This is a genomic window from Arenibacter sp. S6351L, assembly GCF_023016025.1.
GTDB classification, from domain to species: domain Bacteria; phylum Bacteroidota; class Bacteroidia; order Flavobacteriales; family Flavobacteriaceae; genus Arenibacter; species Arenibacter algicola_B.
In genome coordinates, this window is record NZ_JALKBB010000034.1 from 1 (window position 1) to 57671 (window position 57671).

Consider the following 57671-nt stretch of genomic DNA (forward strand, 5'->3'; position numbering starts at 1 on the left):
CGCACCGCCCGGAACAGGACCTAGGGATTGGCTGCGCCCTTCCCTACAAAGCTCCGCTTTGAAAACCACAAAAAGTTGCACTTCGCTATACTTCAAAAAAGAAGCGAGCTTCATTTTTGAAGCTCGCTTGCACAACCACTTTTTTGTGGTTTATCCGTGACCCCGGAGGGATTCAAACCCCCAACCCTCAGAGCCGAAATCTGATGCGCTATTCAGTTGCGCCACGGGGCCATTATTTAGTTCTCGGTCGACAGCAGCAGTAAGCGGTCCATTATATTAAAAATACTGCCCACTGCAACTGCCTACATTTAAATTAAATTCTTTTTTACAATAGTAGATATCGTCTTCCCATCTGCCTGTCCGGCCAATTCCTGGGATACGATCCCCATGACCTTGCCCATATCCTTCATTCCTGACGCTCCTATGGCATCTATGGCCTGCACCACTACCTTTTCTATCTCTTCTTCGGTCAACTGCTCTGGAAGGAATTTTTCGATGATCAAGGCCTGTGCCAATTCTGGCTCTGCCAGATCCTCACGCCCCTGCTCTTTATAGATGGCCGCGCTATCCTTGCGTTGCTTTACTAATTTTTGAACCAGCTTTACTTCATCTTCTTCGGACAGTTCCGTTCCCGGACCTGTTTCGGTCTGTGCCAACAATAAGGCTGATTTTATAGCTCGTAACGACTCCAATGCCACGGTGTCCTTGGCCCTCATTGCCGCCTTCATATCTTCCATTACCCTCTGCTGTAAACCCATATCTTTTTTTTAGCCCTGCGAAGATAAAAATAAACCCGAAAATAAAAGCTATTTTCGGGTCTAAACTTTAGTATTTATAGTTCTGTGAACAGTACTAGTCTACATTGTCATGTAAATAAGAGTTATTGGAACGTAATTGGATATCGTCATTACTATCCTCACTTAAGCTAGTTCTGGAAACTTTATTTTCCTTAGGGCTTTCACTTAAGTTTATCCCTTGTCTCTTATAAGCCGGCTGCTTGGATATTTCGTCCAAATTGCTAAGGCTATTCTGGAATTTATAATTAAAATCCTTTAATTTTCTTCTACGTTCGTCTGCGCGTTCCTTTAACAGGATTTCAATTGGGGTATTAACAGGATCTTCATCCTCCACATTCACCCTCTGCTGGATCGGTTCCTGCTTTGCAATGGTACGCTTTTCAAATATCAACTCGTCTTCAACAATGCGGGGCTCAAACTCCTCAGCCTTGGATTTGGCTCCAGTAAGTTTCTTTTCCAACTCCATATAATCGTCCAGACTATAGCGCTTTTCCCCATTCTTATTGTATTCAAGGACAGGAATTACTTCTACGTGATCTTTCACCTCAAAATCCCTTACCTCTTCATCCAAATCGAATGTAATAATGTGTTGTGCCTCCTCTTCCTCTTCTACTGGTTTTTTGGCCAAAGGCATATCAAAACTAAATGCAAATTGATCTTCCTCCTCCAACTTGTTGGATACTACCCGTGGATCCACTACTTCTATATCCTTGATCTCGTCCGAAGCATTTATAATGATAAAATCGTCCTGAACATTTTCCGCAACTACTTCTTCATAGAAAACATTAAAATTCCTAATAAAATTAGTGGTAGGTATCAAATCCATTTTTGGCTCCTCTTGCACAGGGTTGTGCTTAACCGGAGTCGCCTTAATTTCCTCTTCTTCGACCAACTGGTGAACAACATTCTTTGGAGTAAGGTTGTGCTCCGCACGTTGCTCATCTTCTAACGTATGAATGATTTTTTTGGATTCCGTATTTACTATATCATCCTGTTGATCTATATTAAAACCCGTGGCTATAACCGTAACTGCGATTGCCTCGCCCAGTCCCTCATCTTCACCGACCCCCATAATGATATTGGCCCCAAAACCGGCCTCATTTTGAATATGGTCATTAATCTCACCTATTTCATCTATCGTAATTTCCTGGGAACCGGAAACGATAAGTAAAAGCACATTCTTTGCCCCAGTAATTTTGTTGTCGTTTAGTAAAGGGGAATCCAAAGCCTTCATTATGGCCTCATGCGCCCTGGAAGAACCCGAAGATATCGCCGATCCCATTATAGCCGTTCCACTACTGCTCAATACAGTCTTGGCGTCACGTAAATCTATGTTCTGAGTATAGTGATGTGTAATAACTTCTGCAATACCACGAGCGGCAGTGGCCAACACTTCATCTGCTTTGGAAAAACCAGCTTTGAATCCCAAATTGCCATATACTTCCCTTAATTTATTGTTATTGATAACAATCAAGGAATCTACATTGGCACGTAATTTTTCTATTCCCAACTGAGCCTGTTGGCAACGCATTTTACCTTCAAATTGAAAGGGCATGGTAACGATCCCCACTGTAAGAACATCCATTTCCTTTGCCATTTTTGCAATGACAGGGGCAGCACCAGTACCTGTTCCCCCGCCCATACCGGCAGTAATAAAGATCATCTTTGTGGTAGTATCAAGCATTTGCTTGATCTCTTCCATACTTTCAATAGCGGCCTGTTCCCCCACTTCAGGATTGGCACCAGCGCCCAATCCTTCCGTCAACGAAACTCCCAATTGTATCTTATTGGGCACGGGACTATTTTGAAGTGCTTGCGAATCGGTATTGCAAATCACAAAATCCACGCCATTGATACCGGCCTGGAACATGTGATTAATGGCGTTACTACCGCCACCGCCAACACCTATGACTTTAATTACGTTACTCTGATTTTTGGGTAAATCAAAGGATATACTTTCAAATTCAGTGTTCTTGCTCATATTTTTTATTTTACTGGTTTACTATACTTTTCTTATTTTATGATCTATTCCGCATTATCCAAGAAATCCTTCAATTTCTCAGACCATTTATCAAAAATAGATTTCCGCTCCTTTTTTAGGGCCGTTTTTGTCTGGGTTTGATCTTCCCCTGTAAAAACCTCATGATCCATATCCTTATCCACAGCCTCCTGACTCGCTTCCCTTACTTTGGCCTTGTTCTGCACAGCATTCATCAAGAGTCCTACTGCAGTTGCATATAACGGACTGGCTATTTCCTCGTCCGAATCACCTGCCAAATGCTCATTGGGGTAGCCAATCCTAGTGTCCATTCCCGTGATATACTCTACCAATTGCTTCAAATGTTTTAACTGGCTTCCACCACCCGTCAATACAATTCCGGCAATCAATTTTTTCTTTTGCTCGTCGTGCCCATAATTTTTGATCTCCACATAAACCTGCTCCACGATTTCCACCACTCTGGCATGTATGATCTTGGAAAGGTTCTTCAAAGTGATTTCCTTTGGCTCACGCCCTCTCAATCCCGGTATGGAGACAATTTCATTATCCTTGTTTTCCCCCGGCCAAGCCGAACCAAACTTGATCTTTAAAAGTTCTGCCTGCTTTTCAATAATGGAACAGCCTTCCTTGATATCTTCGGTGATTACATTACCTCCAAAAGGAATTACAGCCGTATGACGGATAATTCCATCCTTGAAAATTGCCAAATCCGTGGTACCCCCACCTATATCGATCAGTGCTACACCTGCCTCTTTCTCTTCCTGACTCAAAACTGCATTTGCAGATGCCAATGGTTCCAAGGTTATATTCCCAAGATCCAGACCTGCACTCTTTATACATCTTCCCACATTACGGATAGAAGAAACCTGCCCCACAACTACGTGAAAATTAGCTTCAAGCCTTCCTCCATACATCCCCATAGGCTGTTTTATCTCCGCCTGGCCATCTACCTTAAATTCTTGTGGCAAAACATGTATAATCTCCTCCCCAGGAAGCATAACCAATTTGTAAACCTGATTACAAAGCTTTTCTACGTCATCCTCATTGATAACTTCTTCAGATTTGGCCCTAGTTATATAATCGCTATGTTGCAAACTTCTAATATGCTGTCCTGCAATACCTACCACCACCGAGCTGATCTTTAAACCGGAATTGCCTTCTGCCAGTTCAACAGCTTGTTGGATAGACTTAATGGTTTGTGTAATATTATTCACCACTCCGCGGTGTACCCCCAAACTTTTAGACCTGCCAATACCTAAGATTTCAATCTTGCCATATTCATTTTCCTTACCAATGATGGCCACAATTTTGGTGGTTCCAATATCCAACCCAACTGAATAATTACCTTGTTCCATATCTTAAATTTTGGTGCACACTACTTGGTTATTAAATTCTAAACTCACCCTGTTATAATCGTTCAACGTTTTGTCCTTATTCGCTTTGGTATAAAAAGCTTTGAAATTGCTGAACTTTTTCTCCAATTCATCCACATGACCCAAATCCACCACAAAATTCTCCATCCTAAACTTCAACTGATACTTTTGCTCCTCGGTAATATGAACGCCTATTATATTCTTTCTCAAGAATTCATCAGAATTTATATAAGTCAAAATTTCGTACACTCCCTCCGTACTTTTATTGGTTACTATTCCTGTAATTATTGGTACCCGCGCAGAATGATATTTGGAAAATGGCATACGTTTCCCATCTTCATCTATATAAAACTTTGCAACTCCCTCAACTCTTCCGATTGGTTTACGCTGTATGACTTTAGCCACTAGATCCCCGTTTACCGTAAGGTAAACTTGGGCATTTTTCACCATTTCATTAGCTTCGATAGCTTTTTCTATAGTATTCAAAACTATATCTTCTTTGGGCAGGTTTCTAAGGTCTCCAGAATTTTGTATTAACAATTTATTAACCGTCTCTTGGGTCATGTAAAGATTCTGATCTCCGACGAACTTAATTTCAATTTTATCAATTTTTTTATGCCTGTTCCTAGCACTGGAAAATGCATAAAGACCCGTAACTACCAGCAACAGGGCCCCGAACTTTATGAAATTCCAATTAATTTTCATTTCTCTTATTTTATTGTTTTTTATGGACAAGATTTAGTTCCTTTTTAATTTTTGACACTTCCAATCCAATATCGCCAGCCCCCAAGGTTATTAAAACATCAGGGTTTTGGGCTATTATTTCAGAAATCAACTCTGACTTTTCAATTAATTTTTTCTTTGGGCTTGTAATTTTATCCAACAACCATTGCGAGGTAACCCCTTCAATTGGTTTTTCCCTGGCCGGGTAAATTTCCAACAGTAACAAACTCGGAAAATTGGACAGACTTTTTGCGAATTCTTCCACAAAATCCCTTGTTCTGGAAAACAAATGCGGCTGAAAAACAGCCAATACCTTTTTACCGGGATGCATTTCGGAAACCGCCTGAAAAGCAGCCTCTATTTCTGTAGGATGATGTGCATAGTCATCTATAAACACAAATTCGGAATTTTTTATCTGGTAGGAAAAACGTCTTTGAACTCCTTTGAAAGTGGCCAGAGCCCCTGCCAACCTTTCTGGTGACGAACCAGCCTGAACAGCCATGGCATATGCCACCAAACCATTGAGCAGGTTATGTCTGCCAGGTTTATTAAACCTAACGGATTTAAGATTGGCTTCCGGAGATTCCAAATCAAAAATATAACTCCCTTGGTCTATTCTAATATTTCTAATACAATAATCGGAACCATCCTCAATACCGTAGGTTGTCCCATCCAAAGCCAAACCATTGCGAACAAACAGCTTACCATTCGGCTTTATTCGTTTTACAAAATCTCTAAAAGACTTTTGCAGCTCCTCACTATTGCCATATATATCCAAATGATCTGCATCCATAGAAGTAACACAGGCCACATTAGGCGATAACCTAAGAAAGGAACGGTCAAATTCATCTGCCTCTACCACAGAATATTCTGAACCTTCCAACAAAAAATTACTGTTGAAATCCTCCGAAATCCCTCCCAAGAAGGCCGTAATGGGAGTCCCGGTCTCCTTCAATAAATGAGCCAGTATACAAGAAGTTGTTGTCTTGCCATGGGTACCGGCAACTGCAAAACAAAAGGTATCCTTTGTTATCAATCCCAATACTTCTGAACGCTTTTTCACCTGAAAGCCATGGTCCATGAAATAATTATACTCCCCATGATCATTAGGCACGGCGGGAGTATATACCACTAAGGTATTGTCAGGATCCAAATACACCTTGGACACCAATTCCAAATCATCTTCATAATGCACCTGGATACCCAAATCCACCAAATCCTTTGTAAGAGGTGTCTCGGTCTTATCATAGCCCGCAACATTCTTACCTATAAATTTAAAATATCGCGCAAGGGCAGACATACCAATACCTCCAATACCTATAAAGTAGACGTTATGTATATCTTTTATGCCCATTTTCTTATTGTTGCACTAATAATTTTTCTATTTCATTTACAATCTCCTTGGTAGCATTTGGCATGGCCAAATCTTTGATATTGGCTCCCAAATTATTGCCCAGGTCCTTATTTTTGAGTAAATCCAAAAACACCGTCCCGAACTTTTCATCCAATTCCTTTTCCTTGATCATTATGGCCGCATCCTTTTCCACCAAGGATTGGGCGTTTTTAGTTTGATGATCCTCGGCTACGTTCGGGGAGGGGATAAAAATCACAGGCTTGCCTACAATGCACAGTTCAGAAACCGAACCTGCACCTGCCCTGGAAATAATAATATCGGCAGCCCCATAGGCCAAATCCATCCGATTTAAAAATGCCACTACCTTTACATCTGCACTTTCATGTTTCTTATATTCCTCATAATACAGCTTACCACTTTGCCAAATAACCTGAATTCCCTGTTCCTTAAAAAAAGGCAAACTTTGTTCAATAAGAACATTTACACGTCTTGCCCCCAGACTACCGCCCAGCACCAGCAATGTGGTTTTATCCGCCTGTAAACCAAAGAAGCTCAACGCCTCTACTTTATTCTCCACCAATGACACCAAATCCCCACGTACAGGATTACCCGTCTTTACGATTTTATCTTTCGGAAAAAATTTCTCCATGCCATCATAGGCCACACATATTTTGGCTACTTTGTTCGCCAATAATTTATTGGTGATACCAGCAAAGGAATTCTGTTCCTGCAACACACATGGAATTCCCTTTCCCGATGCCACCTTCAAGAGGGGACCACTGGCAAAGCCACCAGTACCCACAACGGCATGAGGTTTAAAATTCCGTACTATGTTTGCTGATTTCATCAAACTACTTATCACTTTAAAAGGAAACATTAAATTTTTCAAAGTGAGCTTCCTTTGCAACCCACTTATCCACAAACCTTCAATTTTGTACCCTGCCTGGGGCACCTTTTCCATCTCCATTCTATCTTTTGCCCCAACGAACAGAAAATCAGCATCTGGATACCTAAGTTTCAACTCATTTGCAATGGCAATGGCAGGATAAATATGTCCGCCCGTGCCTCCCCCCGATAATATAAATCTATAACTGCCCACTTAACACTTCTAAAGGGTTGGTCTCATCTATTTCATCCGATTCGGATTGCACATGTTTATTACTTGCACTAAGAATAATACCTATGGCCAAACAGGTCATCCAACTCGAGGTTCCACCACTACTAATCAAAGGCAAGGTCTGACCGGTAACCGGGAAAAGTTCCACGGCCACCGCCATATTGATCAATGCCTGAAATACTATAGGAAGTCCAACTCCCAGAACCAAAAGTTTACCGAATACCGTGTCATTGCTATTGGCCACCACCACAATCCTAAAAAGCAACAACAAATAGAAGAACATTAGCACAAAGCCTCCCAAAAGTCCGTACTCCTCTACAATAATGGCATAAATAAAATCCGATGAACTTTGTGGCAAAAAATTCTTCATTACACTCTTTCCTGCCCCATTGCCCACTATTCCTCCCGTTGCAATAGCTATTTTTGCCTTCTCTATTTGATAATCAGCCTCCGTATCCTCAGGATTGGAAAAGCTTTCTATTCTGCTCATCCAAGTATCTACCCTGTTAGGAAATAAATCCGGCACTGCCTTGGCCGTCAAAATAAACAGCGTTAGGCTCAATATCCCCGCACCAACGATTCCCAACAAATACTTAAAGGGATACCCCCCTATAAAACAGAGCAATAACACCATGGAAAATATAATCCCGGCCGTTGAAAAATTCGCAGGTAGTATTAGTACTATCACCAAAAAAACCGGCAACCAAAGTGGCAGAATACTCTCTTTAAAGGTTATAGTCTTATCCTTTATTTTTGTTAAATATCTAGCTACGTAGATCATTAGCACCACCGCTGCCAGGTTGGACGTCTGAAATGTAAACCCAACAATGGGAATACGGATCCACCTACTGGCATTGGCCCCATCAATGACCTGCCCTTGAGCAAGTGTATAGAGCAATAAAAGCAATACCACAGGCATTGCAATCAAGGACAAACCCTTGAAGAAGTGTGTAGGAATACGGTGCACCCCATAAATAATACCAAATCCCATTAGCAAAAGTATGGCATGCTTTACCAGGTAACCAATAGTGGTACCATTGCCTACCACGTATACCAGGTTACTACTGGCACTATAAACAGGTAAAAACGAAAATAAGGCCAAAAGGGCTACTACTGCCCAAATAGCTTTATCTCCATTAATTTTGTTTAAAAATCCGAACACCCTTTATAATTTTTTTATTGCTTCTTTAAACTGATTTCCCCTATCTTCATAATTCTTGAACAAGTCAAAACTGGCACATGCGGGTGACAACAATACGGTATCTCCCCGTTCCGCTATCTTATAGGCCACCTTTACGGCCTCGTCCATTGCAAATGTTTCCACTACCAGGTCCACTACATTCCCAAAGGCATCCTTTATTTTGGAATTATCGGTTCCCAAACAAATAATGGCCTTTACTTTTTCACGTACCAAAGGCATTAACTCCCTGTAATCATTCCCTTTGTCCACCCCTCCTACAATCCACACCGTAGGTGTTTTCATACTATCCAAGGCGTAGTAGGTAGCATTTACATTGGTAGCTTTGGAGTCGTTGATATACTGTACATGATGAATTTTAAGTACTTTTTCCAACCTATGCTCCGCTCCCTGAAAATTTTCTATACTTCTGCGTATAGTCTCCTTTCGTATACTAATTAGTTTAGCGGCCGTAGTGGCAGCCATGGTATTCTTTACATTGTGTTTTCCTTCCAAAGCCAAAGCGTCTGTACTCATTTCTATAGTGTTATTGTGTGTCTTAATAATTATTTTATCATTCTCTAAATATGCCCCTTCATCCAATTTCCTACTGATGGAAAAGGGCAATAATTTTGATTGGACCGGATTCTTTTGCAACCACTGGACTATTACTTCATCATCGGCATCATATATTAAATAATCTTCCTTAGTCTGGTTCTTTGCAATCCTAAACTTGGACGCTATATAATTTTCAAATCTGTATTCATATCTATCCAAATGATCCGGAGTTATGTTGGTAAGGATGGCTATATGGGGTTTAAAATCCACTATCCCGTCCAATTGAAAACTACTTATCTCCAATACATAAAAATCAAAGTCATTTTCGGCCACCATTTTGGCATAACTATCTCCAATATTCCCCGCCATTCCCACATGCAAACCACCTTCTTTTAATATGTGGTTCGTTAGCATTGTGGTGGTGGTCTTTCCGTTGCTTCCGGTTATCCCTATAATGGTTGCCTTGGTATACCTTGAGGCAAACTCGATTTCCGAAATTACAGGAACCCCTATTTCCTTGAGCTTTACCACCAAAGGAACCTTATCCGGAATACCAGGACTTTTCATGACCAGATCGGCATTCAAAATCTTTTCCTCGGTATGTTGCTGTTCCTCCCAGTCAATCTCAAAATGTTCAAGAACTTTTTTATATTCCTCCTTTACTATCCCCTTATCGGAGACAAAAACTTCAAAACCTTCCTTTTTGCCCAAAATAGCCGTTCCAACGCCACTTTCACCACCTCCCAAAACAACCAACCGCTTCATTCTATCGCACCTTTAAGGTTACAATGGTTATTACCGCCAACAGAATTCCAACAACCCAGAACCTGGTCACGATTTTGCTTTCATGGTATCCCTTTTTCTGGTAATGATGATGTAATGGTGCCATTAGAAAAATCCTTTTCCCCTCTCCAAATCTCTTTTTGGTGTACTTGAAATAACCCACCTGCAACATCACGGAAATCGACTCTGCAAAGAAAATTCCGCACAAAACGGGTATCAACAATTCCTTGCGAATAATGATCGCTATTACGGCGATTATCCCTCCAATGGTCAAACTTCCGGTATCCCCCATAAAAACTGTTGCCGGATAGGCGTTGTACCATAGAAATCCTACCAGGGCCCCAACAAAGGCTGCTATAAATACTACCAATTCCCCTACCCTGGGAATAAACATGATATCCAAATAATCCGAAAAGATGATATTACCAGAAACTAGGGTAAAGATGCCAAGAGTAAATACTATTATAGCCGATGTGCCTGCAGCCAATCCATCTATCCCATCGGTCAGATTTGCCCCGTTGGAGACCGCTGTGACAATAATTATGATTATGGGAATAAATACCAACCAGGCATATTTCTCCATCCCATCTCCCATCCAGGTAATAAAGCGGGCATAATCCAACTCGTTATTTTTAATAAATGGCAAGGTGGTCATGGTAGACTTAATCTCCTTTCCCGGTACTTGCTGTACGATATAGTCCTGGGTAATTTCTGTTCTGGAATGCTCCTTCATGGTAACCCCCGGGTGAAAATATAAGGTAGCTCCTACCATAAGCCCTAGACCTACCTGGCCCATTACCTTGAACCTACCTTTTAATCCTTCTTTATCCTTTTTGAAAATTTTGATATAATCATCCACAAAACCTATAATCCCCATCCAAATTGTAGTAACTATCAAAAGGATTACGTAAATATTATCCAAGAAACGCGCAAACAACAATACAGGAATCAAGGTGGACATAATAATAATCAACCCACCCATGGTCGGGGTACCCGCTTTTTGTTTTTGGCCTTCCAGCCCCAAGTCCCTTACGGTTTCCCCAATTTGTTTATGGCGTAAATAATTAATAATTCTTTTCCCATAGACCGTAGCCAATAACAGCGAAAGCATTACCGCCATTGCCGCCCTAAACGTTATAAATTGGAAAAGCCCCGCCCCTGGCAGTTGATAGTGTTTTTCCAAATATTCGAACAAATAGTATAGCATTCCTGGGTTTATTGTTTTTTATTATTCACTTTAATATTGACCACCAAATATTTTATTTATTTAAGTTGGCCAACAACTCCTTCACCATTTTAAAATCATCAAAATCCTCCCTGACCCCATTAGTTTCCTGATAGGTCTCGTGGCCTTTGCCGGCAACCAAAATAATATCGTGGGCGGTAGCCAATTGACAAGCTGTTTTAATAGCCTGCTTACGGTTAACGATAGACAGTGTTTTATTTACATTTTGCGCCTCCACACCAGCTTCCATCTCCTCTATAATAACAGTGGGCGACTCCGACCTGGGGTTATCCGAAGTAAAAATGACTTTATTACTCAATGCTGTTGCGATATGACCCATAACCGGACGCTTAGACTTATCTCTGTCACCACCACACCCCACGACGGTGATGACATTTTCATTTCCAGTCCTCAATGTATTGATAGTATCAAGTACATTTTTCAAGGCATCCGGTGTATGGGCATAATCAACAATAGCTGTAATTTTCTCTTTTGATATATAATGTTGGAACCTTCCATCTACATTTTCCAATTCACTTAGCAGACGAAGAATTTCAAGTTTTTCCAATCCCAATAAATCCGCAGTGGCATAAATTGCCAACATATTATAGGCATTAAAATCTCCGATCAATTTTGACCAAACCTCATTGTCATCGATCTTTAACAATTGACCATTGAATTGATTCTCCAATATTTGCGCCCTATAATTTGCATAGGATTTCAAGGCATAGGTATACTTTCTCGCATTGGTATTCTGCAGCATTACCAAACCGTTCTTATCGTCTATATTGGTAAGTGCAAATGCTTTTTTTGATAGTTGATCGAACAATATTTTCTTAGTATCCCTGTATTCCGCAAAGGTTTTATGATAATCCAAGTGATCGTGGGAGAGATTGGTAAAAATAGCGCCTTCAAACACCAATCCTTCCGTTCTTTTTTGATGTATTCCATGGGAACTGACCTCCATAAAACAATACTCAACCCCGGCATCGTTCATTAACTGCAAGTGCTTATTGATTGTTAAAGCATCCGGAGTGGTATGGGTGGTAGCATACTCCTTATTATCTACCATAATCCTTATGGTGGATATCAATCCCACCTTAAAACCGGCCTTTTTAAACAATTGATAAAGCAAGCTACTAACAGTGGTCTTTCCGTTGGTACCGGTTACCCCCACCAATCTTAAGTTTTTGGAGGGATTACCGTAATAATTGGATGCCATAATAGCCAAAGCTTTATTGCCATTATCCACCTGCACATAGGTTATTCCATTATCCAACTTCTCGGGCAGTTCTTCACAGACTATGGATTTTGCACCAGAAGCAATGGCCTTATCTATAAACTGATGACCATCTGCAACAAGACCTTTTATTGCCACAAAAACATCATCCTTTCCAACTTTTCTGGAATCAAAACAAATATGGCTCACCATGACAGAAGTAGATCCACTTACCGCAGAAAGACCAACACCGTACAATATGTCCTTTAGCGTCATCATGATAGTACCAATACGATTTTATTAACCTTTTTCAGATCTGTTCCCTTGGCAATTGATTGCTTCTTGACTTTTCCATTGCCCTTCACCTCTACTTCTATCCCTAAATTTTCAAGGATCGATACCGCATCCATACCACTCATACCCTCAACATTGGGCACTTCATTATATTTTTTATTGGAGTCTGCAAAGTATCTTTGATAGTTCTCCTCCAAGTTCTTGTTCCCGGCATCATTAACATCCACCTCATCCACTAAAGGAGAACTTGCATAAATCTTTTGGGCAACCGATTTAAATACGGGACCGGATACATCGGCACCATAATAACCTACACTTTTGTCCGGCTCATGAATTACTACAATACAGGAATATTTTGGGTCGTCCGCAGGAAAGTAACCGGCAAAAGTTGAAATGTACTTCATCACTTCCGGATCCTTGGAAACATAATTCTTTTGAGTGGTTCCGGTTTTTCCAGCCATAGAGAAATTAGGCGAATACAACCCATGCCCGGTACCGTGCTTTTTCTCCACAACATCTTTCAACAATTGCTGAACCTTGTGCGCCGTTTCCTTGGAACAGATAGACGGATTGATAACCTCCTTCTCAAATTTCAAAATAGTTTTATCCCACTCCTTCACTGCTTTTATAAGCCTGGGCTTCAACATCTCCCCATCATTGGCAATGGCATTGTAAAAAGTTAGGGTCTGTAATGGGGTAAGTGAAACTTCATACCCATGGGACATCCATGCCAAGGAAACACCAGACCAACCCTTATCCCCAGGATAACGGATTACCGGGGTTCCCTCCCCATTAACCGGCAACCCCAACTCCCTATGAAGGTTCATATTCATGAGGCGGTTGACAAATTTTTCCGGATTGTCCTTATAATTATTATTGATGATTTTAGCAAAAGCAGTATTGGAAGACACCTCAAACGCCTTAGCGGCGGTAATTTTACCATAACCCCCGTGCTTGGAGTCCCTAACCGTTCTGTTATAGACCTTATAAGTACCTTTTTCCGTATCTATTACCGTATTGGTATCTATTACCTTGTCCTCCAAGGCCACGACCATAGACATTAGCTTAAAGGTAGATCCAGGCTCATGAGACTCCCCTATAGCATAATTAAGTCGCTCATAATATTTGCCCTCGCTGGTCCTTCCCAAATTGGAAATGGCCTTGACCTCTCCGGTCTTGGTTTCCATTACGATTACACAACCATGTTCCGCGTTATATTTTTCCAATTGCCCCAATAAGGCATGATGTGCAATATCCTGGATATTGATATCAATGGTTGAAACCACATCATAGCCATCCTTGGGCTCTACAATATTATCCCAGCCAATAGGCTTCCATTGTCCTTTGGCAATTTTTTGTTTTAACCTCTTACCTTCTACCCCTCTTAGATATTGTCCGAAGGCCCCTTCCAAACCAACCCTGGTGTAGTATCCGTCCTCATCTACCCGTTCATAGCCAACGCTCCGCTCAGCGATCTTGCCCAAGGGATGCTCACGTACAATTTTTTGCTCTATAATTAGCCCCCCTTTATAGGGACCCTTATTAAAAAGCGGAAACTGTTTTACGGCCACATAATCCGAATAATCCAAATTCCTGGCAATCAAGGCGTATCGATTCTTATTGGCTTTCGCCTTTCTCAACAATTGCTGATAATGTGAGGACGTTTTGCCCAACAATTTAGCCAAGGCATCGGACAAGGGCTTTACATTATCTTCAAAATCCCTTTTTCCAACGGTTTCGGCATCAAATCGTATGGTATATCTTGAAACTGAAGTTGCCAACAAACTGCCATCATCCGAATAAAGATTACCTCTCTTAGGAGCAATGGTGAACATTTTTTCAGTGCGATCCATGGCCAGTTTCCTATACTTCTCCCCTTCCACCATCTGTATACTGACCAATTTGACCAAAACGGCAATTGCGAACAGAAATAGGAATCCCGCCACAATATATAATCTGGTCAATATGTTTTTTTCTGTTACAGGCACTATTATTCGGTTTCGGTTTTAACTTTTATTTTTTTCGGCGGAGTTTCAGACGGGAACAAACCATCTTCCTCCAGAATTCTCAATACAGTGGACTCCAACTTTAACTCCTGCATATCGGAACGGACATCTACAAACTCGCTCCTCAATTCCTTAACCTGTTCATCAAGGGCAGCAATTTTATGGACTTTTCCATCAGCACTATGGGAACTGGCAATCATGACCGTAGCCAAAAAAGAAACATATATGATAAACATCCAGTTCTTGGGAGCACCTCCACTCACTAAAAACTTTCCTTTTAATATGTCCAGTATCCCTTTTCTCATTACTTAAAATTTACCCAACTATATACCTTATTATACTATTGCACAATTCAAACGTCACTAGGGACAGTTCAAAATTGCCGTACATTAATCTCAAACCCGCTCCGCTATCCGGAGTTTGGCACTTCGCGCCCTATTATTCAACTTTATTTCCTCCTTGGAAGGGACCACTAAACCTCCAACCTTTTTCATAGGAACTTCTATGTTCCCGTAAAAATCCTTTTCCGGCTCCCCTTCAAACTGGCCGGCCCTTATAAACCTTTTAACCAATCTATCCTCCAAGGAATGATAACTTATTACACTTAACCTACCCCCTTCTTTCAACAATTCCGGCACCTGTAACAAAAATTCCTTTATCACTTGTATTTCCTGGTTCACCTCTATCCTTATAGCCTGGTAGATCTGAGCCAAAATCTTATGCTCCCTATGTTTTGGCAGATACTGACCAAGAACCTCCTTCAACTGATCAGTGGTTTTTATTGGTGTATTTTGCCGCTGCTCTATAATGGTTTTTGCCATGGCATTTGCGTTCCGCAGGTCACCATATTGAAAAAGTACCCTCCTCAACTCATCATAGTCATAAACATTTACCACATCAAAGGCTGAAATTTGGTTCTTTTTGCTCATTCTCATATCCAGATCAGCATCAAAACGGGTAGAAAACCCTCTCTCGGCCTGATCGAATTGATGGGATGACACTCCAAAATCGGCCAAAATACCGTCCACTTTCCTTATGCCATAGAACTTCAAAAACTGCTTTATATATCTAAAGTTTTCATTGATCAACTGAAATCGCCCATCATCAATAACATTTTGCAACGCATCCTCATCCTGATCAAACGCCAACAGCCTTCCATTTTCTCCCAGCCTTTTCAATACCTCCTTGGAATGTCCGCCACCACCAAAGGTCACGTCAACATAAACTCCATCGGATTTTATATTCAGCCCCTCAACGGACTCTGTCAGCAATACGGGGTTATGATAAGTCATCGTCGTCATCTCCCATTACTTCCTCGGCCAAACTTGCAAAGTCCTCGGCCGTTTCCTCCAATACCTTTTCATAGTTGTCCTTATCCCAGATTTCAACAATGTTAATTGCCGAACTCAATACTACCTCTTTCGTAATTCCCGCCACGTCTACCAAATTTTTTGGGATCAACAGCCTACCAGTAGCATCTATTTCCACCACCTTTACTCCAGCAGAAAATCTTCTTATGAAATCGTTGTTTTTTTTCTTGAATCGGTTCTTTTTGTTCATTTTCTGCATCAACAGATTCCACTCCGCCATAGGATATAGCTCCAAACAGGGTTGAAAAACAGAACGTTTAACCACAAAACCATCATTTATTACGGGAGACATTTGATTTTTAAGCGCCACAGGAAGCATTACCCTTCCCTTAGAATCGGCCTTACAATCATATGTTCCAATGAAATTAATCACTTAAAGTAGCTGGTTTTTAATTTAATAACTCAAATATATAGAAATTATTACCACAATTTACCACAAAATACCACTTTGTTAATAAAATGCATACTTTATCGACAAACGACACTCCAATTACACCTGAAAAAATTCTTGGGACCAATACCAGAAAAATTCTTTCAACAATAAATTGTCATTAAATATCAACGTTCCAAAAACTTATCTATGCTTGCATAATAATGAAATGCCTATATTTGCCAACTAAGATTAGAAGCTATCCTTAATGGAAAAAAAGATAATTAAAGAGGGAAAATACCGATATATTGAAATGGGTGAAGGAACACCCATTATAATATTACACGGTCTTATGGGGGGATTGAGCAATTTTCATGGGGTTATGAATCATTTTCCACCTAAAGGCTATAAGGTTTTGGTACCCGAGCTTCCTATTTACGACATGCCATTGCTCAAGACCAACGTAAAGAGCTTTGCTAAATTTTTGGAAGGGTTTATAGAACATAAAGGCCTTAAGGATGTGATACTTCTAGGTAATTCCCTAGGCGGACATATTGGCCTGCTCCATACCAAATTATACCCAAAAAAAGTAAAGGCACTGGTAATCACAGGTAGTTCAGGACTGTACGAAAGTGCCATGGGAGATGGTTATCCCAAACGTGGTGACTATGAATTTATAAAGAAAAAAGCCCAGGACGTATTTTATGATCCCGAAGTAGCCACCAAGGAAATTGTAGACGAAGTCTTTGCCACTGTAAACGATCGTATTAAACTGGTAAAAACCCTGGCCATCGCAAAAAGTGCCATTAGACACAACATGTCCAAAGATTTACCCCATATGTTGACCCCTACATGTATAATATGGGGGAAAAACGATAGTGTAACGCCACCCAATGTAGCTGAAGAATTCCATGCACTACTCCCGGATTCCGATTTATTCTGGATAGAGAAGTGCGGACACGCCCCAATGATGGAACATCCACAGGAATTCAACACTGTCCTTGACGCCTGGCTGGAAAAAAGAAATTTCTAAACAAGAGTTAAGATCTGTAACCTTTAAAAGCGAACAAATGAAAATTAAGTCGGCCGACTTTGTTATGAGCAATTCCAACGTAGCAAATTGCCCTAAGGACCATTTGCCGGAATACGCATTTATTGGTCGCTCCAATGTTGGAAAGTCCTCCTTGATCAACATGCTCACCCAAAGAAAAAGTTTGGCCAAAACATCTGGCAGACCTGGAAAGACGCAACTTATAAATCACTTTAAAATAAACGAAAATTGGTTTTTGGTGGATTTGCCCGGTTATGGCTATGCCCGTGTATCCAAAAAAGACAAAAAAACCTTTCAAAAATATATCACCGACTACTTTATAGAGCGGCAGCAATTGGTATGTGCATTTGTTTTGATCGATATTAGACATGAACCCCAAAAAGTAGATATGGAATTTTTGGAATGGATGGGAGAAAACCAGATTCCGTTTTGCATGATTTTTACCAAAGCGGATAAATTGAAACCAAAAGCCATAGAAAACCACGTCAATGCCTATATTAAGGAATTATTGGATGGAGTTTGGGAAGAGGCCCCCAATTATTTTGTAACCTCCTCTACCAATGGGATGGGCCAAGAAGAATTGCTTGGTTTTATTAATGAATTAAATACCAATTTCTTTAAGGTAGTAAACTAGATTTACTTTCCGTTTCCCGCTACCTTGATCTGCCCTAACTTTTCTTCAACGGTCAAAATAAGATCCTCTTGGCTTTTCATGGCATTGATCTCCCCTTTTGAAAGAAACTCTTGAAGTTTATCCGCTTTTAAAAGGAATACCTGCGGAAAGGCTTCCTTGTTCTGTTTTTCTTCCGGATACCGTTTTTTAAACTCGTCCCTATGCAGAAACTCCATATCCACAACCGAATTCTGCCTAAATTCCTTCCATTTTCTATTTTCAGAAAAAAAGCCAAAGGTTATGGCACACAGATTGCAATTGTAGGATTTTGGATCCAAGGTTTTATGGACACTATCCAAAAGGGCATTACCAAACCCGGAATTGGCATTATATACAAACACAAGTAGGTCTGTCCTGATACTTTCCATCGTTACAAATTAGGAATTACTATTACCAACTTAGTCGGCAAACACCGAAAATACTTAATGGAAAAGCCCTTTTTGCCCCAAGGGTGGCAAACAGCTTATATGCGGCCTATTTTTTTAATTCAAGTTTTTCGGCAAAATAATCGCAAAAATCTTTCATGGTAGCCGTCATCTTTTCGTCCTGGGTAGCCTTCATAAAGGTGTCCGATAGGGAAACAAGGGTTTGATGAAAAAATACTTTCATTTCATCTACCGGCATATCCTTAGTCCATAGATCAATCTTTAAAGATTCCTGGTTTTCACTATCCCATACGGACAATAGCATTGCCTTGGCTTTTTCATTGTCTATGCCTCCATCTTGTGCAGACCAGGTTAGCTCTTCAGGAACCCTATTTTCATCCAATCCAACTCTTAGCGTAATTTCTGATGTATGTAGTTTTGCCATTGCTTTGTTTTTGATTTGTATTTACTATTACAGCTTTCTTGGCTTATACCCAGATCTTTTAAATAGTTCTTCCTCGGGTAGGGTCAACATTTCCTGCAAAGTAATCTTATTGTTATCCATAAAGGCCTTGACAATTTGCCAACCTATATATCGTCCTATTTTACCTGGTGACTCGTTATCCAATTCCAATTCAAACTTGGAGAAAGGAGCTGGATCCAAAAATCTTGGGCCCAACTTGCTATTGGTACTGTACAACAATTCGCGTTCAATAAAATAGCGCCAAACCTGCTCTTCGTTGACTGTTGCCCAATCCAACTCATCCGGTGCATAACCTATAATGACAGCTTCATTTTTTTTAGGCATAAGCTGCTGCATTAAATACAGTTCTTTACCGTAATAAACAAGTTGCGACAAAAAAGTACGATCGCGGGGTGGTGCTACAACAGCCTTGGCAAATGCACTGGCCACGTCGCGGGTCATGTATTGTTTGTCCAAATCGTTGGCGATATATTTGGAAATACCTTGATAAAACTTATGGGAACTTCCCAAATAGTTATCAAGACCAACAAGAAGTAAGCTATCCGTTAAAATAATTCTATTGTTATAGTCTACCTCCGAGGTAACTGTAACAACCTTTGGTATCGTATAATTGGGAAAATAATATTTTATATACTTAAACAACCACTCCAAATCTTCACTTTCACTTCCAAAGTCGGGGAAAGTTTTTCCTACCTCTTCCATAACTTCGATTTGTAGGGTGTCCTGTAATTTGGCTACCCAAATGCTATCCGGATAATTGGCAGGAAAAAGATAAGGGTACTTTGCTTTTAAAATTGGGATATCCAAGGGTTTTGCTTCTGCAAATTCCCTATCAAACCTATCAACCTTTACATCTACGTTTATTTTAGCCACCTCATCGGCCAATTTATCGCTGCGATCACAACTGCAAAAAATAATAATTGGGATTAAAAGAAGGAATATGGCCTTTTGCATTCTAAAGTAATTGGGTTAATGTTTTAAATATTAAACTCTAGGCTTTATTTTTACGGTGCAAAGTTAAGTTTTTAAACCTAATAAATTGTTCATATGCAGACCGAAAAAGTTATAGACCACATTGTAACCTGGTTACAGGAATATGCCAACAAAGCAAATATGAAGGGATTTGTAATCGGAATTTCCGGAGGAATAGATTCCGCAGTAACCTCTACCTTATGTGCAAGAACAGGACTACAACTTTTATGTTTGGAAATGCCCATTCACCAAGCCGAAAGCCAAGTAACCCGCGCATCCGACCATATAAAATGGTTAAAAAAGAACTATCCCAATGTTGAAAGACTAGAGGTGAACCTTACACCCACTTTTGATAGTTTGGTGAATGCACTGCCCGCTGTTGACAACGAGGAAGATAGGTTTATGTCCTTGGCCAATACAAGGGCCAGGTTAAGAATGACCACTTTATATTACTTTGCCGCCTTAAACAAACTGCTGGTGGCCGGTACCGGGAACAAGGTGGAAGATTTTGGCGTAGGCTTCTACACGAAATATGGGGATGGCGGTGTAGACTTAAGTCCGATCGCCGACCTACTCAAAACCGAAGTATACGAAATTGCCAAAGTCCTTGGCATTAACGAAGACATTATTAAGGCCGCACCTACAGATGGCCTATGGGGCGATGACAGAACGGACGAAGACCAAATAGGAGCATCCTATCCAGAATTGGAATGGGCCATGCAAATGGAAGGAGAAGGAAAAGTGGAGACGGATTTTTCTGATAGACAAAAAGAGGTTTTTCAGATATACAAAAGATTTAACCGCGCAAACAAACATAAGATGGTTCCTATTCCTGTTTGTGAAATACCAAATATGTTAAAATGAACATCTCACCTAAGAACCAAGTGATTAAATCGAAAAAACATGTGAAAATTTTCGGTTTTGGATAAAAAAATGAAGCTTTGCTTATCGAATTAGATATTTTAACCCTACATTGCATGTCAGTATTTTTAGACATGATTATTGATGTTGAAATCTAGAAAAATAACCCAAAATGATCAAAATTTTAATTGCTGATAATCATCCAATAGTTCGGATGGGCGTAAAACAAGTCTTGGAATCGGTTTCTGATATTCAAGTGATCGCCGATGCATCTACCACCACGGAATTATTCAATAAGTTGGAACTTTTTACCCCGGACGTAATTCTTCTGGAAATGGACATCCCCGAAATTAATGGCATTGCAACTCTTAGAAAAATAAAAAAAGAGTACCCCAACATAAGGGTTTTGATCTATAGCGGTCAATCTGAAGATGTTTATGCTTTAAGCACCATTCGTGCCGGAGCTTTTGGTTACCTATCCAAAACATCGGAAATAGATTATATTATAAGTGCTATACGAAAAGTTAGCGAAGGCAATATGTTTATTACCAACGAATTGGCTCAACGCCTAGCTTTTGATGAAGGCACACAAAAACCAAGAAGGTTCTTTAGAAAACTTTCCACAAGGGAGGTAGAAGTCCTTAAGCTCTTGGCCAGTGGAAAGCGAAATAAGGAAGTAGCCCAAGGCTTGGATCTGAACGAAAAAACGGTCAGTACCTACAAAGCGCGTTTAATGCGTAAATTAAATGTGGACAACTTAGTGGATTTACTACAGCAGGCCAAAGCTTTGGAACTGTACTAGATATAGAATAACCAATCAAGAATAAAAAAGACTGATTTCCTGACAAATAGGACTTCAGTCTTTTTTTATTTATCCTATTCAGAAATCCTAAGAAAGAACCCTGTTGAGCTTTTTGTTCAACAATACATTGAGTTGTATATAGTTCATAATCTCTTCCATGGTTTCCATATTTCCTTCCTGATTATCCAAGGTGTTCTGCTGAAGGGAACCTATCCTCTTTTTTATCAAGTAACATCTAAGTGTTAAAATGGTTTCGCTCACCAACTGGGAAATACCTACTTTTTTATCTTTCGGATATATATCCTTTCGTTCCCACTGATGTAGAGCATACTTTTCCTCTTCCATTAAAATGGAAGAAATTTCCGTTGCCAGTTCTTGGTCCAAATTTGCTATAAAGGTGGTAATGGAAAAAATCTCCTTCTCATTAAGGTCTTCCATTAATCTATAATAGATATTTCTGAACTGCTCATTTGCCAACTCAATTTCATCGTCTTGTAAATCTAGATATATCTTTTCATATACTTTGGCATCCAGGGATTCAGGCTCCAGTTCCAAATCACCTTTTTCATTTTCCTTTAAAACAAGATCCTCGAATTGTTGGTCCAAATCCCCATAAAGCAGCAACATCTCTATAATCTTACGCTCCAGCTCATATTGCACATCTACCTTTTGTCGCTGTGGTTCGTTCTTGACCACATCAAAGGCCTGTTGCTCCTGCTTTACCTTTTTATTGGCGTCCGATACATCCTTTTTCCCAATCTGAGCCAAGGTATTGAATAGAACAGCCTCGGAAATATTCATGATCTGTGCGCACTCCTGTATATAAATTTCCTTCTGTATCCTATCTGGAATTTTAGAGATACTATTAACAATATCCCTAACCGTATCCGCTCTTTTAATAGGGTCGTTAGCAGCTTCCTCTACCAATAATGAAGCTTTGAACTGAATAAAGTCCTTGGAATTCTCCTGTAGGTAGAGCACCACATCCTCGTAATCATTGTTCTTGGAAAAACTATCCGGATCTTCCCCTTCCGGGAAAGTACACACTTTTACGTTCATCCCCTGTTCCAGAATAAGGTCTATCCCTCTTAGTGATGCCCGCAATCCGGCCGCATCCCCATCGAACAAAACCGTTATATTCTTGGTGAGCCTATTAATCAACCTTATTTGATCTGAGGTCAGGGCCGTACCACTGGAAGAAACTACATTGTGAATACCCCGTTGGTACATCTGAATAACATCTGTATACCCTTCTACCAAGTAACAATTATCTTCCTTGGCAATGGCCTGCTTGGCAAAGTATATACCATACAGCACCTTGCTTTTGTGGTATATATCGCTTTCCGGGGAGTTTAAGTATTTAGCCGCCTTTTTATCATTCGTCAATATTCTGCCTCCAAAACCTAGCACCCTACCGCTCATGCTGTGTATAGGAAACATAACACGCCCTTTAAACCGATCAAAGGTCTTTTTGTTATCCCTATCTGCAGCATCGTCCTTGACAATAGTAAGGCCTGTTTTCTCCAAATAATCCAATTGATACCCCTTACCAAGGGCCGCTTTGGTAAAACCGTCCCACTGATCCAAACAATACCCCAGATCAAACTTTTTGATGGTATCATCCGTAAATCCACGTTCCTTAAAATAACTTAAACCAATGGCCTTACCCTGCTCTCTTTCCCATAAGACCTCCGAAAAATATTTTTGGGCAAATTCAGAAACCAGATACATGCTCTCCCGTTCATTGGTCTGCTCTTTTTGTTCGTTGCTCAGCTCTGTTTCCTCAATTTCAATATTGTACTTTCTGGCCAAATATTTAATGGCCTCAGGATAGGAGAAATGCTCGTGCTCCATTAGGAAGGCAACGACGTTCCCTCCCTTGCCGCTACTAAAATCCTTCCATATCTGTTTTACCGGGGAGACCATGAAACTGGGACTTCGCTCATCGGTAAACGGACTTAATCCTTTGAAGTTGGAACCAGATTTTTTTAATTGTACAAAATCCCCGATCACCTCCTCCAAACGGGCAGTCTCATATACTTTGTCTATGGTGGATTTTGAAATCAATCTTTACATTTTTTTAGCAGGCTAAAGATAGTACTTTAAGGGCTGTTGAAAAAAGGAAAAGCCATGCTTGTAAAATAAATATTGGTTAAATTGCGATTTTCATTTAGATGTATAAACAAATAGGAAATGATATTATTTCTAGGAACAAAACCCGGAAAAACAACTTCAAAATTGCTACAAAACGTTGCTTGTCCCTATTGTGACAACAAAGGCACCTTAACAGCAGTAACAAGTACCACCTATTTCCACTTGTTTTGGATTTCCCTTTTTAGAGTGGGTACGCATACCATCATTAGCTGTTCCCATTGCAAAAAAACCTATTTTCAGGATGAATTTACGGAAGAAATGCAACGCAGTATTGAAACTGGAACAAGCTTGGAGCAAAAAAACTAAAATTACTTCAATTATCACGAACCAAAGTGCAGTCCCAAACCAATATTATACTTATCTACAATAGCAAAGATTTACTTTTTACGATCTACCACGTAATTTACCATAAGTTCAAGCGAACTTTTATATTCCGAATCTGGATAGGTATCCAATAGGTCCAATGCTTCTTCCTTATAGGCAAGCATCTTTTTTACGGCATATTCCAGGCCATCGTTGGCTTTTACAAAGGCAATGACTTCCTTGACCCGTTTTTTATCCTTGTTGTGGTTCTTAATAGAATTGATCAACCATTTTTTTTCGGTCTTGGAACATTTGTTAAGTACGTATATCAATGGCAAGGTCATTTTTTGTTCCTTTATATCGATCCCCGTAGGCTTGCCAATTCTTTCCTCCCCGTAATCGAACAGATCATCCTTGATTTGAAAGGCCATACCAATTAATTCGCCAAATTTTCTAAAAGTTTCCACATCCGGGGAATCAGGTTTAACGGAACAGGCACCCAAACTACAGCAAGCGGCGATCAAGGTTGCCGTCTTCTGCCTAATAATGTCGTAATACACCTCCTCTGTAATATCCAAGCGCCTCGCCTTCTCAATTTGCAGTAATTCTCCCTCGCTCATTTCACGCACAGCGACAGAAATAATCTTAAGAAGATCAAAATCCCCATTATCTATAGATAACAGAAGCCCTTTTGAAAGTAGATAGTCCCCTACCAAAACAGCAATTTTGTTTTTCCATAAGGCATTTACAGAGAAGAAGCCGCGACGTTTATTGCTATCGTCTACCACATCGTCGTGTACCAGGGTGGCGGTATGTATCAGTTCAATGACCGATGCCCCCCTATACGTCCTTTCGTTTACCTCCCCGTTATTCAACAGTTTGGCGGTAAGAAAAACGAACATTGGTCGCATCTGCTTCCCCTTTCGGTTAACGATATAGTAAGTAATCCTATTTAATAAGGCAACCTTGGAAGACATGGATTCATAAAACTTTTTTTCAAAAAGTTCCATTTCCTGATTAATCGGTTCCTTTATTTGGGATACAATTTTCAAGGGATAATTTAGGCTGTTTTGGATTGCTAGTTCAGTTGCGTAAAATTAGGTAAAAAAACATAGTAATTAACAGCCATAAATGGTAATGTAACCCTAAATTATAGATTTCAGCGAATTTGCAATAGGAATCGACAAAGAACAAAGTGGCCTTGCCCTATATTAGGTTTCCCTACGATTTATTTGCCAATTGCCCACAGGCAGCATCAATATCCTTGCCCCTAGAACGCCTAACGGTCACCGTTATGCCATTTTTTTCCAATGTTTCCACATACATTTCTATGGCGGCATTATTAGCTTGTTGAAATTCCCCGTCGTCTATTGGATTGTACTCGATAAGGTTAACCTTGGAGGGGGCAAACCTGCAGAAATCCACCAAGGCATTTGCATCTCTTTGAGTGTCATTAATACCTTGCCAAACCACGTATTCATAGGTAATCCTACTTTTTGTCTTTTGGTACCAATAGTCAAGTGCCTCCCTTAGATCGGCCAAGGTAAAAGTTGCATTGAAGGGCATTATGGAAGTCCTTATTTCATCTATGGCAGAATGCAAGGATACCGCCAATTTAAATTTTACTTCCTCGTCTGCCATTTTCCGTATCATTTTGGGCACACCTGAAGTGGATACGGTTATACGTTTGGGAGACATCCCCAATCCTTCCGGAGAGGTTATCTTATCAATGGCCTTAAGTACGTTGTTGTAATTCATCAACGGCTCTCCCATACCCATAAAAACAATATTGCTCAAAGGGCGGTCAAAATATAACCTACTCTCATTGTCAATGGCTACCACTTGGTCATAAATCTCGTCAGGATTTAGGTTTCTCATCCGCTTTAGTCGGGCAGTAGCACAAAATTTACAATCCAAACTACAGCCCACTTGGCTGGACACACAGGCGGTAGTCCTGGTTTTAGTAGGAATCAAAACAGATTCCACAATAAGATCATCGTGCAAACGAACCGCATTTTTAATGGTTCCGTCGCTACTGCGCTGCATTTGATCTACCTTTATATGGTTGATCACAAAATTATCCTCCAACATCTGCCTGGTTTCCTTGGAAATATTGGTCATATCCTCAAAGGTATGTGCCGATTTTTGCCACAACCATTCATAGACCTGGTTACCCCTAAAGGCCTTGTCTCCCTGGCTTTCAAAGAACGACCTAAGTTGTTCTTTGGTAAAAGCCCTTATATCCCTTTTGTTTTTTGCAACTTCCACTTTCTAAAGATAAATGATTCTATAAAAAAATCCCGCCATTCCAGAATTATCCTGGATACTGACGGGATCTTAGTATTATTTTTGGATACTTATATAATCAACATTGCATCCCCGTAAGAATAAAATTTATATCCTTCCAAAATAGCCTCCTTGTATGCCTTCTTCATTAAGTCGTGCCCCATAAAAGCTGAAACCATCATCAAGAGTGTAGATTTTGGCAAGTGAAAATTGGTCACCATAGCTGTGGCAATACTAAAATCGTATGGAGGAAACACAAACTTATTTGTCCATCCATCAAAAGTATTTAAAGTCTGCTGAGAAGATACCGCACTTTCCAAAGCCCTCATAGCTGTAGTACCTACAGCACATATTCTACGCTTCTTAACTTTGGCCGAGTTAACTATTTCGGTTGCCTTTTCATCTATGATCAATTCCTCACTATCCATCTTGTGCTTGGAAAGATCCTCTACTTCCACCGGATTAAAAGTCCCTAGACCTACATGAAGGGTAACCTCAGCAAAGTCGATTCCCTTTATTTCCAATCTTTTCAACAAATGCTTGGAAAAATGCAGACCAGCGGTAGGTGCTGCAACCGCACCTTCATGCTTTGCATAAATGGTTTGATATCTTTTTTCGTCTTCGGCCTCTACCTTACGTTTAATGTATTTTGGTAAAGGAGTTTCACCTAGTTCCTTTAATTTTCTTCTAAAATCGGTATAGGAACCATCATAAAGAAATCTTAGGGTTCTTCCACGAGAAGTGGTATTGTCTATTACTTCGGCCACTAGAGTTTCATCATCACCAAAATAAAGTTTGTTCCCAATTCTTATTTTTCGTGCCGGATCTACCAAAACATCCCAAAGACGTTGTTCCTCGTTTAGTTCACGTAATAAAAAAACCTCGATTCTAGCGCCGGTCTTTTCTTTATTACCATATAATCTTGCTGGAAAAACTTTGGTGTTATTAAGCACCATAACATCGCCCTCATCAAAATAGTCTATAAGATCCTTGAACATTTTGTGCTCAATTTTACCTGTATCCCTGTGAACCACCATTAATTTGGACTCATCTCTGTTCTCTGCCGGATATTCTGCCAATAATTCGTTTGGAAGTTCAAAATTGAAGTGCGATAATTTCATCTAGTATATTCCTTAAATTTAGATTAATGTTTAGCGGCTGCAAATATACGACTAAGCAAGGGGCGATGTCAAGTAAAACACCATTTAAATAAAAATCAAACAGTTTGCACCTTGAATTTCAGATTTTTCATATCCTCCCAAAAGTCTGGATATGACTTGGATACCACTTCCGCATCGTTCACGAACAGTGTAGTCTTGAGGGCCAATGGAGCAAAGGCCATGGCCATTCTATGATCGTTATAGGTATCAATTGCAATTTCCTTTTTTATTTCCTTGGAAGGCTCCAAAGTCAGAGTTTTGTCGGTAACGGATATGGATGCGCCCAACTTGGTCAATTCCGTCTTTAAAGCTTCCAGTCTATCGGTTTCCTTAATTTTAAGGGTATGTAGGCCCGTCATATGACATCCTACGCCCAAACCTAAACAAGTCACGGCAATGGTCTGCGCAATATCCGGTGCATTTGCCAGGTCCAAATTGAAGCTGGTATTATTGGGAGCTGCGTTTTTTTTCAAAATAACCTCGTGGCCATGAAAGCTGGTTTCCACTCCAAAATCCTTGTATATTTCCTTAAGGACACTATCCCCCTGAAGGCTGTTCTTATTATAGGCGGACAATGATATTTCCGTACCTATATCACAAAGTGCAGCTATACTATAAAAATAGGAGGCGGAACTCCAATCCGATTCTACCACTTGGATGGTAGGTTCAACTGTCGTTTTTGGCGATACCTTAATCGTATTCCCCTGAAAAGAACTGGTTACCCCAATTTGGGAAAGCAGACCCAAGGTCATTTTTATATATGGTACCGATGTAATTTTACCCACCAGCTCCAACTCAATTCCATTTTCAAGACTTGGGGCTATTAGAAGCAAGGCTGAAATATATTGACTACTAATATCGGCAGGTAGACTAACTTTATGCTTTGTCAACTTTTTACCCTTTATGGCAATAGGCGGATACCCTTCGTCCTTTAGATAACTTATTTCCGCACCCAGACTCCTCAATGCCTCCACCAATACTTTTATAGGCCTTTCTGTCATTCTTTTTGATCCTGTGAGGGTAACTTCTTTATTCTCCTGTGACGCAAAATAAGCGGTTAAAAAACGCATGGCCGTACCTGCGTGATGAATATCTACCACACCATTACTGATCTGCAACCCCTTTTGCATAACCTCCGCATCATCGGAATTGGAAAGGTTATCGATTTTTATAGAGGGAAACAAGGCCTGTAGCAACAACAATCTATTGGATTCACTTTTGGATCCGGTTATTTTTACTGTTGATTTTATTAGGGTTTCAGTAGGAGTAGATAAATGTAGCTTCAATTTATATGGAATTATTTAGACTTATTTGCTTAATTTTTTGTTTTGGAATGAATGCACAAAAACAAACGACAAATATAGCACTATTTCAGCTTTTTATTGTTGTGGTGGCGGTCATGATCGCGTTTGGTCTTAAGGTTTAATTTTTTATCAAAAGACTCCTGTAAGTTTATTCCCGTCTGATTGGCCAGACACAGTACCACAAAAAGCACATCTGCCAATTCTTCCCCTAAATCTTTATCCTTGTCCGACTCCTTTTCACTTTGCTCCCCATAACGCCTGGCAATTATTCTAGCCACCTCCCCTACTTCCTCTGTAAGTTGGGCCATATTGGTAAGTTCGTTAAAATAGCGTACTCCATGGGCCTTGATCCATTCGTCAACAGCTTCCTGTGCGTTTTCTATGTTCATTATTCTCTATTTTTTGTATCTATTTGAATGGTTACCGGCCCATCGTTAAGCAGCGCCACTTTCATGTCCGCTCCAAAAACACCAGTTCCAACCTTTTTTCCAAGATTTTTTTCCAATTGGGCCACAAAACTTTCATACAGGGGAATAGCAATCTCCGGTTTTGCAGCTTTTAAATAACTTGGCCTATTTCCTTTCTTTGTGGATGCATGTAACGTAAATTGACTAATTACCAAGGCCTCTCCCTCCTCCTGAAGCAGGGACAAATTCATAACTCCATCCCCATCATTAAAAATCCTAAGGTTTACAATTTTATTGGAAAGCCACTTAATATCATCGACTGTATCCGCATCCTCTATTCCCAAAAATATAAGTAGTCCGTTCGAAATTTTTGAGATTACTTTCCCATCTACCGTTACACTCGCAGTGGTTACCCTTTGTATTGTTGCACGCATTACTTTTCCCCGTAAATATCCATTCTATAATTCTCTTGTTCCCCGCTCAACATTTGCACATAACTCTTGTACCTGCTCCAAGCCACTTCATTATTCTCCAAGGCCTTCTTTACTGCACAATGGGGTTCATCCAAATGCAGGCAATTATTAAACTTGCATTCGCCTTTTAACTTAAAGAATTCTGGAAAATAATCCCCTATTTCCTCCTTCTCCATATCTACTATACCAAATCCTTTGATTCCAGGGGTATCGATAATCTTGGCCCCACATTCCAAATCGAACATTTCCGCGAAAGTGGTAGTGTGCTGCCCCTGCATATGCTGGGAGGATATTTTTTTGGTCTTCAAGTCCAATTGAGGCTCTATAGCATTGACCAAGGTGGATTTCCCCACTCCGGAATGCCCCGAAAACATACTTGTTTTTCCTATCATCAATTCCTTTACCTTATCCACATTTTTTCCGGTCTTGGCAGAAATCCCTATACACGTATAACCAATTTCCCTGTAAAGGTTTGCTAGATATTTTATCTCATCAAGTTCCTCTTCACTATAGGTATCAATCTTATTAAAAAGCAAAATAGCAGGAATATGGTATGCCTCGGAGGTCACCAAAAAACGATCTATAAAACTTGTAAAAGTGGGCGGATTGTTTAAGGTTACTATCAGGAAAACCTGATCCAAATTAGCAGCAATAATATGGGTTTGTTTGGATAGATTTACCGACTTTCTAATTATATAGTTCTTCCTATCCTTAATTTCGGTAATAATACCCTGGAAATTTTCATCGGCCCCATCCACGTCAAATACCACCACATCCCCAACGGAGACAGGATTGGTGCTCTTTATTCCCTTAAGCCGAAATTTCCCTTTGATCCGGCATTCGTAGAAAGCCCCTTCAGCGGTTCTTACGCTGTACCAACTTCCAGTAGATTTATATACGGTTCCTTCCATTAAAGAGTTCTGACATATTTGTTTACAAAGAAACAACTTTAGTTTTATACTAGCTTTTAAAATTCATCGTTGTTAAACAATCATAAATCATAAAAACACGAAAAATGAAAAACTTTCTGCTCATTGCTTGTCTAGTAATTACAGCCATTATGGATGTAAATGCCCAACAATTTAAAGTAATCACCAGTGTCGAATCCATAGTCCCCAGTGGCTTGGGAAGATCACGGCTCATTAGCGCCACAGAGGATAGGGATTATAAGGAATTCACCAGTGAACAAACTGATGAAGACAATACAAGAAATAAATCTGACCGAGGTGATATACGGGTGAAGAATTTTGAAGAAACCAAACTTTTAAATTTTTACAATATTGGAGGAATCAGATTCCAGAATATTGCTGCCAATGACGCCTTAATATCATCAAAAATAAATGCCATGGTGGCCGAAGGATGGGAACTGGCCTTTGTTACCAGTGCCGTTGAAAGCGATAGTGGCAAAGACGATGGTCAGGGCATTTTTATTACCCGATACATCTTTAAGAAATAATCTTCTAGGGCATCAAAAAAAACTAAACCCGGTCTATTTGGCCGGGTTTTATTTTTACAATCGTGTTTAAAAAAAAGTCGTACTAATCCATAATTTTCACCCTTCCACCAGCAAATGTATTCTTATTGACCGATTTTGGGTTTCCGTAAACGTACACATCCCCTCCAGCTTTGATATTAATATCTATTGCCTCCGAAGCAAACATTGCCGCCTCTCCGGCAGCCGTTATCTTAATACTGGCTTTCTCACTAAGAAGCGGTTTACCTTCAAAAACTCCCCCTGTATTTAAAACTACCTCCTGATTTATAGTTTTTCCCGAGGCCTCAACATTACCTCCGGTAACACATCTTACGACCAATTGGTGAACATCTAGTCCAACCTTTATTTTGGCCCCTTCCTGGGTCTTCAGTTCAATCTTTTCCTGGCTTAAGGTTTCGTTGACCGTAATTCTTGCGCCCTCATTTCCGTCAATTAGGTCTATATTTTTAAAATACACCTCCACAAAGGTGTTTTCTCCGTGAAACTTTTTATCCAGTTCCATCTTTATTTTAAGGACTCCTTTTTTATTTACAATCTGGATATCATCCACGTTATCCCCTTTTACCAAAACCTTATTCTCATTAGATTTAATAAGATTCACCTCTATCAAATCATAAACCTTTACCTCGTTAAAATCACCTACCGATTTATCAACTATTCGCTGGGAATACCCTATAAACGATAGACATACAAAACCAATTACCAAAACATTTTTCATTATCATTAATATTTTTATTAAACTTCCATTAAAGCATTTGGGGGAAACTTTGAACTATTAGTTCCATTCACTTGGTAAAGATGGTACAAAAGTAGATTTGTTACACTAAATTATACAAACAATTAACTTTATCAAATATCCGTCATCCAATTTTAACTGCATCCAGAATTTTCTTAAAGCAGGGGCACAACAAATAATTCGCCTGAAACCAAAAGAAAACATTGAACATAAAAAAAACCACGCCATTAGGCGTGGTTTTAACGGTATACCAATAAAATAGTTTATGAGTTGATAATCTTCTCTTGGTGATTTATGGATTCCTGGTGAATTGCCTTAAACATCTTTAAAACAAATTCCTCACTTAATCCTTTTGCTTCCCCTTCCAGGATCATGGCACCTAAAATCTGATTCCATCTGTTAGATTGCAAAACAGCAACATTTTTTTGCTTCTTTAATAACCCAATCCCATCAGAGATCTTCATTCTTTTACCTAGCATTTCTATCAACTGGCTATCAAGAACATCTATTTGCGCTCTCAGGTTACTAAGTTGACTAGTATACTCTGCTTCCGAATCCGACTCTTTTCTAATTTTCAAATCTCGCATAATCTGGATCAATTTGGCCGGAGTTACCTGTTGTGCGGCATCACTCCATGCGTTATCAGGATCGAAATGGGTTTCGATCATAAGACCATCAAAATTAAGATCCAAAGCAGTTTGCGAAACATCAAAAATCATTTCCCTATTCCCTGTGATGTGCGAAGGATCATTGATTAAAGGCAAATCAGGAAATTTATTTTGAAACTCGATCGCTAATTGCCATTCGGGAATGTTCCTATATTTTGTTTTTTCATAAGTAGAGAAACCTCTATGAATGGCACCTAAGTTTTTAACACCGGCGGTATATAATCTTTCGATTCCTCCTAGCCATAAAGCTAAATCCGGATTTACTGGATTCTTTACCAATACAATTTTATCCGTACCAGCCAAAGCATCTGCAATTTCTTGCATTATAAATGGACTTACGGTTGATCTTGCACCAATCCACAATAAATCAACATCATGCTCCAATGCCAATTTCACATGGGCAGCATTAGCTACTTCGGTACAAGTTTTCATACCGGTTTCCGCCTTAACTTTTTGCAACCACTTTAAACCTAAAGCTCCCACCCCTTCAAACATTCCAGGACGCGTTCTTGGTTTCCAGATACCAGCACGATAGTAATTTACATCGGTATCTTTTAACTCATTGGCAATTCGAAGCACCTGCTCCTCTGTTTCCGCACTACATGGCCCGGCAATTACTAACGGATGGTCCAATTTCATATCGTCCAACCATGTTCTCATTTCTTTTAAATTTTCCATTTCTATACTCTATTTTTTGTTAAGTGGTATTCCGTTTAATATTTCCTTTATTTTATTGGTACTATTCATTTCCTTATAGATGCCTTCATAATCATCGGCTATCAACATTGCTTTAAACTCCTTCAAATTCTGTATATATTCTCCCAAGGTTTCAACTACATTATCCTTGTTCTGCCTAAAAATTGGGGTCCACATGGCAGGTGAACTCTTTGCCAATCTAACAGTGCTTTCAAAACCACTGCCCGCCATATCAAAAATATCGCGTTCATTCCTTTCTTTCTCAATTACTGTCTTTCCCAGCATAAAGGAACTTATATGCGACAAATGTGAAACATAGGCAATGTGTTTATCATGTGCCTCCGGATTCATATACCGTATCCGCATCCCCAATTGCTGAAAAAGTTCCAATGCTTTTTCCTGTAATTTAAAGGCAGTTTTCTCTATTTCGCAAATGATATTGGTCTTTCCCATAAACAAACCTTCTATGGCCGCAGAGGGACCTGAAAATTCAGTTCCCGCAATAGGGTGGCAAGCAAGGAAATTTCTTCTCTTGGGATGGTTTTCCACAACATGGCAAATCAGGGACTTTGTAGATCCCACGTCAATTACCACCGCATCATCATTAATGGCATCCAATATTTTTGGTAGTTCCAGAACCATAACATCTACAGGAATCCCCACTATTACGAAATCGGCCTGGTTCAGTTGACCATAATCTGCCTTTTCATCGATCAAAGATAATGACAAAGCCTCATCCAAGTGTCCCTCATTGGCATCAATGCCATAAATTTTGGATTCCGGCCTATTGCGTTTAATATCCTTGGCCAGAGACCCTCCGATTAATCCGATACCAATTACAAATACATTCATCTTTTATTGTTAACAGAGAAAAAAATGCTAGAAAACAGTCAAAGAATTAACCAGTTATACTTTATCATTTTCCATTTCCTCTTTCCTATATTCTTATTTCATTTTCTTATTAAAACCTACCTATCGCTTCTTTAATCTTATCTGCCGTAACACACAATGAGAATCGAATATACCCCTCCCCATTTGAACCAAAAATAGTTCCAGGAGTAATAAAAATATTCTTGTCATAGAGCACCTCGTCAATGAACTTTTCAGAAGACGAAACCCCGGAAGGTAATTTGGCCCAAACGAACATCCCTACAGCATTTTTATCATACGTGCAATCCAGCTTATCCGCCAAAGCGAACATTAATTCCCGCCGCTCATGATACACCTTGTTTAATTCACTAAACCATGATTCACTACTGTTTAAAGCGGCGATGGCTCCCTTTTGGATCCCGTAGAACATCCCGGAATCCATATTGCTCTTTACCTTTAAAACGGCATTGATATGCTCACTGCTCCCTAGAACCATCCCAACTCGCCAACCTGCCATATTAAAGGTCTTGCTTAAGGAATTCAATTCCAAGGCCACATCCATAGCCCCCTCCATCTCCAAAATACTTATAGGGTTCTGGTTCAACACAAAACTATAGGGATTGTCATTAACCAATAAAATATCATTTTCTTGGGCAAAAGCTACAAGATCTGTCAATTGTTCCCTACTTGCCGTAGCACCTGTTGGCATATGTGGATAACTAGTCCACATCAACTTCACTTTTGTTAGGTCTTGCTGCTTCAATTCTTCCAAATCCGGAAACCAACCATTTTTACCTATCAGATCATAATACCTCGGCACTGCTCCAACCAAATTGGTTACCGACGTGTAAGTAGGATACCCAGGATTGGGAATCAACACCTCATCTCCAGGGTTCAAAAAGGCCAGACTAATGTGCATGATACCTTCCTTAGACCCCATCAAGGGCAATACTTCATTTTGTGGATTTACCGTTACCCCAAATTTGTTTTTATAGAAAGTTGCAAAGGCCTCCCTTAGCTCTGGCAAGCCCTGATAACTCTGGTATTGATGCGCCCCATCATGCGTCAATGCCTCTTTTACCGCATTCTGCACCTCGATGGATGGCTCCAAATCAGGACTTCCTATTCCCATATTTATAATAGGCCTTCCTTCCGCCATTAATCCCCTAACTTCCCTAAGCTTTTTAGAAAAGTAGTATTCTTCAACTGTATTTAATCTGTTTGCCGTAATCATAATACTCTGGCATTTTTATATTCTCCCAATACTTTAAATTCTTCGGCCATAATTTCCAATAAAGCCTTTGCTTTTTCAAAATGTTTATATTTTTCAAAAGTTACATCAACAAAGAAGGAATACTTCCAGGGCGTCTGAATTACCGGAAGGGATTGTATCTTAGTAAGGTTCAAGTTACAATCGCTCATCACATTCAAAATAGCAGCAAGACTACCTCGTTTATGATCAGTGATAAAACGCACCGATGCCTTATTAATTTCATTCTCCGGTAAAGCCTTATTTTGTGTCTTTACAATTATAAACCTAGTTGCGTTATCCTTTATGGTCTGTATTTCAGAATGTATAATTTCCAAATCGTACAATTCGGCAGCAACTTTTGGCGCAATGGCCGCTACCCCCATTAACTGATTTTCCTGGATTCTTTTTGCTGTCTCAGCAGTATCCACATCTTCCACCAGTTTGATGTGCCCGTAATTTTTAAAAAATTCATTACACTGCAGCAGTGCCATTGGATGGGAGCGAACCTCTTTTATATCATCAATGGTCTGCCCCTTTAAAGCCATCAGGTTATGATGTATATTTAAATATTGCTCCCCAATTATATGAAGGTTTTTATGGAAGACCAGGGCGTAGTTGGGTATAATGGACCCCGCAATGGAATTCTCTATGGCCATTACCCCCTTATCCGCTGTTTTATTGATCAAGTGATCTACCAAAATATCGAAGGATGAACATTCCACGAATGTAACATCATCGCCAAAATAATCCTTCGCCACCTGATGATGGTTAGAACCTTTAATACCTTGTATTGCAATTTTTAATTTCACCCCTTTTTTAATTATCTTTCGGCCTATCAGAGACTTACCGCTAAACTCCTTGGTAACCCCACTCCCTTTTCGAAAGTTATATCCAAAAAAAAAGTCCTGGTTTTCACAGGACTTTTATCTATATATATTTTAAAATATGCTAGAACAGTCCCTTACCTCCCTTAAAAAAGAAGTAAAAACTAAAACCGTTCCAGAAATATTGCTTTGTCATTTTTCTTGTAAAACTCCGGCTAAATTAATAATTAAATTTATAAAACAGCATTTACGCTAACATTTTTTTATTTAATTCAGTTTAAAGCAAAAAATAATACTGATTAAATCCCTAAATCGGTATATTTTTGCGAATTACGAAGAACAAATTAGAACAATTAACACTATCAACACCAAAAAATCGCCGTTGAAGGTCAAAATTTTATCATATCGATAATTAAAACTAGGTTTCACTAATTTGCATTATTTTTGATAAAAAAGTAAACGCATGTCCATCATAGCAAAAAACATTACCAAATTTTTTGGAAAACAAAAAGCACTGAACAAGGTTTCCTTTACCATAGAAAAAGGGGAAATAGTTGGCTTTTTAGGCCCCAATGGCGCAGGAAAATCCACTATGATGAAAATATTGACCACATATTACACCGCAGATGACGGACAAGCCGAGGTTAATTCATTTGATGTGCAAAGTGAGAAGAAAAATGTTCAAAAGAGCATTGGCTATCTACCCGAACACAATCCATTGTATTTGGACATGTACGTAAAGGAATATCTTGCATTTAATGCGGAAGTCTACAAAGTAAGTAAAAATAGGATCAACACAGTAATAGATCAGACCGGCCTTACACCGGAGGCGAACAAAAAGATAGGACAACTTTCCAAGGGCTATAGACAAAGGGTTGGATTGGCCGCGGCATTATTGCACGACCCGGAGGTTTTGATCCTTGACGAACCCACTACGGGTCTAGACCCCAATCAATTATTGGAAATCAGAAAATTGATCCGGGAAATTGGAAAAGAAAAGACCATTTTACTTTCCACACATATCATGAAAGAGGTTGAAGCTGTCTGTGACAGGGTATTGATTATAAATAAAGGAACTCTAGTGGCAGATAAAAAACTTTCAGAATTGCGCGACGGGCAGGACCAAGTTTTGGTGGTCGAATTCGATTTTAGAGTAGAAGAAGCCTTTCTAAATAAACTGCCCAATGTAATTTTAGTCAAAAATATTGGTGGTTTTGTTTACGAGATTACCTTTAACACTACCAAGGATATGCGCCCTGTGGTATTCGACTTTGCCCATGATAATCAATTGAAGACACTACAATTAAGTAGGAAAAACAAAAATCTGGAGAGCCTATTTACAGAGATGACCGTTTAAACCTAAAAATCATGAATACTTGGCAAAACCAATTCCTATAATTTTTGAATTATTGGGTTAAAAGCTTTTGAAGCCACTAGAACCTGATCTCCTACCCTTAAATCATTAGCTTCCGTACGGTCTGAAATCACCTTGATAATATCGTTACCGATAAGGACCGAAATTACATAAATAACATCCTCCTTCTCTATTTTCAAGACTTCCCCAGAGAACCTAAATTTGGCACTGGTCTTGTTAAGTCCAAAGAAATCGGCTGCAGTACCTTTCTTGATTACACGACCATTTTGAAGCTCAAATACACAATCCGATAATTTTACAATTTCCCCAATGTCATGACTTACCAATATAGTAGTTAGTTTGTATTTCTTGTGAACCCTCAAAAGATATTCCTGCAACTTTATCCGCATCTTCAAATCCAAGGCAGATAAAGGTTCGTCCAATATTAATATTTCAGGTCGCTGGACCAATGCCCTGGCCAATGCCACCCGTTGCTTTTGCCCCCCGGATAGGGTTTCAGGTTTTCTTTGCTCCAACTCGCCAAGCTCGGCAAATTCCAACAGCTCCCCTATTATGGTTCTATCTTGATTTTTCTGAAGGGCATATTCCAAATTTTGGCGAACGCTCATGTTCGGAAAGAGGGCATAATCCTGAAAGACATACCCTACCTTACGTAGTTGGGTTTTAAGATCAATATTTTTATGACTGTCAAACCATGTTGTTTCACCTACTTTTATTGTTCCGCTATCTGGCTTTAACAAACCACTTAGCATTCTTAAAGTAGAGGTTTTTCCCGCCCCGGATTCCCCAAATAAGGTAACAAATTGCCCCTTTTCAATAGTCAATTGCAAATCCAGGGCCATTATTGCACCGGCAGACTTCAATGTTTTTTTTAGGTTTAACCGTATCATTGGGCAAAGCGTTTAAAATATCCCCCATTGGTAAGATAAACCAGCAACAGAATTACAAAAGTTACGGAAAACAAAATTAATGAATAGCTATTGGCAGCAGCATAATTAAGTGCTTCCACTTCATCATATATGGCAATAGAGGCCACTTTGGTCTTTCCCGGCATATTCCCCCCAATCATAAGCACAACGCCAAACTCGCCAACTGTATGGGCAAAGGAAAGTACAATACCTGTTAGTAGGGAAGGCTTAATATTGGGCAACAAAATTTTTAGTAGTGTAGTCATTTTTGATTTCCCCATAGTATAGGAAGCTTCTTTTAGTGTAGAGGGCAGGGAGGAAAGTCCCGCTTGAATGGGTTGCACCATAAACGGCAAGCTATAAATGACCGAAGCCACTACCAAACCCTCAAAAGAAAATATAAGCCTGATCCCCAGCCATTCATTTAACCAACTTCCAAAGGCATTTTCAGGGCTAAAGGCCACCAGCATATAAAACCCCAATACGGTAGGTGGAAGCACCAATGGCATACTCACCAAGGTTTCCAAGACAGGCCTTATTTTGGATCTGGTACTCGACAGCCAATTGGCTATGGGAATTGAAATCACAAACAATATTGCCGTGGTAACCACCGCAAGTTTAAAGGTAAGGACCAAAGGTTGCCAATCCATTATGGTGCCAGTATTATCTCGTTCAATTTAACCATAATCATTACGTTCATCTTTTCAACCAATCCCATCTGCTTTACACTCATAGTACTTATAATAGCGATGACCTCCCCTATTGTGGTCTCCAAAACCAATCTACTCAACAAAACTCCCTCTTCCATACTAGTAATATTTCCAGTAATCCTATTCTCAATACTAATATCCAATTCCTTTTGGGTAGTGACCGCAACCTCCATTTCCTTAAACAAGACATTTACTTTATTGCCCTTTTTCATATAAGGGGCAGATTCAGGGGTATCTATGACCACCGACATAAATTTCTCACCGCTATCCACCTGAACACAAACAATGGACATGGTTCCATTGGTTTTAATGTCTGTTATATTACCCGGAAAATTATTCATCTACCAAATATCCAAATTCTTTTAATATCTCCTTGGCTTCAACTGAAAAAAGAAAGTGATAAAAACCCTGTGCTTCTTGTTTGGTGTCTTCTTTCCGATCTACAAGCACTACACCTTGACTAATGTTGGAGTAGAGCGATGGATTTATTGGAATCCAACTCCCTTTTCCTTTCATTTCTGGCGACAGTACTGTTGATAAAGCCGTAAACCCAATTTGTGCGGCTTGAGAAATAATGAATTGATCGGTCTGGCCAATACTTTCTCCGAAGACTAATTTAGGTCCTAAGATTTCATTAAGGCCATAATACTCCAAAACCTCTTTGGCAGCAACGCCGTAGGGGGCAGTTTTGGGATTTGCCAAAGCAATATGCTCTATAGCGGGATCGGTTAGGGCATCAATTGAAACGGGGGTATTCTCCACCATTGACCACAGCACCAATTTTCCTTTGGCATACACTTTTGGAATATTCCTTGCTTTCCCCCCAGCATAAACTACTTCCGGATATTTCATATTGGCGGCAATAAAAATGTCATAAGGTGCACCTTCCATAATCTGTGCGGTCAACTTGCCCGATGACCCAACAATTAATTCGAATTCTACTCCAGTTTTGTTGGTATAGGCATTCGCCAAAGCCTTCATGGCAGACTCCATATTGGCCGCGGTGGCAATTACAATTTTTTTATCGTGACTATCCTGACACCCTACAAATATGATGGTTAATAACATTGACCACAGCCATTGCCATTTGCATCCCTTAATTATACTTTTGCCGTTAAACATTTTTTATTGGATAAATTTTGATCGTCAAAAGAAAGAAGGATCAAGGTCTAATTAGATTACCTCCCCCGAAATAAGTTTACGCACACTTATCCAAAACATGTTCAATACAGCAGTAGAACCCGCGGACAGTTCTGATAGCAACAATAAATTTCTTTCAAAATTCTTCATCTCCCCACCGTCAAATCTTTCGTCGGATTCTGTAAAATAAGCCATATTCCAGTCACCAAAATTCCTACCATTGTTCTTGCCTTCCCACAATAATGTTACATCTCGGTGCCTTTTATCCTGTCTGATCTCCTCGAACAAGGATTGTATATGACTCTTTTCACCTTCAATTATTTGAACAAAGGAAAGTTTATGAAAAACTAGACAACCAGTAACACCTATGGCCTTGTTACGCTCACGGGAGGTTTCCAAAATGCCGCTAATAACTTCTTCTGAAATATCTTGGATTGCTTTGGAAGAATAAGACAGTTGGTACATTAAATCTATTTTGGAGCAAAATACAAAAATTCTGCAGTTTCACTAGTTTGCGCTACACTGTAAAATATACATTATGCCCATGAATAGCTGTTTTTACCTTTTATAGACAAATCAATCAGTCAACTGCGCATACTCCGTCCACGAACCATCATAAACCTTATTATCGTTCTTTAGGCTCATTTCGCTTGCCATTAGAACAATGCATGCTGTAACGCCGGATCCACAACTAAAAACCAACGGCCGCCCCTCCCCTTCCAAATCAGCAAAAACTTCTTTCAACTCGCCTAGGGATTTAAACTTTCCGTCCTTAAGAACAGTTTCATAAGGGATATTAATGGAGTTCGGAATATTCCCCCTTCTCAATTCCTTCCTTGGCTCCGGAACAAGCCCATTAAAGCGATCAGAGGAGCGGGCATCTATGACCAAGGCCTTTCTACTTTTCAGATTATTGCTTATACCTTCTAAGTCCACCACCATATCAGGATTGAAATCTGCTTTAAAATTGCCTGTATCAAACTTCATATCAACTACTTTTTCTGTTCTATATCCTGCCTTCTTCCATCCCGGAAAACCACCATCCAAAACCCTTATATTCTGATGACCCATAACTTTAAACATCCACCAGACCCTGGGGCTCAAATAAATTCCACGATCATCGTAGACTACAATCATACTGGATTTATTAATGCCCAATTTTCTACAGGAATTTTCAAATTGCCCTGGACTTGGAAGCGCATTGGGAAACGGATTTTTTTTATCACTAAAATCACCTTCAAGATCAAAAATACGGGCTCCTTTTATCCTAAGGTCATCTAATTCTGAAGATGCTGGATCATATCGTAAACGAGCATCCAAGATTATGATTTCGGGCATTTCCAAATTTTCATTCAGCCAAGCGGCAGACACTATCATACCATTCATTTCCATATATTTTAATCTACTGATATTTTCAAATACGCCATAACGGCCTCATCTCCCACTAGGGCATTCTTGGGCCTAGGATTATCCTTGCTAAAAACCATCAAATCTTCCGGGGGCAAAATAGTAACAAAATCTTCCTTATAACCCTCAGCGTACGGTATTTTGCCGGCATTTAGATCTAGGTGATGGTCAAAAAAATTGTAGAGAGCCGTTCTTTTATTATACCCGTAATCGTGCCTTTCGGCCGGTAGATGAACATTTTCCACTTTGTGTTCGGCATTATAAAGCGCATATACCTTTTGTATGTAAGGATACTCTATTCTTGGTGTGTTTCGCGTCCAATCGGAACCATCTGACACCAACAATAAAGGTCTTGGGGCGCAAAGGGCAGCTATTTCCACATTATTGGTTTGGTGGTCGGCACTTTTGTGTATTGGCATTCCACTCTCACAAACACATCCTCCAAAAAAGTGGGCAGAAACCTGTACCACAGGTGCCGCTACTTTTATTCGATCATCTATAGCCGTTAAAACAAAGGTTTGCGTACCGCCTCCAGAGGCACCTGTCATCCCTACACGTTCTGGATCCACATCCGGCCTGGAAAGCAAATACTCCAAGACCCGTTTACTATTCCAGGTCTGTAATAGCAAAGCTATCGGCATCTTGTGGTTTACCTGGGTACTTTCCGCATAACCCACCATGTCATAGGCAAAAACTACAGCCCCCATTCTGGCCAATGCAGCACAACGCCATTGAATGTAATCCGTATACCTTTTATCCTTCATATGACCATGCGGACTCAGGATGGCCGCGTACTTGCCATTTTCTTTTATAGGCCTATACAGGTTGCCCGTAACAAAGAAACCTGGAAAACTCTCTATAGCAATATTTTCTACAATATAACCCTCCATAACCCTGGTATTTCTAATAATGGGATTGAAATTACCCGTTATTTCCGGCATCTTGTCCAATTGCATACCCTCTATAATACCCTTCTTAATTCTTAAGGCCCTTTGTTCCCAGGATTCCAAGTCGTTCCATTCGGAGGCGAATTTTTTCATAACAATATTTGCCTCATCCTCGGTCCAATAACTGCCAACACACAACATGCTATCCTGACCATGGACCATTAAACCAAAAAATGAAATTGCAATAAGACCGAATAATTTTTTCATCTATTTCAAAAGTTAATAGTTGCTATTATAATTCATGAATTTCAGAACAACTCATAGGCAAGAATACTCCTTATATCTTCCAAAAAAAACCTCATTTCAGATACTTCCCCCAATTGATCCTGCTAACTAAAATACTGCTTTTCCTCCATTGTTTTCATTATTTTGATGTCAAGTTCAATTAAGCCCCTCCCCAACATCAACAAGCAACATCATTGATGTAGTGAATCTTTGGCCAGCCTGCTTATATCTATTTTCCCAATAGCCTATTCCCATATTTTTAAAATGATGCTGGTTTTTTTGGTAAATTGTGGAGCAACAACCAAAAACGTTCACATGCTTCAAAACCAAATTGCCAACAAAACATTAGCAATTATAATGACCTTGGGTTCCCTTTCCTCTTGCAAGGACCAACCAAAAACCAATATCGATTTCCTATCGCTTTCAGAACAGGATAAAAGAAATCCCGAATATGCCCTGTCCTCAATGGAGGTAGCGGAAGGATTAAATCTTGGGCTATTTGCTTCGGAACCTATGGTCACAAACCCTACCAACATGGCTATAGATGCCAAAGGCAGAATATGGGTTTGTGAAGCTAGGAATTACAGATTGTTTGCCAATCCGGATAATACATATGACGATAGCGGAGATCGAATCTTAATACTGGAGGACACCAATGGAGATGGCCAAGCGGACACTTCCAAGGTTTTCTACCAAGGAGAGGACATCAATGCCGCCTTGGGCATAGCCGTGCTGGGAAATAAAGTAATCATCTCCGTAAGTCCCAACGTTTTTATCTTTACGGATGAGGATGGGGATGATCTCCCGGATTCTAAAGAAATCCTGTTCCAAGGCATAGAAGGCGTAGACCACGATCATGGGGTACATGCTTTTGTCTTTGGTCCCGATGGCAGACTTTATTTCAACTTCGGTAATAATGGCAAACAACTATTGGACAAAAATAGTGATGTAGTTATGGACCTGCACGGCCAGGAAATTGTGGCCAATGGCAAGCCTTACCGGGAAGGGATGGCCTTTAGAATGAACATGGACGGAACCAATCTGGAAATCCTAGGGCATAATTTCAGAAACCCTTATGAAATTGCCATTGACTCCTATGGCGGTTTATGGCAATCCGATAATGACGATGATGGTAACCGGGGAACGCGGATAAACTATGTTATGGAATACGGCAATTATGGATATAAGGATTTGCTAACAGGTACCAGCTGGAGAGAAAGAAGAACGGGATGGGATAATGACATCCCCAAAAGACATTGGCATTTAAACGATCCGGGAACCGTCCCAAATATGCTTCAGACCGGATCGGGATCCCCTTGCGGCATGCTTGTATATGAAGACTATATGTTGCCACAAAAATTTCAAAATCATCCCATACACGCCGAACCCGGCCATAATGTAGTTCGTGCTTATATTGTAGACGAATCGAAGGCAGGTTATACGGCCAAAATTGAAAATCTGGTAAAAAGTAAAGATGATTGGTTTAGACCGGACGATGTTACCATTGCGCCAGATGGCTCTCTTTTTATTTCCGATTGGTATGATGGAGGCGTTGGCGGGCACAAGGCGGAAGACATAGCACGGGGAAGAATTTACCGATTGTCCACTGGCCAGGAATATAAAGCTATTGCTATAGACCCCAAGACCGAGGATGGAGCGGTTAAAGGACTACTTTCCGGAAACATGGACCTCTTTTATCAGTCGTGGCAAAAATTGCATTCCATGGGCGAAGCTGCCCAACCCCTTTTAACGAAATTAACAACCAAAGGAGGTATAGCCAAAGCCCGGGCATTGTGGATTGGGTTGTATATTCCTTCCAAAAGCAACGACTACATAGAAATGGCATTATCGGATGAAGACCCCAAATTTAGAATGCAGGGCATCCGAATGGCAAGGTTTAAAGGCAAAGAAAGTCTGGAGAAATACTTATCCCTCTTAGCAAATGATAAATCGCCACAAGTCCTAAGGGAAGCGGCTATTGCACTAAGGTTTATAGGCACAGAAGCAGCAGCAGAGCAATGGGCCAATTTGGCCGCTCAACATACTGCTGGCGATAGATGGTATTTGGAAGCACTGGGTATCGGGGCGGATAAATTCCCTGAGCTATATTTTAACGCTTGGAGAAACAGGGTTGGAGATAACTGGCAAAGTGAGGCCGGAAAAGAAATAGTTTGGCGTATCCGGGCCTTAGAATCGGTTCCGCTGTTGGTATCCCTAATTAAAGACCAAACTGTACCGCCTACCAAATTGGCTTCCTATTTTAGGGCCCTCGATTTTAAGGATCATCCCGATAAAGACAATTACCTAATGGACATGCTGACTTGGAACCACCCCCTTAAAAACCAAATTCAGGGATACGCAGTTGGGCAAATGGATGCCAAATTTGTGTATAGCTCACCCAAACATATTAAAATGGTCAAAGAAGTGCTTCCCAAAATTGAAGGAACACCAGAATGGATCATGACAATCAAAAACCTAGAGTTAAAGAACCAGAATGAGGCCTTGTTTCGAGTATTGGCCAACGGGTCCAACACAGATATTGGCAAGGAAGCCGCAAACCTTTTACTCAATAATAACGGCGCCACATTGATCGACACCTTCCTTCATTCCCAGGAACCTGAATCTTCCAAGATCGCCGTACTGGAAAGGCTAAATGGAATATCCAATCCAACCGCCATTGCAATGCTAAAGGAGAACATTACCTCCAAGAAATTAGGCCATGCACTTACCAGAAAAATGATTGAAACCCTGGGCAATACCGGATCCGGGCAAGAAGAACTATACCAAATGCTTAAGGAGGACAGATTGGCGGAAGAATACAAAACAACTACTGTATTAAAACTCATGAACAGTTGGAACAAGGAGATCAGAACCAACGCCCCTAAATTCCTAACCCCTCAAGGAGATGGAACATTGGACATTTCAAAATTGGTAGAACGTAAGGGCAATGCTACCCACGGCATGGAAGTTTACAGCACCTATTGCAGTTCCTGTCACTTGGCTGCTGGCTCAGGAATTGAATTTGGACCCGAATTGTCGGATATAGGCAATAAACTATCGAAGCAATTTTTATACTCCAATATTATTTATCCCAGTGCCGGAATCAATTTTGGTTTTGAAGGTTACTCTTTTAAAATGAAAGATGGGAAAACCTATACCGGATACATTTTAAGCAGGACAGAGGATGAAATAACCATAAAGATGATGGGAGGCGCCCAAAAGACCGTGGAATTGCAGGATATTGCAGAACAGGAAGCCCTGGAACAATCATTAATGACAGAAGGCTTGGCCAATATAATGCCGGAGACGGACTTAGTGGATTTGGTAGCCTATTTGGAGACCCTAAAGATAGCAACGGAGGAATAATAAATCTCCTTAGCAACATCGCAAGGAGATGTTTGTTGGGAGTGCCATTTACGTAATTCCAACGGTTTACCATCTACAAATACCCTAATCCAGCAATAAAATGTTTTAAAAAAAGCCATGCGAATGCATGGCTTTTTTTAAAACATTTTATTGCTGGATTAGAAACCTAATTGCTTCTTGACCTCTGGCAAAATATCCTTCCCCTTGGCTACGATAAGCCCACTACCTTGGGTAGCATCCATTACGTAGTCTATTCCTTGGGCAGCCGCCACAGACTCGATAGCTTTTTTGGCCTTTTCTGTGATAGGACCTAAAAGCTCACCTTGTTTCTTTTGTAATTCTTGTTGGGCAGTCTGTTGTGCCTCACCAATATTTTTTTCAAAACCTTGAAGTTCCAAAGCTCTTTTCTGATTTTCTTCTTCAGACTTTGAAGATGATTCATTTTTATATTGGGTATACTTATTTTGAAGTTCGGTCATGGAACTTTCAATATCCGCCCTATACGTTTCCTGTAATTTCTTAAGTTCCGCTTCGGCTGCTTTCATCTCCGGCATTTCAGACAACAATTTCTGTACATCTATATGTGCAATTTTTGCCTGTGCATTAACAAAACTAGTAGCTGCTACGAACAAAACTATGGCTACTGCTATTTTTTTAATTTGTTTCATGATTTTAATTAATGTTTGAGTGTTAATTTAAAGATTTAGTTATATAAATGTAATTTGGTTTAAGCTTAATTTAATATTATTGATTGTCCTTTGTACTATCCTCTTCTTCAGAGTCATTTTTACCATTTCTTTCCTCTAATTCCTTCTTTCTTTTGGCCTCCCTTTCTTCCAACAACTTTTTCCTTCTTTCTTCGTACGCCTTTTTACGTTCTTCGCGAATCCTGAGCTGTTCTGCCCGGTTTTCCTCTGCTGTCTTGGTCCTCGCCTCTTCCGCCTGCTTTGCCCTCTCCTGACGCTCTAAAATAGCATCACTTATATTTTCTTCCGTTTCCTCATCCTCTATATCTTCGAAACTACTTCTTGCATTTTGCCTATTCTTAGGTGCGCTTATTTTTCTAGTCCTCGAAATCCCCCTCAAAACAAGATCGCTAATATCGTGTCTTTTCTCGGAATACAACATTACAACATCTGCCGATTTATCAAAAATAAAATCATATTTTTTATTTGCACCAATTTTCTGCACTTCATTGAAAACCTGATCCTGAATTGGCTGTATCAATCTTCTTTTCTGAAGCACCAGATCTCCTTCCGGACCAAATCTATCCTGTTGATAATCGAACATCTCCTTTTCCAAAATTTGGATCTCTTCCTGTCTCTCGGAAATCAACTCCTCTGTCAACAGCACTTTCTCCGCCATTAAATCCTTCTTCATCTGATCAATAATCCCCTTCTCCTTATCCAGCTCCAATTTCCATTTCTGCACTTTGGCCGCCAATTGCTCATTGGCCTCCCTGTACTCCTCTACATTCTCCAGGATATATTCCATATCCACATAACCTATCCTAATGGACCTTTGTGCCGAAATAGTAGCTACAAACATAGTTGCCGCCAGAAACAAAAGTACTTTTGATTTAATTCCCATGCTATCTTCTTTTTATACTATAGAAAATATCGTGCCAAAATAACTAAATATTTTAGAATGAACCATTTAACATATAAAACAATTGCACATTTCTATATATTAAAACTGTTGTCCAATGATGAAGTGGGTTTGCCAACCGCTAGGTCCGGATGAATTGGGGTTATAATCTTGATCAAATCCATATCCAAAATCAATTCCCAATAATCCAAATGCTGGCATAAAAATACGTAGTCCCACTCCGGCAGATCTTTTTAACTCAAACGGATTAAAGTCTTGAAAATTGTTGAAGGCGTTCCCTGCCTCTAAAAATACCTGCCCGTAAATGGAAGCAGACGGTTTTAGCGTCAAAGGATATCTAAGCTCCAAGGAATATTTATTATACACAACTCCACCGTCCTGTACTTGTCCACCACTTAATGGATCTGTACTATAAGGTGTTAAGGATTGATTCTCATAACCTCTTAAAGAAATAACATCCCTGCCGTCCAATGTGTAGGAACCCATACCGTCACCCCCAACATAAAATCTTTCGAATGGAACCTTTCCTACATCTTCGTTATAAGTTCCCAAAAATCCAAATTCGGCATTGGTCCTTAAAACCAATTTGTCTACCAAGGTGGTATACCAATCACCTTTAAAGTTAACCTTGTAGAATTCCAGCCACCTAAAGCGTTCTTGATCTATGCGCTCTATTTCATCACTATCCAACTCCTCAATGGCTACTTCCTGATCTTCATTGAGTTGCTTATAGTCTATATTATTGAACAAAGAAAAAGGAGGGGTAAATTTGGCTGTAAGGGCAAAATTGGATCCCGATCTTGGATAAATACGACCACCACCGGTAGCATCCCTAGAGATTCCAAGGGTGTATGCTATGGAGTTCGATTTTCCGTTCCCGAAATTGAAAAGCCCTAAATTATAATCCTGGAAATTGTATAACTGATACCCCAAAGAGTGGGAAATGGTAAAGAAATCATCTGGCCATTGTACCCTTTTTGCCAGCCCTGCCGAAATTCCAGTGATGGAAAACTGCTTGCTTTTATCTGGTTTGTTACTTACATAAGGGTTATAATAAAACTGTTGTGTTCTGGACAAGGACATATTGAACCTTACCGGTTTTTTACCTCCCAACCAAGGCTCGGAGAAATTTAAACTATACACCCTATAGGTCCTACTGGCTTGCAAACGCAGGGCAAAGGTTTGCCCATCCCCCATGGGGACCGGCTTATAAGCCTCCCCTTTAAATAAATTTTTCATGGAGAAGTTACTAAAGGACAGTCCCAATGTACCAATGAAACCACCTCCTCCATAACCACCCTGGAGCTCTATCTGGCTGGAGCCAGCTTCCACCAAGTTATATGCGATATCCACTGTTCCTGCATTTGGATCAGGATTTTGGATATCCGGCTTTATCTGTTCCGCATCAAAGAATCCCAATTGTCCCAATTCCCTAATACTTCTAATGATGTCCGATTTATTATAACGTTGGCCAGGCCTTGTACGCAGTTCCCTAAAAATAACGTGGTCATTGGTCTTATCATTACCAATTACGGTAACGTGATCTAGAAAGGTCTCTTTACCTTCAATAATTCTAATTTCAAAATTGATGGTATCATTCTCCGCAGAAATCTCCACAGGGTTTATACTGGAGAACAAATAACCGTTATTTTGATATAAATTGGTGAGGTCCTCTGCATCTGGCTTCGTGTCATCCGCTATACGTTTGCGCAACAAAACCCCATTATAGGTATCTCCCTTTTTAACTCCCAGAACCTGTCCAAGTTGACGGTCCGTATAAATCGTATTTCCAACAAAATCTATATCACCAAAATAATACTTGTTCCCTTCTTCTACCTTGATCTTCACATCGATAAGATCGTCGGAAACCTTTACAAAAGTATCCGAAATAATACGGGCATCCCTAAAACCTTTTTCGGCATATTTGTCCACAAGGGAAACCAGATCCGTTTTATAATCTTCCTGTATATATTTGGACTTCTTCCAGAAACGGTAGAATTTTCTTTTCTTGGTCTTTTTCATGGCCTTGCTAAGCTGTTTGTTGGACAACTGCTCGTTACCTTCAAAGACAATATTGTTGATCTTAACCTTATCTCCCTGTTTAACATTTATGACCATAGCCTGTGTATTGGCATCGGTCGTATCCTTTGCCGTAGCAATGGTAACCTTGGCGTTAAGATATCCTTTCTTTTTGTATTTGTTCTGGATATAATTCTTGGAATTGGCGATCAAACTCTCGGTTATCTTTTTACCCTTTTTAAGATCGGTATCCTTTAAGATTTCATCTATCTTTCTTTTTTTAACACCATAAACGGTTACATTGGAAAGAGTTGGCCTCTCAATTATATTAAGTTCAAGAAATACATTCTCACCTTCAATATTGGTAATATAGAAGCTTATGTCCGTAAACAGTTCCAATCCCCATAATTTATTGATGACGGCGCTAATTTCATCGCCGGGAACGGTAATGGGCTGCCCTATCCTTAAACCCGTGTAGGTCTTTACAGTCTGTTCGTTGTAACTTTGCAATCCGGTAACTTCCAATCCTCCAAGTATATACCGTTTACCATCTTCATAGGAAGTATCCTGCGCCGAGATAACTGTAGTAAAAATTAAGAATAAAAGTGTAATAAAAAGTTCAAGGGACATGAACCTTTTCATGTCGCTAGGTGAGTTGTTCGCTAGTTTTTCCAAATCTTCGTTCTCTGTTCTGGTAATTTTTAATGGCTTCCAATAAATGCTGTTCCGAAAAATCCGGCCAAAATACATCAATAAAATACAATTCCGCATATGCAATTTGCCATAGTAAGAAATTACTGATCCTATGCTCTCCACTGGTACGGATCAACAAGTCTACATCTGGTAAATTTTGCGTGTAAAGATGGTTATTAATAATGGTTTCGTCAATATTTTCGGGAGAAATTATATTATTTTTAACTTTGACACATATCTGTTGTACGGCATTTTTTATCTCTTCCCGAGACCCATAACTAAGGGCAAGCGTCAAGGTCATACCGGTATTGGCACTAGTTTTCTCCATTACATCCAACAATTCCTTATGCGCACTATTTGGCAAGGAAGCTATATTACCAATGGTATTTAACTTAATATTATTATTATTCAAGGTTTTCAGTTCCTTTTTAAGGGAAGAAACCAATAACCGCATTAAAGTATCCACTTCCAATTTGGGCCTGTTCCAATTCTCGGTGGAAAAAGTGTACAAAGTAAGAAACTCCAAACCAATTCTAGCACAGTCCTCCACAGTTCTTCTAACGGTCTTCACCCCTTGCTCATGGCCAAAGACCCTTAATTTTCCTTTTTCTTTTGCCCATCTACCATTACCATCCATAATTATGGCTAAGTGTCTTGGCAATGATTTCATCTTTAATTCTTCCAAACTATTATTTTTAACACTACTGAAAACAATCCTGGCAAGGTTTTCTTCCAAAGGTATACGTTAGCGTAACCCCGGAGAACACATACCAATCATCACTAAAAATATTTCCAAATCTAAATTCTTCATAATTGGAACCTTCAGGATTACTGGCATCCAAATTATCCGTAAAGGTATATCTGGCCCCTATTTCAGCTCCAACAATAAAAAACTGACTAATTCTTAATTTAGCTCCGACCGTCATAGGCACAGCAAATGATCCATCTTTCTGTCCAACATCCTGCAATTGCGCCGCATCAAAATAATGGTATCCATATCTAAAATACGTAACACCAGTATATAGATATGGTGTAAAGGCCGGTCCCAAACGATGTAAATTATATTCCACAAAATTAAACTCCAAACCTGCGGAAGCCTCCAGAACATTATTGTCCATTATAAAATTCCGTTGTTGTCGGGACGGTATGTCCGATTTGGAATCATCCGCTGTAAATTCTCCATAAATAATACTGGCCCTCCAAGCATAGCGTTTACTCTTGTTCCATTTAAACAAACCACCAAATGCAGGACCCGAAGGTAAAATAAAATTAGACCTCCCAACATCCCCAATATTATTGGTACCACCTGCAAATAGGCCAATCTCGTATGTTTGTCCCTTTATTTCATTAAAAATGAAAAGAAGAATTGCCGCAAAAAATAACCTCATTATTTATAAAAGTTTGCAAATATAACAATTTCAGCAGTTTAGACTAGTAAATTATTACATTCATGTTCTCACTTGATAAACAGATTTTGTTCCTTTTTATTGTCGCCCAAAAACAATCAATTACGCTTGTCTTCGCCCCACAATAATTTATTTCGTAGTGTTTTTAGAAAACTTTCGGAAGTATATTCGATCATTTTAATGGTAAATGGAGCTTTTTTAATAAAAATCTCCTTGCCGCTGGTCACGGTAGCTATCCTGGAATCCAAAGACACCAAATGACTTTCTTCCCTCCCGGAAACCTTGAGCCTAATAACGGTATCATCCGAAATTACCAAAGGTCTTGCATTTAGGTTATGGGGTGCAATAGGAGTAAGTATCAATGATTTTGCAGTAGGGGCAATTACAGGACCACCACAGCTAAGTGAATACCCGGTAGATCCGGTGGGCGTTGCCACAATTAACCCATCTGCCCAATAGGATGTTAGGTATTCATCGTTCAAATGTGTTTCTACAGTAATCATGGAAGTGGTATCCTTCCTGCTCACCGTAATCTCATTCAACGCAAAGTTCAATATCTTAAATTCAGGAATATCGGATTGTGCACTTACCTCCACCAGACTGCGCTCTACAATGGTATATGCCCCCGAAACGAATTCCTTTACTACCTTGCGCACATCTTCTTTTCTAAATGTGGATAAAAATCCCAGTCTGCCCGTATTTACTCCTACAATAGGTATTCCTAGGTCACGAACATAGGTCGTAGCCCTTAAGATGGTGCCATCGCCACCAAAACTCACAAACATATCAAAATGGGCGTCAAGGCCATTAGAGTCCGTAAATATGGGGAATTCGCCCACATTACGTTTGGCCATAATTAAACTGTAAAACTCTTTTTCAAAGTAGATTTCAGCATTTTCTTTATGAAGTTCATCCAATAACTCCACAATGTAATCCAAAACGTTATTCTGGCAAGTAAGTCCGTAAATGGCAACTTTCATAGGAGTTAAACATTTAGATATTTATCCAAATAATCAGATCTCTGTTTTAAATCCTCTATAAATTGATCGTCGTTATTACCGTAGAGTATGGTGTAGTTATACCTTCTGAAAGACTGTATAATTTCATTTAAATGTGTTGTACCTATTTTAATAGTGATCTGAATAACGTCGTTTCGGATATCCGTAATAAACCCGCCAATCAATTTAACATTGTTACTTTCCACTATTTGGGCAATTTCGCTAAAGGAGTAATCCTTTAAACCCTTTGCCAAGACGAGGATTCCACCTGGTTCTGTAAAAAATGGCGTATCTATAAACTCATCAACAATATCTATAAGGTCGTAATACCCTAAAACAAGGCCATTATCATCCAAGACGGGCAAAAGGTTTGCCTCGTTCTTTGAAAATATTTCCAGGACATCCAGCCAAGAAGTTTCCTTTCTAACAAAAAAAGTTTCCAGGTTATACCGATAATCCTCTATCCTCTTGTCCTTTTCATAATTATCAAGATCATTTTCACCCAAAACCCCAATAAAAACATTCCCTTCTACCACTGCAACATGGGAATAGGTAGATTCATTAAAGAATTTGATCACTTTTTTCAAGGAATCACCCACTTTAAAAATCGGCAATGTGACAATTATGTTATTTTGAATGTTCATAACTTCATATTATAACGCAAAATACTAATAAAAATTTCTAAGAACCCGAATCTTCCAAAGTATTATTTACAAAAAGACCTAGCTTTTGCGAGCTGTTAAAAAACAATCCCGATAAATTATCAATACTCCAAAACCTTTCTATTCCAAAAGCCCTCAAAAACCACTTAAACCCAGTTGTCTATATTTTTTCACAATGGTTTAACCGAGCTTGAAAAACGAATTCTTCATAATAAAAACAGCAAAAGGTATGCCTAATTTGTATTTTTGCTTTTTAAACATACCAAAATCCTATGACAAAGCTTAGCGTTAATGTAAATAAAATTGCAACATTAAGAAATTCACGTGGAGGAAATGTACCCGACCTGTTAAAAGTGGCCAAAGATATTGAAGATTTTGGAGCTGAAGGCATCACCATACACCCAAGACCTGATGAAAGACATATAAAATACCAAGATGCAAGGGACTTAAAGAAATTGGTCCGCACCGAATTCAACATAGAAGGAAATCCCATACAATCTTTTATGGATTTGGTTTTGGAGGTAAAACCCACACAAGTCACCCTAGTCCCCGATGCTGTTAACGCCATTACGTCCAACGCCGGATGGGACACCATAAAACACAGGGATTTTCTAAAGGAAGTAATATCCACGTTTAAAGACAACGGAATAAGAACTTCTATTTTTGTGGACGCCAATATTGAAATGGTCAAAGGTGCCGCATTGACAGGTGCCGACCGCATTGAACTATATACCGAAAGCTATGCACACGAATATGCCAAAGGAAACAAGAAGGGGGTTGTAGCTTTTACGGAAGCTGCCAAAACAGCCCATCAATTAGGATTGGGCATAAATGCAGGACACGACCTTAGTTTGGATAACATAAAATATTTCAAAGAAAACATACCCCACTTGCTGGAAGTTTCCATTGGTCATGCCCTAATATGCGAATCCCTGTATCTAGGCCTGGAAAATGTAATTAATATGTACCTAAACAAATTAAAATAATGCCGGTATTGCATTCCAATATTTTAGGGGAAGGACAACCTATTATTATACTACATGGTTTTTTGGGCATGTCCGACAATTGGAAATCCATGGGCTCCAAATATGCCGAAGAAGGCTTTCAAGTACACTTACTGGATTTGCGCAACCATGGAAAAAGTTTTCACTCCACCGAGTTCAATTATGATTTATTGGCAGAAGATGTAAAACATTACATGGACTACCACCATTTGGGAGACGCCATTATTCTTGGACATTCCATGGGAGGAAAAACGGCCATGCTTTTCGCCTGCCGCTATCCCCAATTAACAAAAAAGTTAATTGTAGCAGATATTGCCCCCAAATTTTATCCACCCCATCACCAGGATATAATTAACGGTCTAAACGCCTTGGATATTAAAAATATTAGCTCTCGAAATGACGCGGATGAACAATTGTCCAAATACATCAAAAACGTAGGGATCCGTCAGTTTTTGCTAAAGAATTTGTATTGGGCAGAAAAGGGGGTATTGGGTTTCCGCTTCAATCTTGAAGTTTTAAGTGAAAAAATGGAAGAAATTGGCGAAAATATAGGATCTACGGACACTTACACAGGACCAACACTTTTTTTAAGGGGAGACAGATCGGAGTATATTACCCCAAATGATTTATCGGTTATAAAAAGGCATTTCCCTTTGGCCACGGTCGAAACAATAGACAAGGCCGGACACTGGCTTCATGCGGAGAATCCAACCCAATTTTTTGAAAAATCTATTCTATTTATCAAATAGACAATTCCTTTTTTACTTAATAAAATTTGCAGGGAAATTCTATACCCATTCGTAAAAACCATGAATATTACCCCCTCAACAGACAAAATAATTGTTTACTTTTAAAGGGATAATTTCATTGAAAAAACATTCCATTAACCAAAAAAAGTAAAACATGAACCTGATTTTAAGAATTCTCCTGAGTGCCATAGCAGTGGTTATTTTAGCAAAAATACTGCCCGGGGTGGGTGTGGACTCGTATACCACCGCCATTATTGTAGCCATTGTTCTAAGTTTGCTGAATTTTATTGTAAAACCCATCCTGGTCATCCTAACCTTGCCGGTCACTATCCTTACCTTAGGGTTGTTCCTGCTCATAATCAACGCTATAATTATCCTTTTGGGCGACTACTTTATTGATGGCTTTCATGTAAATAATATTTGGTGGGCATTGCTTTTTAGCCTTTTGCTTTCCTTTCTGCAATCTATATTTTATTCATTTCTAAATGATGACAAAAATATCTAGGGTACCTTTTTGACATTCAGTAATTTAAAAACTTGTTGGAGATTAGAAAATGTACTACTTTTGCATCCCATTTTATTTTAGTAAAATTAGATATAGAAATGAACATCACTAAAGAGCAGATTGACGAATTAAATGCAGTAGTAAAAGTTGCGGTAACCAAGGACGATTACTTCGATAAGGTAGAAACAATCTTAAAGGACTACAGAAAACAAGCAAATATACCAGGTTTCAGAAAAGGTCAGGTGCCCATGGGATTGATCAAGAAACAATACGGAAAAGCCGTTTTGGTAGATGAGGTAAACAAACTGTTACAAGACAATCTCAACAAATATCTTACAGAAGAAAAATTGGATGTTCTAGGAAATCCACTTCCAAAACAACAGGACAACTTTAACTGGGATTCTGAAGAATTTGCATTTGAATTTGAATTGGGACTTGCCCCTAATTTTAATGTAGACCTTAAGTCGAAAAAAGCCATAACGCACTACAAAATTGTTGCCGACAAAAAAATGGTCGATGAGCAGGTGGAGCGTATTCAAAAGCAATACGGAAAATTGATCAACAAGACCGAAGTTGGAAAAAAGGATGATGTAAACGGTGTTTTTAAGAACGAGGCAGAGGAAATAGACAATAAGACGGTAATCGAGATCGAAAAAATAAAAAGCAAAAAAGCATTGGACAGTCTTTTGGGCAAAAAAGTGGGCGATGTAGTTACCTTAAACACAAAGGGATTGTTCAAAGAGGATTATTTATTGGGCAGTTCTTTGGGTATCGATGGTGAAAAATCCGAAAAATTGGATATCGAAGTTACTTTCACCATTGAGGAAATTAACGAAAAAGAACCAGCAAAATTGGATCAGGAACTTTTCGACAAGTTGTTCGGGAAGGATGTTGTTACCTCTGAAAAAGAGCTTAAAGAACGAATCAAGGAAGATTCGGAAAAGCAATTTGAGCAACAGTCCGATCAGAAATTATTAAATGATGTTACAGAACATTTTATAGACAACATCAAATTTGACCTTCCTACGGAATTTTTGACCAAATGGATTCAGATGACCGGGGAAAAACAATTGACCGAGGAAGAAGCGAACGAAGAATTTGAAAAATCGGAAAAAGGCCTGCGTTACCAACTAATTGAAGGCAAGATTATTCAAGAAAGCGGTATTCAGATACAGTTTGATGAGCTAAAAGAATTTGCAAAAGGCTTTATTAAGCAACAAATGGCGCAATTTGGTCAGTTGGACCCTAAAGAGGAGGAGTTGGATAATATTGCCGCAAGGGTACTTTCCAACCAAGATGAGGTAAAACGTCTTTCAGAACAATTGATGAGCCAAAAGCTTTTGACCCTTTATAAGGAAAAGGCAAATTTAAAAACGAAAGAAGTTACTTACGAAGACTTTGTTAAGGAAGTATACGGGTAATTCAAATTAGTTGAACCTTACATTTTAAATACGCTTCGATAGGAGCCAATAAAATAAAGTTTCGCTAAAAATAAGTATATTTACAGTGTCGAAGAGTTGATTTTCGACACTTTTTTTATCTTATAAAACTATTGATTAAAATATGGATTACGGGAAAGAATTCAAAAACTATGCTATTAAACATCAGGGAATAAATAGCATGTATTACGATACTATTTTAAGTAGTATGTACCCCACCAACCTTACTCCAAACATTATTGAAGAAAGACAGCTAAATGCAGTAGCAATGGATGTTTTTTCGCGATTAATGATGGACCGGATCATTTT

General features: G+C 39.5%; 57 protein-coding genes and 1 tRNA gene (1 of these 58 running past the window's edge). 13 read left to right on the top strand and 45 right to left on the bottom strand.

The genetic code is table 11. From position 1 onward, the window contains the following. Positions 1-157: 157 nt before the first annotated feature. The 15 genes from MWU82_RS20860 to mraZ all read right to left on the bottom strand — a co-directional run bounded on the left by MWU82_RS20860 (position 158) and on the right by mraZ (position 16368). Positions 158-231 (bottom strand) — tRNA-Arg (locus MWU82_RS20860). Between the two features lie 77 nt (positions 232-308). Continuing rightward, positions 309-758: a GatB/YqeY domain-containing protein gene (locus tag MWU82_RS20865; protein WP_247097792.1), complete on the bottom strand. Its 450-nt coding sequence runs from the start codon at positions 756-758 to the stop codon at positions 309-311. Positions 759-852: 94 nt separating this feature from the next. Further along, complete coding sequence (gene ftsZ / locus MWU82_RS20870) at positions 853-2778, bottom strand: cell division protein FtsZ (RefSeq protein WP_215950259.1); 1926 nt, start codon at positions 2776-2778, stop codon at positions 853-855. 44 nt (positions 2779-2822) lie between these two features. Further along, the gene (gene ftsA / locus MWU82_RS20875; protein ID WP_215950258.1) at positions 2823-4151 is read right to left on the bottom strand and encodes a cell division protein FtsA; all 1329 of its coding nucleotides are present in this window, start codon (positions 4149-4151) and stop codon (positions 2823-2825) included. Between the two features lie 3 nt (positions 4152-4154). Continuing rightward, positions 4155-4874 (bottom strand): cell division protein FtsQ/DivIB, encoded by a 720-nt coding sequence (locus MWU82_RS20880; RefSeq protein ID WP_215950257.1) that lies wholly within the window; start codon positions 4872-4874, stop codon positions 4155-4157. Between the two features lie 10 nt (positions 4875-4884). Then, positions 4885-6246, bottom strand: coding sequence for a UDP-N-acetylmuramate--L-alanine ligase (gene murC, locus MWU82_RS20885; RefSeq protein ID WP_247097793.1), 1362 nt, complete (start codon positions 6244-6246; stop codon positions 4885-4887). A 4-nt stretch (positions 6247-6250) separates the two neighbouring features. After that, positions 6251-7345 (bottom strand): undecaprenyldiphospho-muramoylpentapeptide beta-N-acetylglucosaminyltransferase, encoded by a 1095-nt coding sequence (gene murG, locus MWU82_RS20890; protein ID WP_247097794.1) that lies wholly within the window; start codon positions 7343-7345, stop codon positions 6251-6253. Beyond that, positions 7332-8525, bottom strand: coding sequence for an FtsW/RodA/SpoVE family cell cycle protein (locus MWU82_RS20895; protein ID WP_215950254.1), 1194 nt, complete (start codon positions 8523-8525; stop codon positions 7332-7334). The genes murG and MWU82_RS20895 overlap by 14 nt, the downstream gene beginning before the upstream one ends. 3 nt (positions 8526-8528) lie before the next feature. Further along, positions 8529-9863, bottom strand: coding sequence for a UDP-N-acetylmuramoyl-L-alanine--D-glutamate ligase (murD, locus tag MWU82_RS20900; RefSeq protein ID WP_247097795.1), 1335 nt, complete (start codon positions 9861-9863; stop codon positions 8529-8531). 1 nt (position 9864) lies between these two features. After that, on the bottom strand, positions 9865-11088 hold the full coding sequence (gene mraY / locus MWU82_RS20905; protein ID WP_215950252.1) for a phospho-N-acetylmuramoyl-pentapeptide-transferase: 1224 nt from the start codon (positions 11086-11088) through the stop codon (positions 9865-9867). A gap of 52 nt (positions 11089-11140) precedes the next feature. Further along, complete coding sequence (locus MWU82_RS20910; protein ID WP_247097796.1) at positions 11141-12604, bottom strand: UDP-N-acetylmuramoyl-L-alanyl-D-glutamate--2,6-diaminopimelate ligase; 1464 nt, start codon at positions 12602-12604, stop codon at positions 11141-11143. Then, positions 12601-14607, bottom strand: a complete 2007-nt coding sequence (locus tag MWU82_RS20915; RefSeq protein ID WP_215950250.1) for a penicillin-binding protein — start codon at positions 14605-14607, stop codon at positions 12601-12603. The genes MWU82_RS20910 and MWU82_RS20915 overlap by 4 nt, the downstream gene beginning before the upstream one ends. A gap of 2 nt (positions 14608-14609) precedes the next feature. After that, on the bottom strand, positions 14610-14930 hold the full coding sequence (locus tag MWU82_RS20920; protein WP_215950249.1) for an FtsL-like putative cell division protein: 321 nt from the start codon (positions 14928-14930) through the stop codon (positions 14610-14612). A gap of 90 nt (positions 14931-15020) precedes the next feature. Continuing rightward, the gene (gene rsmH, locus MWU82_RS20925; RefSeq protein ID WP_247097819.1) at positions 15021-15917 is read right to left on the bottom strand and encodes a 16S rRNA (cytosine(1402)-N(4))-methyltransferase RsmH; all 897 of its coding nucleotides are present in this window, start codon (positions 15915-15917) and stop codon (positions 15021-15023) included. After that, positions 15904-16368: a division/cell wall cluster transcriptional repressor MraZ gene (mraZ, locus tag MWU82_RS20930; protein WP_031442632.1), complete on the bottom strand. Its 465-nt coding sequence runs from the start codon at positions 16366-16368 to the stop codon at positions 15904-15906. Before mraZ ends, rsmH begins: the two co-directional genes overlap by 14 nt. A 265-nt stretch (positions 16369-16633) precedes the next feature. Between mraZ and MWU82_RS20935 the strand changes: the two genes are divergently transcribed. Next, entirely contained in the window at positions 16634-17398 is a 765-nt protein-coding gene (locus tag MWU82_RS20935) for an alpha/beta hydrolase (RefSeq protein WP_215950248.1), read from the top strand. 37 nt (positions 17399-17435) lie between these two features. Further along, positions 17436-18050 carry a ribosome biogenesis GTP-binding protein YihA/YsxC gene (gene yihA / locus MWU82_RS20940; RefSeq protein ID WP_247097797.1) on the top strand — a complete coding sequence of 205 codons (615 nt, stop codon included), beginning with the start codon at positions 17436-17438 and terminating at the stop codon, positions 18048-18050. Positions 18051-18052: 2 nt separating this feature from the next. Here yihA and MWU82_RS20945 read toward each other — a convergent pair whose 3' ends face one another. The 3 genes from MWU82_RS20945 to gldB all read right to left on the bottom strand — a co-directional run bounded on the left by MWU82_RS20945 (position 18053) and on the right by gldB (position 19892). After that, positions 18053-18457 carry a GTPase gene (locus tag MWU82_RS20945; RefSeq protein WP_215950246.1) on the bottom strand — a complete coding sequence of 135 codons (405 nt, stop codon included), beginning with the start codon at positions 18455-18457 and terminating at the stop codon, positions 18053-18055. 106 nt (positions 18458-18563) lie between these two features. Further along, positions 18564-18899: a gliding motility protein GldC gene (gene gldC / locus MWU82_RS20950; protein WP_215950245.1), complete on the bottom strand. Its 336-nt coding sequence runs from the start codon at positions 18897-18899 to the stop codon at positions 18564-18566. 27 nt (positions 18900-18926) lie between these two features. Continuing rightward, positions 18927-19892 (bottom strand): gliding motility lipoprotein GldB, encoded by a 966-nt coding sequence (gldB, locus tag MWU82_RS20955; protein ID WP_247097798.1) that lies wholly within the window; start codon positions 19890-19892, stop codon positions 18927-18929. A gap of 93 nt (positions 19893-19985) precedes the next feature. Here gldB and nadE point away from each other — a divergent pair, with 93 nt between their 5' ends. Both nadE and MWU82_RS20965 read left to right on the top strand, forming a co-directional pair. Further along, positions 19986-20774, top strand: a complete 789-nt coding sequence (nadE, locus tag MWU82_RS20960) for an NAD(+) synthase (RefSeq protein WP_247097799.1) — start codon at positions 19986-19988, stop codon at positions 20772-20774. 169 nt (positions 20775-20943) lie between these two features. Then, positions 20944-21573: a response regulator transcription factor gene (locus tag MWU82_RS20965; protein ID WP_111621715.1), complete on the top strand. Its 630-nt coding sequence runs from the start codon at positions 20944-20946 to the stop codon at positions 21571-21573. An 87-nt stretch (positions 21574-21660) separates the two neighbouring features. Here MWU82_RS20965 and dnaG read toward each other — a convergent pair whose 3' ends face one another. Then, entirely contained in the window at positions 21661-23640 is a 1980-nt protein-coding gene (dnaG, locus tag MWU82_RS20970) for a DNA primase (protein WP_215950242.1), read from the bottom strand. A 126-nt stretch (positions 23641-23766) separates the two neighbouring features. On the opposite strand from dnaG, the gene MWU82_RS20975 reads away from it, so the two are divergent. After that, positions 23767-24033 (top strand): zinc-ribbon domain-containing protein, encoded by a 267-nt coding sequence (locus tag MWU82_RS20975; protein ID WP_247097800.1) that lies wholly within the window; start codon positions 23767-23769, stop codon positions 24031-24033. Between the two features lie 71 nt (positions 24034-24104). On the opposite strand, the gene MWU82_RS20980 is transcribed toward MWU82_RS20975, so the two are convergent. From MWU82_RS20980 to rsgA, 7 genes are all read right to left on the bottom strand, one after another. Further along, positions 24105-25082, bottom strand: coding sequence for a polyprenyl synthetase family protein (locus MWU82_RS20980; RefSeq protein ID WP_247097801.1), 978 nt, complete (start codon positions 25080-25082; stop codon positions 24105-24107). A 169-nt stretch (positions 25083-25251) separates the two neighbouring features. Further along, entirely contained in the window at positions 25252-26298 is a 1047-nt protein-coding gene (gene rlmN, locus MWU82_RS20985; RefSeq protein ID WP_247097802.1) for a 23S rRNA (adenine(2503)-C(2))-methyltransferase RlmN, read from the bottom strand. 89 nt (positions 26299-26387) lie between these two features. After that, positions 26388-27437, bottom strand: coding sequence for a tRNA preQ1(34) S-adenosylmethionine ribosyltransferase-isomerase QueA (gene queA, locus MWU82_RS20990; protein WP_215950238.1), 1050 nt, complete (start codon positions 27435-27437; stop codon positions 26388-26390). Positions 27438-27532: 95 nt separating this feature from the next. Further along, positions 27533-28762 carry a 3-phosphoshikimate 1-carboxyvinyltransferase gene (locus MWU82_RS20995; protein WP_215950237.1) on the bottom strand — a complete coding sequence of 410 codons (1230 nt, stop codon included), beginning with the start codon at positions 28760-28762 and terminating at the stop codon, positions 27533-27535. 80 nt (positions 28763-28842) lie between these two features. After that, positions 28843-29169, bottom strand: a complete 327-nt coding sequence (locus MWU82_RS21000; RefSeq protein ID WP_247097803.1) for a nucleotide pyrophosphohydrolase — start codon at positions 29167-29169, stop codon at positions 28843-28845. Next, the gene (dtd, locus tag MWU82_RS21005; RefSeq protein ID WP_247097804.1) at positions 29169-29621 is read right to left on the bottom strand and encodes a D-aminoacyl-tRNA deacylase; all 453 of its coding nucleotides are present in this window, start codon (positions 29619-29621) and stop codon (positions 29169-29171) included. Before dtd ends, MWU82_RS21000 begins: the two co-directional genes overlap by 1 nt. Beyond that, positions 29621-30571 (bottom strand): ribosome small subunit-dependent GTPase A, encoded by a 951-nt coding sequence (gene rsgA / locus MWU82_RS21010; RefSeq protein WP_215950234.1) that lies wholly within the window; start codon positions 30569-30571, stop codon positions 29621-29623. The genes dtd and rsgA overlap by 1 nt, the downstream gene beginning before the upstream one ends. 149 nt (positions 30572-30720) lie before the next feature. On the opposite strand from rsgA, the gene MWU82_RS21015 reads away from it, so the two are divergent. Next, complete coding sequence (locus tag MWU82_RS21015; RefSeq protein ID WP_247097820.1) at positions 30721-31116, top strand: hypothetical protein; 396 nt, start codon at positions 30721-30723, stop codon at positions 31114-31116. Between the two features lie 82 nt (positions 31117-31198). On the opposite strand, the gene MWU82_RS21020 is transcribed toward MWU82_RS21015, so the two are convergent. From MWU82_RS21020 to MWU82_RS21040, 5 genes are all read right to left on the bottom strand, one after another. Then, the gene (locus tag MWU82_RS21020) at positions 31199-31873 is read right to left on the bottom strand and encodes a head GIN domain-containing protein (RefSeq protein WP_215950232.1); all 675 of its coding nucleotides are present in this window, start codon (positions 31871-31873) and stop codon (positions 31199-31201) included. A 281-nt stretch (positions 31874-32154) separates the two neighbouring features. Next, entirely contained in the window at positions 32155-33237 is a 1083-nt protein-coding gene (locus MWU82_RS21025; RefSeq protein WP_215950231.1) for a bifunctional 3-deoxy-7-phosphoheptulonate synthase/chorismate mutase type II, read from the bottom strand. Positions 33238-33246: 9 nt separating this feature from the next. Further along, entirely contained in the window at positions 33247-34107 is an 861-nt protein-coding gene (locus MWU82_RS21030; RefSeq protein WP_215950230.1) for a prephenate dehydrogenase, read from the bottom strand. A 109-nt stretch (positions 34108-34216) separates the two neighbouring features. Continuing rightward, complete coding sequence (locus tag MWU82_RS21035; RefSeq protein ID WP_247097821.1) at positions 34217-35362, bottom strand: aminotransferase class I/II-fold pyridoxal phosphate-dependent enzyme; 1146 nt, start codon at positions 35360-35362, stop codon at positions 34217-34219. Next, positions 35356-36186, bottom strand: a complete 831-nt coding sequence (locus tag MWU82_RS21040; protein ID WP_247097805.1) for a prephenate dehydratase — start codon at positions 36184-36186, stop codon at positions 35356-35358. Before MWU82_RS21040 ends, MWU82_RS21035 begins: the two co-directional genes overlap by 7 nt. Before the next feature lie 478 nt (positions 36187-36664). On the opposite strand from MWU82_RS21040, the gene gldA reads away from it, so the two are divergent. Then, positions 36665-37558, top strand: coding sequence for a gliding motility-associated ABC transporter ATP-binding subunit GldA (gene gldA, locus MWU82_RS21045; RefSeq protein ID WP_215950228.1), 894 nt, complete (start codon positions 36665-36667; stop codon positions 37556-37558). A 35-nt stretch (positions 37559-37593) separates the two neighbouring features. On the opposite strand, the gene MWU82_RS21050 is transcribed toward gldA, so the two are convergent. The 7 genes from MWU82_RS21050 to MWU82_RS21080 all read right to left on the bottom strand — a co-directional run bounded on the left by MWU82_RS21050 (position 37594) and on the right by MWU82_RS21080 (position 42895). Then, positions 37594-38466, bottom strand: coding sequence for an ATP-binding cassette domain-containing protein (locus MWU82_RS21050; RefSeq protein WP_247097806.1), 873 nt, complete (start codon positions 38464-38466; stop codon positions 37594-37596). Then, positions 38463-39134: a molybdate ABC transporter permease subunit gene (modB, locus tag MWU82_RS21055; RefSeq protein ID WP_215950226.1), complete on the bottom strand. Its 672-nt coding sequence runs from the start codon at positions 39132-39134 to the stop codon at positions 38463-38465. The genes MWU82_RS21050 and modB overlap by 4 nt, the downstream gene beginning before the upstream one ends. Continuing rightward, positions 39134-39535, bottom strand: a complete 402-nt coding sequence (locus tag MWU82_RS21060; protein WP_247097807.1) for a TOBE domain-containing protein — start codon at positions 39533-39535, stop codon at positions 39134-39136. The genes modB and MWU82_RS21060 overlap by 1 nt, the downstream gene beginning before the upstream one ends. Next, positions 39528-40316: a molybdate ABC transporter substrate-binding protein gene (modA, locus tag MWU82_RS21065; protein ID WP_247097808.1), complete on the bottom strand. Its 789-nt coding sequence runs from the start codon at positions 40314-40316 to the stop codon at positions 39528-39530. The genes MWU82_RS21060 and modA overlap by 8 nt, the downstream gene beginning before the upstream one ends. A gap of 51 nt (positions 40317-40367) precedes the next feature. Beyond that, the gene (locus MWU82_RS21070) at positions 40368-40799 is read right to left on the bottom strand and encodes a BLUF domain-containing protein (protein WP_247097809.1); all 432 of its coding nucleotides are present in this window, start codon (positions 40797-40799) and stop codon (positions 40368-40370) included. Positions 40800-40910: 111 nt separating this feature from the next. After that, entirely contained in the window at positions 40911-41720 is an 810-nt protein-coding gene (locus MWU82_RS21075) for a sulfurtransferase (RefSeq protein WP_247097810.1), read from the bottom strand. An 11-nt stretch (positions 41721-41731) separates the two neighbouring features. Next, positions 41732-42895 (bottom strand): acetylxylan esterase, encoded by a 1164-nt coding sequence (locus tag MWU82_RS21080; RefSeq protein ID WP_247097811.1) that lies wholly within the window; start codon positions 42893-42895, stop codon positions 41732-41734. 333 nt (positions 42896-43228) lie between these two features. Here MWU82_RS21080 and MWU82_RS21085 point away from each other — a divergent pair, with 333 nt between their 5' ends. Then, positions 43229-46279 (top strand): PVC-type heme-binding CxxCH protein, encoded by a 3051-nt coding sequence (locus MWU82_RS21085; RefSeq protein WP_247097812.1) that lies wholly within the window; start codon positions 43229-43231, stop codon positions 46277-46279. 158 nt (positions 46280-46437) lie between these two features. Here MWU82_RS21085 and MWU82_RS21090 read toward each other — a convergent pair whose 3' ends face one another. The 7 genes from MWU82_RS21090 to MWU82_RS21120 all read right to left on the bottom strand — a co-directional run bounded on the left by MWU82_RS21090 (position 46438) and on the right by MWU82_RS21120 (position 53647). Beyond that, a complete protein-coding gene (locus tag MWU82_RS21090) occupies positions 46438-46947 on the bottom strand; it encodes an OmpH family outer membrane protein (protein ID WP_031442598.1) in 510 nt (169 codons plus the stop codon). Positions 46948-47023: 76 nt separating this feature from the next. Beyond that, positions 47024-47869 carry an OmpH family outer membrane protein gene (locus tag MWU82_RS21095; RefSeq protein WP_215950219.1) on the bottom strand — a complete coding sequence of 282 codons (846 nt, stop codon included), beginning with the start codon at positions 47867-47869 and terminating at the stop codon, positions 47024-47026. Between the two features lie 99 nt (positions 47870-47968). Continuing rightward, positions 47969-50548, bottom strand: coding sequence for a POTRA domain-containing protein (locus tag MWU82_RS21100; protein ID WP_215950218.1), 2580 nt, complete (start codon positions 50546-50548; stop codon positions 47969-47971). A gap of 4 nt (positions 50549-50552) precedes the next feature. After that, positions 50553-51269 carry an isoprenyl transferase gene (locus MWU82_RS21105; protein WP_247097822.1) on the bottom strand — a complete coding sequence of 239 codons (717 nt, stop codon included), beginning with the start codon at positions 51267-51269 and terminating at the stop codon, positions 50553-50555. Positions 51270-51300: 31 nt separating this feature from the next. Beyond that, positions 51301-51987, bottom strand: coding sequence for a DUF6089 family protein (locus MWU82_RS21110; RefSeq protein WP_215950216.1), 687 nt, complete (start codon positions 51985-51987; stop codon positions 51301-51303). 116 nt (positions 51988-52103) lie between these two features. Further along, positions 52104-52985: an NAD kinase gene (locus MWU82_RS21115; RefSeq protein ID WP_247097813.1), complete on the bottom strand. Its 882-nt coding sequence runs from the start codon at positions 52983-52985 to the stop codon at positions 52104-52106. A 5-nt stretch (positions 52986-52990) separates the two neighbouring features. After that, positions 52991-53647 carry a CBS domain-containing protein gene (locus MWU82_RS21120; protein ID WP_215950214.1) on the bottom strand — a complete coding sequence of 219 codons (657 nt, stop codon included), beginning with the start codon at positions 53645-53647 and terminating at the stop codon, positions 52991-52993. Positions 53648-53937: 290 nt separating this feature from the next. Between MWU82_RS21120 and MWU82_RS21125 the strand changes: the two genes are divergently transcribed. From MWU82_RS21125 to clpP, 5 genes are all read left to right on the top strand, one after another. Further along, positions 53938-54651 (top strand): pyridoxine 5'-phosphate synthase, encoded by a 714-nt coding sequence (locus MWU82_RS21125; protein ID WP_247097814.1) that lies wholly within the window; start codon positions 53938-53940, stop codon positions 54649-54651. Further along, complete coding sequence (locus MWU82_RS21130) at positions 54651-55418, top strand: alpha/beta fold hydrolase (protein ID WP_215950212.1); 768 nt, start codon at positions 54651-54653, stop codon at positions 55416-55418. Before MWU82_RS21125 ends, MWU82_RS21130 begins: the two co-directional genes overlap by 1 nt. Positions 55419-55572: 154 nt before the next feature. Further along, positions 55573-55923 carry a phage holin family protein gene (locus tag MWU82_RS21135; RefSeq protein WP_215950211.1) on the top strand — a complete coding sequence of 117 codons (351 nt, stop codon included), beginning with the start codon at positions 55573-55575 and terminating at the stop codon, positions 55921-55923. A gap of 98 nt (positions 55924-56021) precedes the next feature. Next, positions 56022-57344 (top strand): trigger factor, encoded by a 1323-nt coding sequence (gene tig, locus MWU82_RS21140; protein WP_247097815.1) that lies wholly within the window; start codon positions 56022-56024, stop codon positions 57342-57344. Between the two features lie 142 nt (positions 57345-57486). Then, on the top strand, positions 57487-57671 hold the 5' end (the start) of the coding sequence (gene clpP, locus MWU82_RS21145) for an ATP-dependent Clp endopeptidase proteolytic subunit ClpP (protein WP_215950209.1). It continues 496 nt past the right edge of the window; only the first 185 of its 681 coding nucleotides appear in the window; the start codon lies at positions 57487-57489; the stop codon falls past the right edge of the window.

What these genes read in the sequence shown, in the direction of transcription:
- ftsA (WP_215950258.1), bottom strand. Translation starts at nt 4,151, where the DNA reads ATGGAACAAGGTAATTATTCAGTTGGGTTGGATATTGGAACCACCAAA.
- MWU82_RS21080 (WP_247097811.1), bottom strand. Translation starts at nt 42,895, where the DNA reads ATGAAAAAATTATTCGGTCTTATTGCAATTTCATTTTTTGGTTTAATG.
- gldB (WP_247097798.1), bottom strand. Translation starts at nt 19,892, where the DNA reads ATGCAAAAGGCCATATTCCTTCTTTTAATCCCAATTATTATTTTTTGC.
- MWU82_RS21125 (WP_247097814.1), top strand. Translation starts at nt 53,938, where the DNA reads ATGACAAAGCTTAGCGTTAATGTAAATAAAATTGCAACATTAAGAAAT.
- MWU82_RS20880 (WP_215950257.1), bottom strand. Translation starts at nt 4,874, where the DNA reads ATGAAAATTAATTGGAATTTCATAAAGTTCGGGGCCCTGTTGCTGGTA.
- queA (WP_215950238.1), bottom strand. Translation starts at nt 27,437, where the DNA reads ATGAAATTATCGCACTTCAATTTTGAACTTCCAAACGAATTATTGGCA.
- tig (WP_247097815.1), top strand. Translation starts at nt 56,022, where the DNA reads ATGAACATCACTAAAGAGCAGATTGACGAATTAAATGCAGTAGTAAAA.
- gldC (WP_215950245.1), bottom strand. Translation starts at nt 18,899, where the DNA reads ATGGCAAAACTACATACATCAGAAATTACGCTAAGAGTTGGATTGGAT.
- MWU82_RS21050 (WP_247097806.1), bottom strand. Translation starts at nt 38,466, where the DNA reads ATGATACGGTTAAACCTAAAAAAAACATTGAAGTCTGCCGGTGCAATA.
- MWU82_RS21120 (WP_215950214.1), bottom strand. Translation starts at nt 53,647, where the DNA reads ATGAACATTCAAAATAACATAATTGTCACATTGCCGATTTTTAAAGTG.
- MWU82_RS21000 (WP_247097803.1), bottom strand. Translation starts at nt 29,169, where the DNA reads ATGAACATAGAAAACGCACAGGAAGCTGTTGACGAATGGATCAAGGCC.
- rsmH (WP_247097819.1), bottom strand. Translation starts at nt 15,917, where the DNA reads ATGACTTATCATAACCCCGTATTGCTGACAGAGTCCGTTGAGGGGCTG.
- MWU82_RS20975 (WP_247097800.1), top strand. Translation starts at nt 23,767, where the DNA reads ATGATATTATTTCTAGGAACAAAACCCGGAAAAACAACTTCAAAATTG.
- MWU82_RS21115 (WP_247097813.1), bottom strand. Translation starts at nt 52,985, where the DNA reads ATGAAAGTTGCCATTTACGGACTTACTTGCCAGAATAACGTTTTGGAT.
- gldA (WP_215950228.1), top strand. Translation starts at nt 36,665, where the DNA reads ATGTCCATCATAGCAAAAAACATTACCAAATTTTTTGGAAAACAAAAA.
- MWU82_RS21105 (WP_247097822.1), bottom strand. Translation starts at nt 51,269, where the DNA reads ATGAAATCATTGCCAAGACACTTAGCCATAATTATGGATGGTAATGGT.
- MWU82_RS21090 (WP_031442598.1), bottom strand. Translation starts at nt 46,947, where the DNA reads ATGAAACAAATTAAAAAAATAGCAGTAGCCATAGTTTTGTTCGTAGCA.
- modA (WP_247097808.1), bottom strand. Translation starts at nt 40,316, where the DNA reads ATGTTTAACGGCAAAAGTATAATTAAGGGATGCAAATGGCAATGGCTG.
- MWU82_RS21070 (WP_247097809.1), bottom strand. Translation starts at nt 40,799, where the DNA reads ATGTACCAACTGTCTTATTCTTCCAAAGCAATCCAAGATATTTCAGAA.
- MWU82_RS21075 (WP_247097810.1), bottom strand. Translation starts at nt 41,720, where the DNA reads ATGAATGGTATGATAGTGTCTGCCGCTTGGCTGAATGAAAATTTGGAA.
- nadE (WP_247097799.1), top strand. Translation starts at nt 19,986, where the DNA reads ATGCAGACCGAAAAAGTTATAGACCACATTGTAACCTGGTTACAGGAA.
- modB (WP_215950226.1), bottom strand. Translation starts at nt 39,134, where the DNA reads ATGGATTGGCAACCTTTGGTCCTTACCTTTAAACTTGCGGTGGTTACC.
- MWU82_RS21130 (WP_215950212.1), top strand. Translation starts at nt 54,651, where the DNA reads ATGCCGGTATTGCATTCCAATATTTTAGGGGAAGGACAACCTATTATT.
- rsgA (WP_215950234.1), bottom strand. Translation starts at nt 30,571, where the DNA reads ATGGAAGGAACCGTATATAAATCTACTGGAAGTTGGTACAGCGTAAGA.
- MWU82_RS20935 (WP_215950248.1), top strand. Translation starts at nt 16,634, where the DNA reads ATGGAAAAAAAGATAATTAAAGAGGGAAAATACCGATATATTGAAATG.
- yihA (WP_247097797.1), top strand. Translation starts at nt 17,436, where the DNA reads ATGAAAATTAAGTCGGCCGACTTTGTTATGAGCAATTCCAACGTAGCA.
- MWU82_RS21110 (WP_215950216.1), bottom strand. Translation starts at nt 51,987, where the DNA reads ATGAGGTTATTTTTTGCGGCAATTCTTCTTTTCATTTTTAATGAAATA.
- MWU82_RS21030 (WP_215950230.1), bottom strand. Translation starts at nt 34,107, where the DNA reads ATGAATGTATTTGTAATTGGTATCGGATTAATCGGAGGGTCTCTGGCC.
- MWU82_RS20945 (WP_215950246.1), bottom strand. Translation starts at nt 18,457, where the DNA reads ATGGAAAGTATCAGGACAGACCTACTTGTGTTTGTATATAATGCCAAT.
- MWU82_RS21015 (WP_247097820.1), top strand. Translation starts at nt 30,721, where the DNA reads ATGGATGTAAATGCCCAACAATTTAAAGTAATCACCAGTGTCGAATCC.
- MWU82_RS21060 (WP_247097807.1), bottom strand. Translation starts at nt 39,535, where the DNA reads ATGAATAATTTTCCGGGTAATATAACAGACATTAAAACCAATGGAACC.
- MWU82_RS21095 (WP_215950219.1), bottom strand. Translation starts at nt 47,869, where the DNA reads ATGGGAATTAAATCAAAAGTACTTTTGTTTCTGGCGGCAACTATGTTT.
- murC (WP_247097793.1), bottom strand. Translation starts at nt 6,246, where the DNA reads ATGGGCATAAAAGATATACATAACGTCTACTTTATAGGTATTGGAGGT.
- MWU82_RS21020 (WP_215950232.1), bottom strand. Translation starts at nt 31,873, where the DNA reads ATGAAAAATGTTTTGGTAATTGGTTTTGTATGTCTATCGTTTATAGGG.
- mraY (WP_215950252.1), bottom strand. Translation starts at nt 11,088, where the DNA reads ATGCTATACTATTTGTTCGAATATTTGGAAAAACACTATCAACTGCCA.
- MWU82_RS21025 (WP_215950231.1), bottom strand. Translation starts at nt 33,237, where the DNA reads ATGGAAAATTTAAAAGAAATGAGAACATGGTTGGACGATATGAAATTG.
- MWU82_RS20965 (WP_111621715.1), top strand. Translation starts at nt 20,944, where the DNA reads ATGATCAAAATTTTAATTGCTGATAATCATCCAATAGTTCGGATGGGC.
- MWU82_RS20920 (WP_215950249.1), bottom strand. Translation starts at nt 14,930, where the DNA reads ATGAGAAAAGGGATACTGGACATATTAAAAGGAAAGTTTTTAGTGAGT.
- MWU82_RS21100 (WP_215950218.1), bottom strand. Translation starts at nt 50,548, where the DNA reads ATGAAAAGGTTCATGTCCCTTGAACTTTTTATTACACTTTTATTCTTA.
- dtd (WP_247097804.1), bottom strand. Translation starts at nt 29,621, where the DNA reads ATGCGTGCAACAATACAAAGGGTAACCACTGCGAGTGTAACGGTAGAT.
- murD (WP_247097795.1), bottom strand. Translation starts at nt 9,863, where the DNA reads ATGAAGCGGTTGGTTGTTTTGGGAGGTGGTGAAAGTGGCGTTGGAACG.
- ftsZ (WP_215950259.1), bottom strand. Translation starts at nt 2,778, where the DNA reads ATGAGCAAGAACACTGAATTTGAAAGTATATCCTTTGATTTACCCAAA.
- MWU82_RS21085 (WP_247097812.1), top strand. Translation starts at nt 43,229, where the DNA reads ATGCTTCAAAACCAAATTGCCAACAAAACATTAGCAATTATAATGACC.
- MWU82_RS20865 (WP_247097792.1), bottom strand. Translation starts at nt 758, where the DNA reads ATGGGTTTACAGCAGAGGGTAATGGAAGATATGAAGGCGGCAATGAGG.
- MWU82_RS20910 (WP_247097796.1), bottom strand. Translation starts at nt 12,604, where the DNA reads ATGATGACGCTAAAGGACATATTGTACGGTGTTGGTCTTTCTGCGGTA.
- MWU82_RS21135 (WP_215950211.1), top strand. Translation starts at nt 55,573, where the DNA reads ATGAACCTGATTTTAAGAATTCTCCTGAGTGCCATAGCAGTGGTTATT.